The sequence below is a fragment of the Stutzerimonas degradans genome (genome assembly GCF_024448505.1).
Lineage (GTDB): Bacteria > Pseudomonadota > Gammaproteobacteria > Pseudomonadales > Pseudomonadaceae > Stutzerimonas > Stutzerimonas degradans.
On sequence record NZ_JAMOHV010000018.1, the window covers coordinates 1 to 56,094 of the forward strand.

General features: G+C 65.1%; 52 protein-coding genes, 3 tRNA genes and 1 pseudogene (1 of these 56 only partly in view). 33 read left to right on the top strand and 23 right to left on the bottom strand.

All coding sequences use genetic code 11. From position 1 onward, the window contains the following. Nucleotides 1-132: 132 nt before the first annotated feature. The 4 genes from ahpC to secA form a co-directional block, all read right to left on the bottom strand. Complete coding sequence (ahpC, locus tag NAV27_RS18055; RefSeq protein ID WP_003288553.1) at nucleotides 133-696, bottom strand: alkyl hydroperoxide reductase subunit C; 564 nt, start codon at nucleotides 694-696, stop codon at nucleotides 133-135. Between the two features lie 175 nt (nucleotides 697-871). Continuing rightward, nucleotides 872-1,813, bottom strand: a complete 942-nt coding sequence (locus NAV27_RS18060; protein WP_102828711.1) for a Nudix family hydrolase — start codon at nucleotides 1,811-1,813, stop codon at nucleotides 872-874. 57 nt (nucleotides 1,814-1,870) lie between these two features. Continuing rightward, the gene (gene argJ / locus NAV27_RS18065) at nucleotides 1,871-3,088 is read right to left on the bottom strand and encodes a bifunctional glutamate N-acetyltransferase/amino-acid acetyltransferase ArgJ (protein WP_102828710.1); all 1,218 of its coding nucleotides are present in this window, start codon (nucleotides 3,086-3,088) and stop codon (nucleotides 1,871-1,873) included. Nucleotides 3,089-3,195: 107 nt separating this feature from the next. Next, nucleotides 3,196-5,934 (bottom strand): preprotein translocase subunit SecA, encoded by a 2,739-nt coding sequence (secA, locus tag NAV27_RS18070; RefSeq protein ID WP_102828709.1) that lies wholly within the window; start codon nucleotides 5,932-5,934, stop codon nucleotides 3,196-3,198. A gap of 232 nt (nucleotides 5,935-6,166) precedes the next feature. On the opposite strand from secA, the gene NAV27_RS18075 reads away from it, so the two are divergent. From NAV27_RS18075 to NAV27_RS18090, 4 genes are all read left to right on the top strand, one after another. Further along, a complete protein-coding gene (locus NAV27_RS18075; RefSeq protein WP_102828708.1) occupies nucleotides 6,167-6,619 on the top strand; it encodes a DciA family protein in 453 nt (150 codons plus the stop codon). A gap of 96 nt (nucleotides 6,620-6,715) precedes the next feature. Beyond that, nucleotides 6,716-7,183, top strand: a complete 468-nt coding sequence (locus tag NAV27_RS18080; RefSeq protein WP_102828707.1) for a multidrug transporter — start codon at nucleotides 6,716-6,718, stop codon at nucleotides 7,181-7,183. A gap of 83 nt (nucleotides 7,184-7,266) precedes the next feature. Further along, nucleotides 7,267-7,524, top strand: a complete 258-nt coding sequence (locus tag NAV27_RS18085; RefSeq protein ID WP_008567037.1) for a YebG family protein — start codon at nucleotides 7,267-7,269, stop codon at nucleotides 7,522-7,524. Between the two features lie 92 nt (nucleotides 7,525-7,616). Continuing rightward, on the top strand, nucleotides 7,617-7,886 hold the full coding sequence (locus NAV27_RS18090; RefSeq protein ID WP_102828706.1) for a DUF3509 domain-containing protein: 270 nt from the start codon (nucleotides 7,617-7,619) through the stop codon (nucleotides 7,884-7,886). 154 nt (nucleotides 7,887-8,040) lie between these two features. On the opposite strand, the gene NAV27_RS18095 is transcribed toward NAV27_RS18090, so the two are convergent. The 4 genes from NAV27_RS18095 to NAV27_RS18110 all read right to left on the bottom strand — a co-directional run bounded on the left by NAV27_RS18095 (nucleotide 8,041) and on the right by NAV27_RS18110 (nucleotide 15,304). Next, nucleotides 8,041-10,659 (bottom strand): LuxR C-terminal-related transcriptional regulator, encoded by a 2,619-nt coding sequence (locus NAV27_RS18095; RefSeq protein WP_102828705.1) that lies wholly within the window; start codon nucleotides 10,657-10,659, stop codon nucleotides 8,041-8,043. A 248-nt stretch (nucleotides 10,660-10,907) separates the two neighbouring features. After that, the gene (locus NAV27_RS18100; protein ID WP_008567041.1) at nucleotides 10,908-12,269 is read right to left on the bottom strand and encodes a DUF1329 domain-containing protein; all 1,362 of its coding nucleotides are present in this window, start codon (nucleotides 12,267-12,269) and stop codon (nucleotides 10,908-10,910) included. A gap of 99 nt (nucleotides 12,270-12,368) precedes the next feature. After that, entirely contained in the window at nucleotides 12,369-14,249 is a 1,881-nt protein-coding gene (locus NAV27_RS18105; protein ID WP_008567042.1) for a DUF1302 domain-containing protein, read from the bottom strand. A gap of 497 nt (nucleotides 14,250-14,746) precedes the next feature. Further along, nucleotides 14,747-15,304, bottom strand: a complete 558-nt coding sequence (locus tag NAV27_RS18110) for a hypoxanthine-guanine phosphoribosyltransferase (protein WP_008567043.1) — start codon at nucleotides 15,302-15,304, stop codon at nucleotides 14,747-14,749. A gap of 285 nt (nucleotides 15,305-15,589) precedes the next feature. Here NAV27_RS18110 and upp point away from each other — a divergent pair, with 285 nt between their 5' ends. The 3 genes from upp to NAV27_RS18125 are packed head-to-tail and all read left to right on the top strand — an operon-like array spanning nucleotide 15,590 to nucleotide 17,837. Continuing rightward, entirely contained in the window at nucleotides 15,590-16,228 is a 639-nt protein-coding gene (upp, locus tag NAV27_RS18115; RefSeq protein ID WP_008567044.1) for a uracil phosphoribosyltransferase, read from the top strand. 2 nt (nucleotides 16,229-16,230) lie between these two features. Continuing rightward, the gene (locus tag NAV27_RS18120) at nucleotides 16,231-17,490 is read left to right on the top strand and encodes a uracil-xanthine permease family protein (protein ID WP_102828704.1); all 1,260 of its coding nucleotides are present in this window, start codon (nucleotides 16,231-16,233) and stop codon (nucleotides 17,488-17,490) included. After that, a complete protein-coding gene (locus tag NAV27_RS18125; protein WP_102828703.1) occupies nucleotides 17,487-17,837 on the top strand; it encodes a YkgJ family cysteine cluster protein in 351 nt (116 codons plus the stop codon). The genes NAV27_RS18120 and NAV27_RS18125 overlap by 4 nt, the downstream gene beginning before the upstream one ends. 52 nt (nucleotides 17,838-17,889) lie before the next feature. Here NAV27_RS18125 and NAV27_RS18130 read toward each other — a convergent pair whose 3' ends face one another. The 6 genes from NAV27_RS18130 to hemA all read right to left on the bottom strand — a co-directional run bounded on the left by NAV27_RS18130 (nucleotide 17,890) and on the right by hemA (nucleotide 23,300). Next, nucleotides 17,890-18,408 carry an acyloxyacyl hydrolase gene (locus NAV27_RS18130; RefSeq protein ID WP_102828702.1) on the bottom strand — a complete coding sequence of 173 codons (519 nt, stop codon included), beginning with the start codon at nucleotides 18,406-18,408 and terminating at the stop codon, nucleotides 17,890-17,892. 76 nt (nucleotides 18,409-18,484) lie between these two features. Continuing rightward, nucleotides 18,485-19,279, bottom strand: coding sequence for a glutamate racemase (murI, locus tag NAV27_RS18135; protein WP_102828701.1), 795 nt, complete (start codon nucleotides 19,277-19,279; stop codon nucleotides 18,485-18,487). Further along, nucleotides 19,272-20,027, bottom strand: coding sequence for a molybdopterin-synthase adenylyltransferase MoeB (locus tag NAV27_RS18140; RefSeq protein WP_102828700.1), 756 nt, complete (start codon nucleotides 20,025-20,027; stop codon nucleotides 19,272-19,274). The genes murI and NAV27_RS18140 overlap by 8 nt, the downstream gene beginning before the upstream one ends. Before the next feature lie 24 nt (nucleotides 20,028-20,051). Next, nucleotides 20,052-20,879 (bottom strand): peptide chain release factor N(5)-glutamine methyltransferase, encoded by an 828-nt coding sequence (prmC, locus tag NAV27_RS18145; RefSeq protein WP_102828699.1) that lies wholly within the window; start codon nucleotides 20,877-20,879, stop codon nucleotides 20,052-20,054. A gap of 73 nt (nucleotides 20,880-20,952) precedes the next feature. After that, nucleotides 20,953-22,035 carry a peptide chain release factor 1 gene (gene prfA / locus NAV27_RS18150; protein WP_043297485.1) on the bottom strand — a complete coding sequence of 361 codons (1,083 nt, stop codon included), beginning with the start codon at nucleotides 22,033-22,035 and terminating at the stop codon, nucleotides 20,953-20,955. Continuing rightward, nucleotides 22,032-23,300, bottom strand: a complete 1,269-nt coding sequence (hemA, locus tag NAV27_RS18155) for a glutamyl-tRNA reductase (RefSeq protein WP_102828698.1) — start codon at nucleotides 23,298-23,300, stop codon at nucleotides 22,032-22,034. Before hemA ends, prfA begins: the two co-directional genes overlap by 4 nt. A 183-nt stretch (nucleotides 23,301-23,483) precedes the next feature. Here hemA and NAV27_RS18160 point away from each other — a divergent pair, with 183 nt between their 5' ends. From NAV27_RS18160 to NAV27_RS18280, 25 genes and pseudogenes are all read left to right on the top strand, one after another. After that, complete coding sequence (locus tag NAV27_RS18160; RefSeq protein ID WP_102828954.1) at nucleotides 23,484-25,211, top strand: tetratricopeptide repeat protein; 1,728 nt, start codon at nucleotides 23,484-23,486, stop codon at nucleotides 25,209-25,211. A gap of 2 nt (nucleotides 25,212-25,213) precedes the next feature. Then, a complete protein-coding gene (gene lolB, locus NAV27_RS18165; protein WP_102828697.1) occupies nucleotides 25,214-25,834 on the top strand; it encodes a lipoprotein insertase outer membrane protein LolB in 621 nt (206 codons plus the stop codon). Further along, on the top strand, nucleotides 25,835-26,695 hold the full coding sequence (gene ispE, locus NAV27_RS18170) for a 4-(cytidine 5'-diphospho)-2-C-methyl-D-erythritol kinase (protein ID WP_102828696.1): 861 nt from the start codon (nucleotides 25,835-25,837) through the stop codon (nucleotides 26,693-26,695). A 19-nt stretch (nucleotides 26,696-26,714) separates the two neighbouring features. Then, nucleotides 26,715-26,789, top strand: a tRNA-Gln gene (locus tag NAV27_RS18175). A gap of 51 nt (nucleotides 26,790-26,840) precedes the next feature. Further along, nucleotides 26,841-26,915 (top strand) — tRNA-Gln (locus tag NAV27_RS18180). Nucleotides 26,916-26,993: 78 nt separating this feature from the next. Further along, nucleotides 26,994-27,935, top strand: a complete 942-nt coding sequence (locus tag NAV27_RS18185; protein WP_008567058.1) for a ribose-phosphate pyrophosphokinase — start codon at nucleotides 26,994-26,996, stop codon at nucleotides 27,933-27,935. Nucleotides 27,936-28,053: 118 nt separating this feature from the next. Beyond that, a complete protein-coding gene (locus NAV27_RS18190) occupies nucleotides 28,054-28,671 on the top strand; it encodes a 50S ribosomal protein L25/general stress protein Ctc (RefSeq protein ID WP_008567060.1) in 618 nt (205 codons plus the stop codon). A gap of 39 nt (nucleotides 28,672-28,710) precedes the next feature. Then, nucleotides 28,711-29,295 (top strand): aminoacyl-tRNA hydrolase, encoded by a 585-nt coding sequence (pth, locus tag NAV27_RS18195; RefSeq protein WP_043297480.1) that lies wholly within the window; start codon nucleotides 28,711-28,713, stop codon nucleotides 29,293-29,295. A 24-nt stretch (nucleotides 29,296-29,319) separates the two neighbouring features. Then, nucleotides 29,320-30,420: a redox-regulated ATPase YchF gene (gene ychF / locus NAV27_RS18200; protein ID WP_102828695.1), complete on the top strand. Its 1,101-nt coding sequence runs from the start codon at nucleotides 29,320-29,322 to the stop codon at nucleotides 30,418-30,420. Nucleotides 30,421-30,721: 301 nt separating this feature from the next. Next, nucleotides 30,722-31,885 (top strand): isovaleryl-CoA dehydrogenase, encoded by a 1,164-nt coding sequence (locus NAV27_RS18205; RefSeq protein WP_102828694.1) that lies wholly within the window; start codon nucleotides 30,722-30,724, stop codon nucleotides 31,883-31,885. Nucleotides 31,886-31,981: 96 nt separating this feature from the next. Then, nucleotides 31,982-33,589 carry a carboxyl transferase domain-containing protein gene (locus NAV27_RS18210; protein ID WP_102828693.1) on the top strand — a complete coding sequence of 536 codons (1,608 nt, stop codon included), beginning with the start codon at nucleotides 31,982-31,984 and terminating at the stop codon, nucleotides 33,587-33,589. Nucleotides 33,590-33,647: 58 nt separating this feature from the next. Further along, the gene (locus NAV27_RS18215) at nucleotides 33,648-34,448 is read left to right on the top strand and encodes a gamma-carboxygeranoyl-CoA hydratase (RefSeq protein ID WP_102828692.1); all 801 of its coding nucleotides are present in this window, start codon (nucleotides 33,648-33,650) and stop codon (nucleotides 34,446-34,448) included. Then, nucleotides 34,445-36,355, top strand: a complete 1,911-nt coding sequence (locus tag NAV27_RS18220; protein ID WP_102828691.1) for an acetyl/propionyl/methylcrotonyl-CoA carboxylase subunit alpha — start codon at nucleotides 34,445-34,447, stop codon at nucleotides 36,353-36,355. Before NAV27_RS18215 ends, NAV27_RS18220 begins: the two co-directional genes overlap by 4 nt. Nucleotides 36,356-36,518: 163 nt before the next feature. Continuing rightward, nucleotides 36,519-37,418, top strand: a complete 900-nt coding sequence (locus tag NAV27_RS18225) for a hydroxymethylglutaryl-CoA lyase (RefSeq protein ID WP_102828690.1) — start codon at nucleotides 36,519-36,521, stop codon at nucleotides 37,416-37,418. An 83-nt stretch (nucleotides 37,419-37,501) separates the two neighbouring features. After that, nucleotides 37,502-38,197 (top strand): CoA transferase subunit A, encoded by a 696-nt coding sequence (locus NAV27_RS18230; protein WP_003288891.1) that lies wholly within the window; start codon nucleotides 37,502-37,504, stop codon nucleotides 38,195-38,197. Between the two features lie 4 nt (nucleotides 38,198-38,201). Then, nucleotides 38,202-38,831 (top strand): CoA transferase subunit B, encoded by a 630-nt coding sequence (locus NAV27_RS18235; protein ID WP_077683732.1) that lies wholly within the window; start codon nucleotides 38,202-38,204, stop codon nucleotides 38,829-38,831. Nucleotides 38,832-38,990: 159 nt separating this feature from the next. Continuing rightward, a complete protein-coding gene (locus tag NAV27_RS18240; protein WP_102828953.1) occupies nucleotides 38,991-40,172 on the top strand; it encodes an acetyl-CoA C-acetyltransferase in 1,182 nt (393 codons plus the stop codon). Nucleotides 40,173-40,241: 69 nt separating this feature from the next. Continuing rightward, a complete protein-coding gene (locus NAV27_RS18245; RefSeq protein WP_043297472.1) occupies nucleotides 40,242-40,640 on the top strand; it encodes a MerR family transcriptional regulator in 399 nt (132 codons plus the stop codon). A gap of 317 nt (nucleotides 40,641-40,957) precedes the next feature. Next, entirely contained in the window at nucleotides 40,958-42,457 is a 1,500-nt protein-coding gene (locus NAV27_RS18250; protein WP_008567562.1) for a sigma-54 interaction domain-containing protein, read from the top strand. 85 nt (nucleotides 42,458-42,542) lie between these two features. Further along, a complete protein-coding gene (locus NAV27_RS18255; RefSeq protein WP_102828689.1) occupies nucleotides 42,543-42,941 on the top strand; it encodes a DoxX family protein in 399 nt (132 codons plus the stop codon). A 269-nt stretch (nucleotides 42,942-43,210) separates the two neighbouring features. Continuing rightward, nucleotides 43,211-44,905 (top strand): tannase/feruloyl esterase family alpha/beta hydrolase, encoded by a 1,695-nt coding sequence (locus NAV27_RS18260; protein ID WP_102828688.1) that lies wholly within the window; start codon nucleotides 43,211-43,213, stop codon nucleotides 44,903-44,905. A 273-nt stretch (nucleotides 44,906-45,178) separates the two neighbouring features. After that, a complete protein-coding gene (locus tag NAV27_RS18265) occupies nucleotides 45,179-46,441 on the top strand; it encodes an OprD family porin (RefSeq protein ID WP_102828687.1) in 1,263 nt (420 codons plus the stop codon). Nucleotides 46,442-46,529: 88 nt separating this feature from the next. Further along, nucleotides 46,530-46,667, top strand: a pseudogene (locus NAV27_RS18270) (phage integrase); the annotation flags it as partial. 52 nt (nucleotides 46,668-46,719) lie between these two features. Further along, nucleotides 46,720-46,965, top strand: a complete 246-nt coding sequence (locus NAV27_RS18275) for a FitA-like ribbon-helix-helix domain-containing protein (protein ID WP_008567218.1) — start codon at nucleotides 46,720-46,722, stop codon at nucleotides 46,963-46,965. Next, nucleotides 46,962-47,381, top strand: a complete 420-nt coding sequence (locus NAV27_RS18280; protein WP_102828686.1) for a type II toxin-antitoxin system VapC family toxin — start codon at nucleotides 46,962-46,964, stop codon at nucleotides 47,379-47,381. The genes NAV27_RS18275 and NAV27_RS18280 overlap by 4 nt, the downstream gene beginning before the upstream one ends. 96 nt (nucleotides 47,382-47,477) lie before the next feature. On the opposite strand, the gene NAV27_RS18285 is transcribed toward NAV27_RS18280, so the two are convergent. The 5 genes from NAV27_RS18285 to otsB form a co-directional block, all read right to left on the bottom strand. After that, nucleotides 47,478-47,554, bottom strand: a tRNA-Met gene (locus NAV27_RS18285). A 112-nt stretch (nucleotides 47,555-47,666) separates the two neighbouring features. Then, nucleotides 47,667-48,542 carry a DMT family transporter gene (locus NAV27_RS18290; RefSeq protein ID WP_305128857.1) on the bottom strand — a complete coding sequence of 292 codons (876 nt, stop codon included), beginning with the start codon at nucleotides 48,540-48,542 and terminating at the stop codon, nucleotides 47,667-47,669. 32 nt (nucleotides 48,543-48,574) lie between these two features. Further along, nucleotides 48,575-49,219, bottom strand: coding sequence for a carbonate dehydratase (gene can / locus NAV27_RS18295; RefSeq protein WP_008567215.1), 645 nt, complete (start codon nucleotides 49,217-49,219; stop codon nucleotides 48,575-48,577). 100 nt (nucleotides 49,220-49,319) lie between these two features. Then, nucleotides 49,320-50,699 (bottom strand): alpha,alpha-trehalose-phosphate synthase (UDP-forming), encoded by a 1,380-nt coding sequence (gene otsA / locus NAV27_RS18300; RefSeq protein ID WP_102828685.1) that lies wholly within the window; start codon nucleotides 50,697-50,699, stop codon nucleotides 49,320-49,322. Nucleotides 50,700-50,739: 40 nt separating this feature from the next. Next, nucleotides 50,740-51,486 (bottom strand): trehalose-phosphatase, encoded by a 747-nt coding sequence (gene otsB, locus NAV27_RS18305; RefSeq protein WP_102828684.1) that lies wholly within the window; start codon nucleotides 51,484-51,486, stop codon nucleotides 50,740-50,742. A 126-nt stretch (nucleotides 51,487-51,612) separates the two neighbouring features. Here otsB and NAV27_RS18310 point away from each other — a divergent pair, with 126 nt between their 5' ends. Further along, nucleotides 51,613-52,155 carry a hypothetical protein gene (locus NAV27_RS18310; protein WP_043297465.1) on the top strand — a complete coding sequence of 181 codons (543 nt, stop codon included), beginning with the start codon at nucleotides 51,613-51,615 and terminating at the stop codon, nucleotides 52,153-52,155. A gap of 9 nt (nucleotides 52,156-52,164) precedes the next feature. On the opposite strand, the gene rimI is transcribed toward NAV27_RS18310, so the two are convergent. The 4 genes from rimI to NAV27_RS18330 all read right to left on the bottom strand — a co-directional run. Continuing rightward, entirely contained in the window at nucleotides 52,165-52,617 is a 453-nt protein-coding gene (rimI, locus tag NAV27_RS18315; protein ID WP_008567211.1) for a ribosomal protein S18-alanine N-acetyltransferase, read from the bottom strand. Between the two features lie 6 nt (nucleotides 52,618-52,623). After that, nucleotides 52,624-53,403, bottom strand: coding sequence for an energy transducer TonB (locus NAV27_RS18320; protein WP_102828683.1), 780 nt, complete (start codon nucleotides 53,401-53,403; stop codon nucleotides 52,624-52,626). After that, nucleotides 53,400-54,944, bottom strand: a complete 1,545-nt coding sequence (locus tag NAV27_RS18325; protein ID WP_008567209.1) for a 2-isopropylmalate synthase — start codon at nucleotides 54,942-54,944, stop codon at nucleotides 53,400-53,402. Before NAV27_RS18325 ends, NAV27_RS18320 begins: the two co-directional genes overlap by 4 nt. 267 nt (nucleotides 54,945-55,211) lie before the next feature. Continuing rightward, nucleotides 55,212-56,094: the 3' portion of a saccharopine dehydrogenase family protein gene (locus tag NAV27_RS18330; protein ID WP_102828682.1), read on the bottom strand. The gene runs 359 nt beyond the window's last position; the window shows 883 of its 1,242 coding nt (coding positions 360-1,242); the start codon falls outside the window, past its right edge; the stop codon is at nucleotides 55,212-55,214.

A 56,094-nucleotide genomic window follows, 5' to 3' on the forward strand; every position in this document is an offset into this window, starting at 1 on the left:
GTCCAACATGAGCAGCGGTACCCCGTTCGGAATTCAGGAAATAAAACGCCCGGACGGTTCGCGTCCAGGCGTTGGGTTGGCGAGGGCCGGATTACGGCCTCGCCAGCACGCAAGGCAGATCGGCGATATGCCTTAGATCTTGCCAACCAGGTCCAGCGACGGAGCCAGGGTCTTCTCGCCTTCCTTCCACTTGGCCGGGCAGACTTCGCCCGGGTGAGCGGCGGTGTACTGAGCGGCCTTCAGCTTGCGCAGGGTCTCGCCGACGTCACGCGCGATCTCGTTGGAGTGAATTTCCAGGGTCTTGATGACGCCTTCCGGGTTGATGATGAAGGTGCCACGCAGCGCCAGACCTTCCTCGGCGATGTGAACATCGAACGCGTTGGTCAGCTGGTGAGTCGGGTCGCCGATCAGCGGGAACTGCGCCTTGCCAACGGCAGGGGAAGTCTCGTGCCATACCTTGTGCGAGAAGTGGGTGTCGGTGGTGACGATGTACACCTCGGCACCGGCCTTCTGGAACTCGGCGTAGTTGTTGGCAGCGTCTTCGATCTCGGTCGGGCAGTTGAAGGTGAAGGCAGCCGGCATGAAGATCAGCACGGACCACTTGCCCTTGAGGGATTCTTCGGTGACTTCGATGAACTTGCCGTTGTGGAAAGCGTTGACCTTGAACGGCTGGACTTGGGTGTTGATCAGAGACATCTGCTCACTCCTTTGGGGGGTTCAGAAAACTTAACGGGGCCTACGATAGCGCAACCAGCCGCATACGGTTAATTGATTAAGGGAATAAACCGAATAGCCTTTACCTATCACCGCAGCTCAGCCGCAGTCACAATTGCATGCTACATCCGCAAAGACCGGCGATCCGTTCAGGGGTTCAGTCAGGCCAGAACGCCCGGATTCCCGCGATCCCCTGCGCACCGGCATGCAGCGCACGAGTCAGGTCGCCATGGCCGAGCCCACCCAGCAGATAGGCCGGCTGGTTGAAGCCTAGCAGCAACGCGCTGGCCCGTGGCCAGCCCAATGGGGCCACGTCGGGGTGCGTCGCGGTGGCCTGCACCGGCGAAAGGGTCACGAAGTCGACGCCGGCTGTCGTGGCCAGCGCCAGTTCCGCCGCATCGTGACAGGATGCCGCCAACCAGCGCTCCGGCGGCAACGGCCGGCCCTGGGCGGCCATTCGCCGCAGCTGCGCCGACGTCAGATGCCAGCCGGCCGCCGGAAAATCCGCGGCCCACTCCAGCGGCCCCTTGAGCATCAGTTGCGCGCGGCCGGCGCAGAGCGCCTGCGCGTCGTCCGCCAGTGCCCGGTACGCCGCATCCGACAGGCCAGGCGCACGCAGCTGGAGCAGGTGGATACCGGTATCCAGCGCCGCGGCGATGCCATCCAGCAGCTGGCGCGGCGAGCGGTTTTCCGGGGTGATCAGGTAGTGGTGCGGCAAGCGCGCCGCGGCGATGATCGGCTGGTTGGCGGCCGGAAACGCGTACTCGGGCAGCGCCGCAGGGTCGACCCAGGCCAGCGGCTGGCCCTCGGCACCATGCGGCTCGCCGGCGAAGGCCAGCACTTCCCAAACATCCAGCAGCACCTGCTTGTCCGGATAATCGTGACGTACCTGAATCAGTGGGCGTGCGGTCGTGACCTCGATGCCCAGCTCTTCCTGCAGTTCGCGCGCCAGCGCCGCCTCGACGGTCTCGCCCGCCTCGACCTTGCCACCGGGAAATTCCCACAGGCCGCCCTGATGCTTGTCCAGCGGGCGCTTGGCGATCAGGACACGATGGTCGGCGGATCGAATGACCGCCGCCGCGACATGGATTCGATGCATGAGAGTTCCAGAACCGCAGCCCGGGCCAGCGGGGCCGGGCTGCGGCGTGCTACGCGGTCAGGTACGGTATTCGGCGTTGATCTTCACGTACTCGTGCGACAGATCGGTGGTCCAGATGGTCTCGCTGCAGTCACCACGGCCCAGCTCGATGCGGATGGTGATCTCTTCGCGCGCCATCACCGCCGCGCCCTGCTCCTCGGTGTAGCTGGGCGAACGACCCCCCTGGCTGGCGATGCACACTTCGCCGAGATAGACGTCGATCAGGCTGACATCCAGATTCGGCACGCCGGCATAGCCGACGGCGGCGAGGATACGGCCCCAGTTGGGATCGGAAGCGAACAGCGCAGTCTTGATCAGCGGAGAATGGGCCACGGCGTAGGCCACATCCAGGCATTCCTGATGGTTGGCGCCGCCGTTGACCTGCACGGTGACGAACTTGGTCGCGCCTTCACCGTCACGCACGATGGCCTGGGCGACTTCCATGAACACTTCGCACACCGCCTGCTTGAGCTTGGCGAACAGCTCGCCGGAGGCCGAGGTGATCTCCGGCAGCTTGGCCTGGCCGGTGGCGATCAGCATGCAGCAGTCGTTGGTGGAGGTGTCGCCATCGATGGTGATGCGGTTGAACGACTTGTTCGCCGCATCGCGCACCAGATCCTGCAGCACCTCGCGCGCCACCTTAGCGTCGGTGGCGATGTAGCCGAGCATGGTCGCCATGTTCGGACGGATCATGCCGGCACCCTTGGAGATGCCGGTCACGGTGACGGTCACGCCGTCATGCTGGAACTGGCGGCTGGCACCCTTGGGCAGGGTATCGGTGGTCATGATGCCGGTGGCGGCCTCGGCCCAGTGGTTCTCGGCCAGATCGTCCAGCGCAGCCTGCAGGGCGCCCTCGATCTTGGCCACCGGCAGCGGTTCGCCGATCACCCCGGTGGAGAATGGCAGCACGGCCGTCTCGTCGACGCCGGTCAGCGCTGCCAGCGCGGCGCAGGTACGGCGGGCATTGGCCAGGCCATCGGCGCCGGTGCCGGCGTTGGCGTTGCCGGTGTTGGTCAGCAGGTAGCGCACCTCGCCCGCCATGCGCTCGCGGGTGACCAGCACCGGAGCTGCACAGAACGCATTGGTGGTAGTCACGCCGGCGACGCGCGAGCCTTCGGCGCAGCGCATTACCACGACATCCTTGCGCCCCGGACGCTTGATGCCGGCCGACGCGATGCCGAGTTCGAAACCGGGAACCGGATGCAGAGTAGGTAGGGGACCAAGACCGACCGCCATGAGCGCGCTCCTTCAGACATAGATGGCCCGCAGGCCGAAAAACAGGGAGAAAAACGCCGCGAGCGGCAAAACCGGTCGCGGCGCGGGTTCACAGAGGAAGGGACCGCTTACTGGACCTGCCCGTGGCAATGCTTGTATTTCTTGCCCGAGCCGCACGGGCAGAGCTCGTTGCGACCGATCTTGGGCTCGGTGCGCACCGGCATCGGCGCGATTTCCGCCACATGCTCGCCCTGTTCGGGCTCTTCTGGCTGCTGCAGGGCGGACACTTCCTCGTGCTTGAACTGCATGCGCTGCGCCATCTCCTCGGCCTCGCGACGCAGGCGCGCCTCCTCCTCGGCAGGGTCCTCACGGCGCACTTGCACATGCGAGAGCACACGGATGCTGTCCCGCTTGATGGACTCGAGCAGGTCCTGGAACAACGCAAAGGACTCGCGCTTGTACTCCTGCTTTGGGTTCTTCTGCGCGTAGCCGCGCAGGTGGATACCGTGGCGCAGGTGATCCATCGTCGACAGGTGGTCCTTCCACAGATCATCCAGCACGCGCAGCACGATCTGCTTCTCGAACGTGCGCAGCGCGTCGGCACCGGCAAGCTCTTCCTTCTCGCGGTAGGCCTCGACCAGCATCTGGGAGATGCGCTCACGCAGGGTTTCCTCGTAGAGCTTGTCGTCTTCGTCGAGCCACTGCTGCACCGGCAGACGCAGGCCGAAATCGCTGTACAGCACCGCTTCCAGACCGGCGATGTCCCACTGCTCGGGCAGCGATTGCGGCGGAATGTGCTGGCTGATGGCGGCATTCAGCGCTTCGTCGCGGAACTCGCTGATGGTCTCGCCAATCTCCTCGGCGGCCAGCAGGCTGTTGCGCATGTGGTAGATCACCTTGCGCTGCTCGTTGGCCACGTCGTCGAACTCGAGCAGCTGCTTGCGGATGTCGAAGTTGCGGCCTTCGACCTTGCGCTGCGCCTTCTCGATCGCATTGGTAACCATGCGGTGCTCGATCGCCTCGCCCGCTTCCATGCCCAGAGCCTTCATGAAGTTCTTCACCCGGTCGGAGGCGAAGATGCGCATCAGGTTGTCTTCCAGCGACAGGTAGAAGCGGCTGGAACCCGGATCGCCCTGACGACCGGCACGACCGCGCAGCTGGTTGTCGATACGACGCGACTCGTGACGCTCGGAGGCGATCACGTGCAGGCCACCTGCCTCGATCACCTGCTGGTGGCGCTTCTGCCACTCGGCCTTGAGCTGCGCGACCTGTTCGTCGGTGGGGTTCTCCAGCTTGGCGACTTCCACTTCCCAGTTGCCGCCCAGAAGGATGTCGGTACCGCGGCCGGCCATGTTGGTGGCGATGGTCACCGCCCCCGGACGACCGGCCTGGGCGATGATCTCCGCTTCCTTCTCGTGGTACTTGGCGTTGAGCACCTGGTGCTCGATGCCTTCCTTGATCAGCAGCTGGGAAACGTATTCCGAGCTCTCGATGGTCGCGGTACCGACCAGCACCGGACGCCCCTGCCCCTGGCATTCTTTGATGTCGGCGATGATCGCGGCGAACTTCTCTTCCTGGGTCAGGTAGACCAGGTCGTTGAAATCCTTGCGCGCCAGCGGCTTGTTGGTCGGAATGACCATGACCGGCAGGCCGTAGATCTGCATGAACTCGAACGCCTCGGTGTCGGCGGTGCCGGTCATGCCGGACAGCTTTTTGTACAGGCGGAAGTAGTTCTGGAACGTGGTCGAGGCCAGGGTCTGGCTCTCGGGCTGGATCTGCAGGCCTTCCTTCGCCTCGATAGCCTGGTGCAGGCCCTCGGAGAGGCGACGCCCCGGCATGGTGCGACCGGTGTGCTCGTCGATCAGCAGCACCTGGTTGTTCTGCACGATGTACTCGACGTTGCGATGGAACAGCTTGTGTGCGCGCAGGCCGGCATAGACGTGGGTCAGCAGGCTCAGGTTATGCGCCGAATACAGGCTCTCGCCTTCGGCCAGCAAGCCTGCCTGGGTCAGCATTTCCTCGATGAACTGATGCCCCTGCTCGTTCAGCTCGACCTGGCGGGTCTTCTCGTCGATGCTGAAGTGGCCCTCCTGGGTGACGACGCCCTCTTCCTCCTCGATGTGCTGAGTGAGGCGCGGAATCAGCGCGTTGATCTGCTGGTAAAGCTTGGAGCTGTCTTCGGATTGGCCGGAGATGATCAGCGGCGTGCGCGCCTCATCGATGAGGATCGAGTCGACTTCGTCGATGACCGCGAAGTTGAGTTCGCGCTGATTCTTCTCCTGCATGCTGAACGCCATGTTGTCGCGCAGGTAATCGAAGCCGAATTCGTTGTTGGTGCCGTAGGTGATGTCGGCGGCGTAGGCGGCGCGCTTCTCCTCCGGCGGCTGGAACGGCGTGACGATGCCGACCGAGAGACCGAGAAATTCGTACAGCGGACGCATCCAGTTGGCGTCGCGGCGGGCCAGGTAGTCGTTCACCGTGACCACGTGCACGCCCTTGCCGGCCAGTGCATTGAGGTACACCGCCAGGGTCGCCACCAGCGTCTTGCCTTCACCAGTGCGCATCTCGGCGATCTTGCCTTCGTGCAACGTCATGCCGCCGATCAGCTGGACATCGAAGTGACGCATGCCCATCACCCGCTTGCCGGCCTCGCGGCAGACGGCGAAGGCCTCCGGCAGAATCTGATCGAGGGTCTCGCCTTTCTCGAGACGGGCCTTGAACTCTTCGGTCTTGGCGCGCAGTTGCTCGTCGGTGAGCGACAGCATCTGTTCTTCGAGTGCATTGACGGCCTGCACCGCCTTGAGCATGCGTTTGACTTCACGCTCGTTCTTGCTTCCAAAGAGTTTCTTCAATAAAGGCGCAAACATACGACAGGGACTTCCATGCTGAGGATGGAGGCACGACCGTGGGTGACCCCGCCAGCGTGCAAAGCGGCCATTCTACTCGGAAACGTCTATGAGGAAAGCAGCACGACTGCGCAGCCCGGAGGACCGGCAACGCGCGGTTTTCCAGCGTTCGCACCGGCACAACGGCCGGCGGCGCGACCGGCCGGCTACAGGCATCTGCTACCATTGACGCCCCATCTTTCAGGCAACCGCCATGGCCTCTCGTCCGCTGCCCGCACGCGCCACCGGCGCATTGCTCCGCGAAGCGAAACCGCTGCGCGCGCTGTTCGGCGAGGCGCGGCGCATCGATCACCTGCAGCACCTGCTGGAAAGCCAACTACAGCCGGCCGCCCGTGAGCACTGCCGCGTGGCGTCGTGGCGCGAGGGCTGCCTGCTGCTGATCGTGACTGACGGCCACTGGGCCACGCGCCTGCGTTATCAGCAACGTCGTCTGCTGCGCCAGCTGCAAGCCATCGAGGAATTCGCCGGCCTCGAACGCATCCACTTCAAGGTGCAGCCGCCGCCCCCGGCGCGTCACGAGCCGCCTCGCACTACGCCGTTGTCAGCCTGTGCGGCCGACAATATTCACGCAACCGCCGAAGGCATTCGCGATCCACGGCTGCGCGCCGCGCTGGAGCGCCTGGCCAGCCGTGGCAAAGCCGACTGAACCGCAGCCGGCGCGGCAGCAACCAGGCGGGCGAGCGGATACTCTCGAAGGGGCGAAGCGAATGCTTCGGCCACCGCCTTTCAGGAGCGAAATTTCATGTTGATCGGCTCCCTACTCATCCTCGCCTGGCTGGTGCTGCTGGTTCGTTATCCGCTGCGGGCGGTGCCGATCTCGCTCGGCGCGCTGCTGATGCTGGGACTGGTAGCTGGTTGGGTGCTGTGGCAAGAGCATCGTGAGCGACAGCTGCTCGGCAGGCTCGAACTGCACCTGAGCTACGCACCCGGGCCATGCCCAGCCGCGCAGCCGCTGCGCGTCACCCTGCGCAATAACAGCGGGCGCGCACTGCGCAGCCTGCGCTGGGATGTGACGGCGCACATGCCAGGTACCCGCACCAATCTGGTACAGAACGCCTACGACGCCCCCATCTATCAGGGCCCTGGTGATCTTCAGAGTGGAGCGCAGTGGCAATCCTGCCTGCCACTGCCGCCGCTTCGTGCAGGCTATCGCGCCAGTACGCTGGAGTTCCAAGCCGAGAACCTTCGCGGCCGCTTCGGCGATGATTGAACGCGCGCCTTCCCATCCGACACCTCAGCCTTTATCCTGTATGAATAAACAGTATCAATCTGCCAACTGAGCCGAGGTGGGTAATGGCCGTCGAAGTGGTATACCGCAGCAGCCGGGACCTGGAGCGTTTGTTCATGGATAAAGCCGAAGCAGACCGTCACGACAAGATGCTGGAACTGGCCGAAGCGCTGGCCACCGTTCTGCAACAAGCGGTACCGTCGCTGAACGAACAGCAGAGCGAGGATCTCGGCATCTTCATGGCACGCCACCGCGACGTCTTCTCCCGAGCATTCAAGAACAACGCCGAGGCGCTTGCCGAGCTACCGCCACGCGACGCCTGAAGCGAGCCTATCCGTAGGGGGCCGGGCGGCGGAAACTTGTAGGGCCCAGGCCGGGTCAATGACTCGCAGCCTTTTCAGACAGGTATTCCGGCATGACGAATTCATTCCAGCGGATCAGCGATGCATTCCAGCCGCACTACTGCGTTAACTTCAGCATCGAGAAGCCCGACGGCAGCATTCTACTGACGCTCACCGACGCCAAGGGCGTGGCCGTGAAGCGCTTCATCAGTGCCGAGCAATGGCGCGACCCGCAGCAACTGCAACGACTGATCACCAGCCTGCGGGTCAGCCTGACGATCGAGCGTGGCGAGTCGCCACCGCTATCCGGCTTCGCCGAAGGGGCCCGCGTCGCCGCGCTGTAATCCTTCAGCCGGCGACAAATCGCTCGCCATGCCCTCCCGCCACGACAATAACAACAAGCATCCTGAAACCCGTCATGCCGCTCGCCCGAGCCGGCACGCTTCGCCCCGCCTGCACCCCGGCCCCCGGCGCTAGCCCTGACTTACCCGCATCGTTTCAGAGCCAGGCCAGCGCCTTGGCCTTGGCTACCGCCTGGGTACGACGCGCCACGCCGAGCTTGGTGTTGATCCGTCGCGCATGCGTCTTGACGGTATGCAGCGAGATGAACAGCTGCTCGGCAATCTCCTGATTAGAGCAGCCCTGCGCGATCAGCCGCAGCACCGTCAGCTCACGATTGCTCAACAGCACGTCATCGCCACAGGCAGGCGCCTCGCCAGGCTCGCGCTCGTACTGCTGCAATCGGTCGCGCAGGCTTTCGCCGCGGGTCGCCGCCGGAAGGATGCGCGCCAGCCATTGCGGCTGCCGGTGCTGCAGCTCGTAAAGCGGTTTGACCAGCTGCTGACGTACCGCCTCGCTGAGCGCCTTGCGCAGCTCCTGATCGGCCTCCAGCGGCTGGCCGCACGCCAACAGCGCTTCAGCCAGCGAGAAGCGGCACTCGCACGCCAACCCCAGCCGCTGCGCTCGCAGATTCCGCTCGATCAGCCCTTGCAGCGCCTGGACTGCCGCATCCGGCTGTCCCTCCAGCATGTCGATGACGGCCAGGTAGCGGCGCAAACGCGGCAGCAGCTCGTAGAACCCGGACGGCGGCAGGAAGCGCTGGCCCTCGAACAGCTGCCGCACCTGCTCCAGCGCCGTGCGCGCCTTCTTCAGCTCGCCCTGATGCAACCAGGCGACGCCGGTAATCAGCCGCAGGATGCCGCGAAAGCGCGCCTCCGGTACGTGTCGCCATTGCGTGAGGCGCTCGGCCTCGCGCAACCAGTGATACGCATCGGCAAATTCATGATTGCGCGCAGCCAGTTCGGCGAGGCCGACGTAGCCGAAAAAGGCGTAGGAATCGCCGCAGGTTTCGGTTTCCAGCCGCCCCTGCTGATAGGCCTCGCGGGCCTGTTCGTCCAACCCCTGATACGCCAGTAGATGCCCTTGCAGCAGCTGCAGCCGGCCGATGATCGGGCTGTGCCGAACCGTGTCGCGCAGCGCACGCAACGCCTCGTCGAGCACGCCGACGGCGCGCTCGAACTCGCCGGTCAGCTCCAGCAGTTGGATGCGATCGACGCTGAGCATCACCTCGTACAGCACGCTGCCCTTGAGCCGCGCGAGCTTCATGCCTTCGCTGTTGTAGTGCTGGGCGAGCTCGAGCTCGCTCTCAGCCATCGCGTGCTGCGTAAGCGCCTGCAGACACAGCACACGCTGCGCCCACGCATGATCGGAAAGCACCTCGAGCGCCTGCAGACAGTGCTCGCGCGCTTCGGGCTCACCGCGCAAACGGGCCAGGAAGCCGCGCAGTGCCTGCCATTGCGCCAACAGCTGGATCTGCCGACGAGCATCGGGCTGCGGGAAGAACTTGGAGAGTTCGGCCAGGCAGTCGTCGACCTCGTCGAGCCGCGCGGACACGATCAGCGCCCACCCCTGCAGCACGATCAGTCGCGTAGTACTGGCGAACAGATCCTGCGGCAGCTCGCTGCGCCACTTGAGAAAATGCGAGACGTTGTCGCCGATCAGCAACTGCTCCTGCCCGTAACGCTGCAGATAGTTCGCCGCCACCTCAGGCTGGCCGGCCCACAGCGCATGCTCGACTGCCTCGCGCATATCGCCGCGGCTGGCGAACCACTGGCAAGCACGCAGATGCACCTGCGTCGATGAGGTCGCCTCGGGAAAACGCTGCAGCAGCAGCGCAAGCGGCCGCCACAAGCGAAACCATTCGCCGCAGTTGTCGATCTGCCGCACGAACAGCTGGAAGGTCTTGAGCACATCGAGCAGATCGGCGCCTGTGCAATCGAGCACGTGGTCGCAAAGCTCGGCGGAAAAGCGCGGCATTCGCGCGAGGGCGAACAGCGCGCGCCGGATATCCTCGCTCTGGCCCTGCAGCACTTCGCGCTGGATGTAATCGCGTAGCAACGGCGTGCCGGCCAGCAGACGTTCGCGCAGCGCCTGTTCATCGGCGTTGAGCAGCATCAGGCAAACGCCGGCAGGCCAGCCTTCGGTGCCCGCCAGCAGCTGCTGGAAACTGTCCGCGGGCAGTTGCAGCCGATAAGCACGCAGGACCTGAGCCAGCTCCTCGGCGGTGAGCGCAAGGGCAGCGGCGTCGAGCTCGAACAGATGCCCCTGCAGCAACAGACGCGGCAGCTTCCACGCCGGCTGCCGCCGACTGTTGACCCACCAGCTGACCGAATCGGCGGTCTGCTCCAGCAGCATATCCAGACAGGCGTCCAGAGCCGGGCAGACCTCACGCGGATAATCGTCGAGCATGATCCAGAGTGGCTGGCGAACCTGTCCGAGCAGCGCGATCAGCTGCCGTTGCACATCGCCGTCCACAACCGGAAAGCCCAGCGCCGCAGCCAGCTGGGCATACAGCTCCTGCGGCGAGAAGAATCGACCACCCAGATCCAGCCAGACCAGCGTGGTATCGGCCGGCATGCGGCGGGCACATTCACTCATCAGCACCGTCTTGCCGAAACCGGCAGGTGCGCAGATCAACCGCAACCGACAGTCCGCGGCAAGCAAGGCGTCGGCGAGCCGCGGCCGCGCAACATGCGCCGGCGGCAAACGTGGAATGGTCGCAACCTGCGCCTGCGCCGTCGCGGCGCTGATCGCATCGGGGAGGAGGCGTACGGACATGGCAACGTTTCTCTTATTCGTATATTCAGTCCATGAAATGGCAAGCGGCTGACCAGGCGTATCCCTTGCTGGCGGTCCGCTCCACCTGTGCAACCTGACGCATCAGCAGCGTTTTGTCGACCTGCTTGTGCAATCAGCAGCCCTGTTGCACGCAGATCGCACCCAGTTCTGCGCGTGCTCTCATCCCTGCGCGCACAAAAAAGGCGGCCTTCTGGCCGCCTTTTTTACACTGCATACCCGCTCGAGGCTCAGCGCACCCCAGCGTTACGCAGGGCCGCTGGCGTGAAGTCACGGGCGGATGCCTTGTAACCCCAGTCGAACGGTTTTTCCTCGTTGCTCATGCCGATCGCGATGTAGCGGCCGGAAATGATGTCGTAGAGCGACTCGAACGCGTAGGCCGGCACCTTGTGCTGGTAGTACTGCAGCATGTGCCCTTCACCCACGCGCCACAGCTGGCCACGCCCGTCGTACAGCTCCGACTGGACGATGGTCCAGGTGTCCTCGTCAACGAAGAAACGACGCTTGGCGTAGATGTTGCGCTCGCCGCTCTTCAGGTTCGCCTCGATTTCCCACACACGGTGCAGCTCGTAGCGCGCGAGATCCTGATTGACGTGCCCGGCCTTGATGATGTCAGCGTACTTCAGATCGCTGGAGGCAATCTCGAAGCTGTTGTAGGGAATGTACAGCTCCTTCTTGCCGATCAGTTTCCAGTCGTAGCGGTCTGGCGCGCCGCTGAACATGTCGAAGTTGTCGGTGGTACGCATGCCGTCCGACGCGGTACCCGGACCGTCGTAGGCAACCTGCGGCGCACGCCGCACGCGGCGCTGGCCGGCGTTGTAGATCCAGGCCTGACGCGGATCCTTCACCTGATCGAGCGAGTCGTGCACCAGCAGCACGTTGCCCGCCAGGCGCGACGGAGCGGTCACGCGCTGCTTGAAGAACAGCAGCGCGTTCTTGGCGCGCTCGGCGTCCAGATCGCTCATGTCACTCGGGAAAGCGACTTCATCCTCGAAGTGGACCAGGGTGTAGCTGCCATTGGTTTGCGGAGTCGCCTGGACGATGTTGCGGCGCACGTTGCCACCGCGATAACGGGTGATGTGGTTCCAGATCACCTCGAGGCCGTTCTGCGGAATCGGGAACGCGTAGTAGCGGCTTTCGGTGAAGCCGCTGACGCCATTTCCACCTTCGACCAGCGAGACGTTCTGCGCGCTTTTCTTCGCCGCCTCATAGATCTTGTCCGGCACGGCGGCGCTACGGTGTGTCGGAAACACGCGAATCTTGTAGGTTTCCGGATAGCGTTTGAACATCGCCAGCTGACCGGCAGTCAGCTTGTCCTTGTGCTGCTCGGCATTCTGCGCGGTGATGACGAGCTTCGGCTGCTCGCCCTTGAAGGGATCGGTGAGGTGGCCGCTTTTCAGCGGTGCGGCATCGGTCGTCAGACCACCGGTCCACTCGGGAATGCTGCCGTCGGCGTTACCGGCTTTTTCCGCGCCCAGCGGCGTCAGCGTCGTACCAAGCTTGGCGGCCTCCTCAGGAGACACCGCCGCCATGACGCTGCTGGCGAGCAGGGAAAGAGCCAAGACACTGAACAGTTTTCTTGTTGTTTTCATACGATTCCAGTTCCTCTGATCTGTTTGGCCGGAGGCCATCGGTAACACTTGTCGCTGACCGGATGTGCCGTCCGACGCACCGGTCAGCTAACGCCCCCTTTAGAAGTTCACGCCCACGCTGAACGCGAGGAAGTCGCGGTCGACCAGCATGTTGTAGTCGCCATCGAAGAAATCGGTGTAGGACAGGCTGGCGGTGTAGGTGTTTTGGTACTCGGCATCCAGACCGATACTGAGCGCCTTGGAATCCTCGTTGAACAGACCGTTCGGGCCATAACCATCGACGTCGTGGGAGAAAGACAGGTTCGGCTTCAGGTTGATGCCGGCGAAGACGTTGTTGTAGTCGGCGATGGCGCGCAGGCGATAGCCCCAGGAGTTGGCGGTGACGAAACCATGCCAGCCGTTGGCAGCCAGCGCGGCAGCGTCGGTAGGCGTACCGAAGTTGGCGTCGCGGCCATAGCGAACCTCGCTTGTACTCTCCAGTCCGCCAACATGCGCGTAACCAATCTCGCCCACCACAGTCACGCGCTCCGCCCCCAGCACCTGGTCGAAGAAATGCGTGAAGGTAGTTTGCAGTTGGGTGATTTCCTTGCGGTTATAGCCGCGATTATCTAGCCCTGCCCGAGTGGGGTCAGTTAGCTCAAGCGTGACGTCGGTGGTATTGATCTGGATAGGCGCGTTAGGCCGGTAACTCATTTCACCGGACCAGGCTGTGCCGGTGGGCAACGTCGTAGAGAAGCTCAAACCGTAAAGCTGGATGTCTTCAGGATATTCCAAGTAGTACTGACCGTTGCCGAGCAACACCGCGCCGCCGATCGCGGTGCCGGCCTGAGCAGCGAGTCCTCCCGCCATCTGCTGAGCCATCGGAATTGCTTGAGCCAACGGAATCCCTGCCTGCACGAGCTGCGCCACAACCGACTCGATTACCGCTTGGCCGGCTGCAGCTCCAGCCCCTTGGGCAGCAGCAAAGGTCCCAAGGCCGGCAGTATGGGTGCTCACGATCGGCGTACGACTGTGATAGTTCATGAAATAGGCACCGTACTCGGTGCTGTCGCCAAGCCAGCGCAATGCCAGGCCATACTGACCGGAGTCACGAGCATCACGGTCACCACCGCGCGGGATCATCACGCCCTCGTCGGAATAGGAAACGCCGGCGGCCGTGGCGAAGCCTCCCAATGGCCCGTTCAATGTCGAGGCAAGCGCAGCCGGCCCGACGTTGTAATTATTGTCACAGCCATCCGCCGCGACATCAGCTCCCGAGAAGAACGTTCCGCAGTTATCGACAATCGTCTGATCCCATTCCAGCTGATAGAACGCCTCCATGCTCAGGCGGTCGGTCAGGCTCTGCGAGACGTAGAGCATGTTGACCGGAATCAGGCCTTCCTTGATCTCCGCGCCCGGGCGACGGAACGCCGCGGCGTCCAGCGGGTTGATCGAGTTGATGGAGTTGCCGATGAAGGTGCTCTCACCCCAACTCACCACCTGCCGGCCGATCCGCACGGTGCCCGGCAGCTCGCCCAGGTAATAGTTGTGATAGAGGAACGCGTCGAGGATCTCGGCGCCGGAAGACTGGGCGGCTTCCTTGCGGTTGCTGTCGCTGATGTCCTTGAACAGGCGGCTCTCGTCCTTAAGCTCGAAGTCGTACCAGTACTTGCCGCGCACGAACGCGCCGCTGTCGCGATAGCGCAGCTCGAGGTCATGCACACCCTTGAAGATCTTGGAGAAGGTCTCGCCCTTCTTGAAGTTCAGTCGCCCGTCGTCACCAGTCTGAGTGAAGCCAGTGCCGCCATTGGCTGCGCCAACCAGGTCCATATCCCGATCCGCCATCGACCAGCTGGCGCCGATCGACATGGATGAGTCGAACTGGCCTTCGATCTCACCAATGTTGAAGTTGACCGCGTAAGCCGGTGCCGCGGTGCTCAGGGCAATCGCCAGAGCGAGGGAGGTGGGCTGGAAGATTCCTTGCCTTGTTGTTTTTGTCATGAGGCGCTCCTGGTTGGTTCGATGTACGCCAACCCTACCCAGAGCTCTGCGGAGGGTTAAGCGCACGAAGGTTTGATTTAGCCTGTCATCCTTAAGTATGAAAGACCGTCCCAGCATTGGATTTGAGCGCGATGGCAAAGCGCCGCGCTGATGTATGGCACATCGAGCTTAGCCATGATTCCCCGGGCGGCAAAGGCCGAAATAGAGCGGCCGTGACAAAACGACACGCAAACTTGTGACGTTTATCCGAAAGTCGTAGGTGTAGCTGGGGCGGTCTCGCTGTCGCGAGCACTACGGCGCGGAAAATGAAGGCGGGACGAAGGGAAGGCGCGCGAGCGCAAAACGCCTGATGCGTGTGGTTGCGTTACGCAGCCGCGGAGCGTTTGAGACGAAACGAAACACGATGCCGCGACGTAGCGTCATAGCGACCCGAACCTCGGGTCGCCAGGAGTGGCTCAGGTGCTATCGGATACGCCGCTCGAAAGCGGCGGCGGCTATCATAGCCCTTTGACTGCGAAGATACCTGGCGCGTTGCGCCAATAGCCCTTGTAATCCATGCCGTAACCGAAGATGAACCGGTCGATGCAGCGCAGGCCCACATAGTTGGCCTTGAGATCCGGGCGCGCCTTGCGCTGATGATCCTTGTCAATCAGCACTGCGGTGTGCACCGCGGCAGCACCGGCATGCCGGCAGAAATCGATGATCGCGCCCAGCGTGTGTCCTTCGTCGAGAATGTCATCGATGATCAGCACATCGCGATCGATGAAGGAGATTTCCGGCTTGGCCTTCCAGAACAGCTCGCCGCCGCTGGTTTCGTTGCGATAGCGCGAAGCGTGCAGATAGGACAGCTCCAGCGGGAAATTCAGCTTGGTCATCAGCTTTCCAGCGAAGATCAGCCCGCCGTTCATCACGCAGAACACTACCGGATTACGCTCCGCCAGCTCGGCATTGATCTTCCCGGCGACGGCGTCGATGGCCGCTTCGACTTCGGCTTCGGTGTACAGGCAGTCGCTTTCGGCCATGATCTGGCGGATGTGTACGAGATCGACGGACATGGAGCATTTCTCCAGATGGGCTAGCGTTGAGAAGTCAGAATCGCGGGTACGGGCCTGGTTGAAAAGTCGCCAGGCGCTCGACCGCCTGAAAAAACGACCCGCTGCCCATGTAATCTGCCTGACCGGTCAGTCAGTTCAGACCACTGTGCGGTCCTGAAGCGAAGGGACGGCACGATACTCAACCGACCCCGGCTCAGCAAGTCGTGAGATCAACGCAACCCGCGTAGCCCGTGGCACGGCGATGCTTTACTCTACGCCGGTTTAATCGAGCGCCGGAGCCGCCCCATGTCTATTCGAGAGATCCGCCATCCGCTGATCCGCCACAAGCTCGGCCTGATGCGCCGTGCCGACATCAGCACCAAGAACTTCCGGGAACTGGCCCAGGAAGTCGGTTCGATCCTCACCTACGAGGCGACCAGCGACCTACCGCTTGAGCACTGCAGCATCGACGGCTGGTGCGGCCCGGTGCAGGTCGAGAAGATTTCCGGCAAGAAGATCACGGTGGTGCCCATCCTGCGCGCCGGCATCGGCATGCTCGACGGCGTGCTCAGTCTGATTCCCGGAGCGAAGGTGAGCGCGGTCGGCATCGCGCGCAACGAGCAGACCCTGCAGGCGCAGACCTACCTGGAAAAACTGGTACCGGAAATCAACCAGCGTCTGGCCATCATCATCGATCCGATGCTGGCGACGGGCGGCTCGATGGTCGCCACCATCGACATGCTGAAGAAGGCCGGCTGCAAGGAAATTCGTGCACTGGTGTTGGTGGCCGCACCGGAAGGCATCGCCGCGGTCGAGCGTGCACATCCCGACGTGATGATTTTCACCGCCTCCATCGACGAGCGTCTGGACGAGAACGGCTACATCGTTCCCGGCCTGGGTGACGCCGGCGACAAGATCTTCGGCACCAAGCAGAAGGACGTCTGAGCATGACGAACCCGCAAGAACCTGTCGCCCGCCAGGTGCTGGCCGGTGCGCAGATGCTGTTCGTCGCGTTCGGCGCGCTGGTGCTGATGCCGCTGATCACCGGAATGGATCCCAACGTCGCACTGTTCACCGCGGGCCTCGGCACGCTGCTGTTCCAGCTGGTGACGCGACGCCAGGTGCCGGTGTTTCTGGCGTCCAGTTTCGCCTTCATCGCCCCGATCATCGCTGCCAAAGGCGAGTTCGGCCTGCCCGCAGTACTCGGTGGCGTAGTCGCGGCCGGCCTGGTCTACGTGCTGCTCGGCTTCGCCGTGCGTCTGAAAGGGCCGGCGTTCATCGACCGTCTGCTGCCGCCGGTGGTGATCGCGCCGGTGATCATCTCCATCGGTCTGGCGCTGTCGCCGGTCGCGGCCAACATGGCGATGGGCAAAGCCGGCGACGGCAGCGCCCAGTTGGTGCCCTATGCCACCGCGATGATGATCTCGATGCCGGCGCTGGTCACCACGCTGCTGGTCGCCGTGCTCGGCAAGGGCCTGTTCCGCCTGGTGCCGATCCTCGCCGGCGTCAGCGTCGGCTACGGACTGTCGCTGGCCTTCGGCGTGGTCGATACCGATGCCATCGTCGCCGCGCCCTGGCTGGCGATGCCCAACTTCGTCGCACCGGAGTTCCATCTGGGCGCAATCCTGTTCATGGTGCCGGTCGCGCTGGCTCCGGCCATCGAGCACATCGGCGGTGTGGTCGCAATCGGCAGCGTCACCGGTAACAACTACATCAAGCAGCCCGGCCTGCATCGCACCCTGCTGGGCGATGGCCTGGCCACGTCGGCCGCCGGTCTGTTCGGCGGCCCGCCCAACACGACCTATGCCGAGGTAACGGGCGCGGTGATGCTGACCAAGAATTACAACCCGAAGATCATGACCTGGGCAGCGATCTTCGCCATCGTTCTGGCCTTCATCGGCAAGTTCGGCGCGGGCCTGCTGAGCATTCCGGTTCCGGTGATGGGCGGAATCCTCTGCCTGTTGTTCGGTTCGATTGCAGTGGTCGGCTTGAGCACCCTGATTCGCCATCAAGTGGACCTCTCCGAGGCACGCAACCTGATCATCGTCTCGGTCACGCTGGTATTCGGCATCGGCGGCATGGCGTTCGGTCAAGGCGAATTCAGCCTGTCAGGCATCTCGCTGTGCGCTCTCGTCGCGCTGCTGCTCAACGTGCTGTTGCCGGGCGGCGAAGGCTGGCGCAACAAGCAGCTGAACGACAGCGTTTGAAGCGGGTTACATCAGGCCGCGACGCGATCGACAGCCGCGCCACCGGTGAAATTCCTCATCGGCAGCTGGAGGATGCGCCGGTGAGTTGCAGCAGCTGCGCCGCCTGCTGCTGCCGTCTGGAGGTGCTGCTGTTCGGCGAGCGCGACGTGCCAGCCCGCTTCATCGACATCGACGCCTGGGGTGGGCAGGTCATGCGCCGACTGGCTGATGGCTGGTGCGCGGCGCTCGATCGCGACAGCATGCGCTGCACCATTTACGCGGTACGCCCGTTGATCTGTCGCGAATTCGAGCTGGGGTCGGCGGACTGCCTGGAAGAACGCCAAGGCAGTGCCTTGGCCTATCGCTGAGTCCTGAGAAAGGGTTGCGCAGCTCCGGCCCGGAGCTGCGCGCCCGGCGGAACTAGAAGTCCATCCGGTAGTGCAGCGCGTAGCTTTCCACGCCATCGTTGGGATTTTTCAACCCGGCGTTGGAGTAGTGCAGTGCACGGATACCGATCTCGTGCCCGCCGGCCAGACGCAGGCCGACACCGATGCGATCCTCGAACTGGAACGACGAACCCAGTTCGCGATCCTCGACCTCGGTGCTCTCGAACGCAGCGATGCCGATGCCGGCCTCGATGTAGGGCTTGACCGACTCGCCAGCGAACTCGTAGACGAATACCGGCGCCAGCGACAGGCTGTGGTTGGCGGAGGTTTCGTCGCCCTCCCAATAGGTGTAACCGGCATCCCAGTAGCCGGTCAGCCGGCCAACATCGCTCTGTAGCCAGCTACGGTTGAAATCGAACTGCACGCCAAGCCGATAGGTCATGGTCGATTCGCCGGTCTGGCCGACGGCCGCGGTCACGCCCATTGCCTGCGTGGCCGTCACCTGACCTGCGCAAAGAGCCGCAGCGACGGTAAAAGGGATCAGTTTTTTCATCGGAACTTCCTTATTTCAAGGATGGCTATTTTTGGTTGTTGTACTTCGTTGAGAAACGCAACCGCATCGCGAGTTCCTAACCGGAGAAGAACTCGACGCCCGCCTTTTCACCCCAAAGTATAGGCAGCACCTCTTCCATTCGCAGCGGATCGCCGCTACAGAAGAAGCGCACCCGCGCCTCGCCGGTCGCCAGCAGCTGCTGTGCGGCCAGCACCTCCTCCAGACGCCGGGCGACCGCCGCGCCGGTATCGATAAGTTGCACGTGAGACGGCACCAGCTGCGCCAGCAGCGGCCGGATGAACGGATAGTGAGTGCAGCCGAGGATCAGCGTATCGCAGCCCTCCGCCAGCAGCGGTTCCACCCAGCCCGCCAGCAGATCGCGCGTCGCGGCGCCATTCAGCTCCCCGGCCTCGATACGCTCGACCAGCCCGGGACAGGGCTGCGTTATCACCCGCACATCGCTGGCGAAGCGGTCGAGCAAGGCCGCGAAACGGGCGCTTTTCAGCGTTCCGGTGGTCGCCAGCACGCCCACCACGCCGCTACGGGTCGCCCGCGCTGCCGGCTTGACCGCAGGCTCCATGCCGATGATCGGCAGCTGCGGATGGCATTCGCGCAACTCGGCGATGCCGGCTGCCGTGGCGGTGTTACAAGCCAGCACCAGCGCCTTGGCGCCCTGCTCAAGGAGAAAATCGGTGATGGTACGGCAACGTTCGCGGATGAATTCCGGGCTCTTCTCGCCGTAGGGCACGTGCGCGCTGTCGGCCAGATACAGCAGCGATTCGTGCGGCAGGCGCTGGCGAATTTCGCGCAGTACGGAAAGCCCGCCGACGCCGGAATCGAACACGCCGACCGGCGCCGAGCGCTCAGCCATCGTGGTGTCCGCAGACGGCGCAGGCCGGATCGCGCTTGACCCGCAGCTCACGCATGCGCGTGGCGAAACCATCGACCAGCAACAGCCGCCCTACCAGCGGCTCACCGAAGCCGGCCAGCAATTTCAGCGCCTCGAGCGCCTGCAAGGTGCCCACCAGGCCAACCAGCGGGCCCAGCACGCCAGCCTCGCTGCAGGTCAGCTCGGTCTCGCTGCCATGGCCATAGAGGCAGTGGTAGCAGGGACTCGCCGCATCACGCGGATCGAATACCGACACCTGCCCTTCCAGGCGAATCGCCGCACCGCTGACCAATGGCTTCTTGGCCGCGACGCAGGCGGCGTTCACCGCTTCGCGAATCGTGAAGTTGTCGGTGCAATCGAGTACCAGATCGACGCCGGCAACGGCCTGCGCGAGGGTATCGGCGTCCAGACCCGCACGGTAGGGCACCAGCCGGACGTGCGGATTCAGCGCATGCAGGCGCCCCATCGCCGAGTCGACCTTGTGCATACCGAGCGCCTGGCTGTCGTGGACGATCTGGCGCTGCAGGTTGGTCAGGTCCAGCGTGTCGAAGTCCGCCAGGTGCAACTCACCGACACCGGCGGCCGCCAGGTAGAGCGCCACCGGCGAGCCCAGCCCGCCAAGCCCGACGATCAGTGCGCGGCTCTGTTTCAGCCGCAGCTGGCCCTCGACATCGACCTGCTTGAGCAGAATCTGACGGCTATAACGCAGCAGTTCTTCGTCACTGAGCATGAAATGTCTCGCAAGATGAAGGGATCACGGCAGGCGCCCCAGACTGATGCGCTCGTGGCCGCCAAGATCGCGGCGGCTTTCGACGGCGACGAAGCCCTGATGGCTCAGTAACTGACGCACCGCAGCGGCCTGATCGAACCCATGTTCGAGCAGCAGCCAGCCGTGCGCTTCGAGATGCGTGGGAGCCGCGACGATGATCCGGCGGATGTCATCCAGTCCGTCGGTGCCGGCGACCAGCGCACTGCGCGGTTCGAAGCGCACGTCGCCACGCGCCAGGTGCGGATCGCTGGCCGGGATGTAGGGCGGATTGCTGACGATCAGGTGATAGTGCTCGCCGCCCAGCGCTGCGAACCAGTCGCTCGCAACGAAGCGCGCATTGCTCAGTCCCAGACGCAGTCGATTGCGCTCGGCCAGCGCGACCGCCTCGTCGACCCGATCCACGCCAGTCACCTGCCAGGCGGGACGCTCTGCCGCCAGCGCCAGTGCGATAGCTCCCGTGCCGGTCCCGAGATCGAGCAGTCGCGCCGGTGTTGCCGGCAGCCGCTCCAGCACGGTCTCCACCAGCAGCTCGGTATCCGGACGCGGGATCAGCGTATGCGGCGCTACCTCCAGGTCGAGACTCCAGAAGCCCTGGCGCCCCAGAATGTAGGCCACCGGTTCACCCGCACGGCGCCGGCGCAGCAGTTCGGCGAAGCGCGCGCAGGCCTCGGCATCCGGCTCCCGCTCCGGCCAGGTGCGCAGGAAGCTGCGCGATTTGCCCAACGCCTGCGCCAGCAGCAGCTCGGCGTCCAGCCGCGCGGTCGGCGAATCGGGCAGCTCGGCGGTGTCGAGCAGGGATTGGATGGTGGGCATAACCTTCGAGCCTCAAGCGGCACACTGCAATGGCCACGGAGCCCCGTGGGTCATGCGGCGGGTAGCCTTGTCGTTAATCTCCCAGCGCCGCCAGCTGATCGGCCTGGTATTCCTGCAGCAGCGGCTCGATGACCTGCTCCGCGGCGCCGGCAATCACTTCGTTGAGCGAATACAGCGTCAGGTTGATGCGGTGATCGGTCACCCGGCCTTGCGGGAAGTTGTAGGTGCGGATGCGCTCGGAACGGTCGCCGGAGCCGACCAGCAGCTTGCGCGTCTCGGATATTTCCTTGTGCGCCGCGGCATCCTGGCGATCCTGCAGCTTGGCGGCCAGCCAGGCCATCGCCTTGGCACGATTCTTGTGCTGCGAGCGCTCTTCCTGGCACTCGACGACGATACCGGTAGGCAGGTGAGTGATGCGGATCGCCGAGTCGGTCTTGTTGACGTGCTGGCCACCGGCGCCCGAGGAGCGATAGGTGTCGACGCGCAGATCGGCCGGATTGATCTCGATCGCCGCCTGCTCGTCAGGCTCGGGCAACACCGCGACGGTGCAGGCCGAGGTGTGGATACGGCCCTGGGATTCGGTTTCCGGCACGCGCTGCACACGATGGGCGCCGGACTCAAACTTGAGCTTGGCGTAGACGTTGTCACCCTCGACGCGGGAGATCACCTCCTTGAAGCCGCCATGCTCGCCCTCGTTCTCCGAGAGTATCTCGACGCGCCAGCCCTGTTTCTCGGCGTAGCGCGAATACATGCGGAACAGGTCCCCGGCGAAGATCGCCGCCTCGTCACCACCGGTACCGGCACGGATTTCGAGGAACACGTTGCGCCCATCGTTGGGGTCCTTGGGCAGCAGCATGCGCTGCAGATTGGCTTCCAGCGTCTCGAGCTGCGCCTTGGCCTCGGCGACTTCTTCCTCGGCCATCTCGCGCAGATCGGGATCACTGTCCTTGAGCAGCGCCTGCGCGCCTTCGAGGTCCTGCTGCACCTTGCACAGCTGGCGATAGGCGGCGATCACCGGCTCGACTTCGGCGTACTCGCGCGAATAGGCGCGGAAGCGATTCTGGTCGCTGATGATCTCGGCGTCGCCGAGCAGCGCGGTGAGTTCCTCGAAGCGGTCCTGCAGGACATCCAGCTTGTTCAGCAATGAGGGTTTCATGGTTTTTCCGTGCCCTCGTGCAGGGCAAAAAGATCCTGAGCCATGCTCAGGGCTTCGACGCGCCCTTCGGCCGAAAGCTTCTTCAGCTGCACGCTGGGCGCATGCAGCAGTTTGTTGGTCAACCCGCGGGCGAGCTGGGCGAGGACGTCCTCGGGGTTGCCGCCATTGGCCAGCAGGCGCTGTGCCTTGGCCAACTCCTCGTCGCGAATTCGCTCGGCACTCTGCCGGTAAGCCTTGAGCACATCCACCGCAGCCAGCTCGCGCAGGCGCAGCATGAAGTCTTCGGTACCGGCGGCCACCAGCTCCTCGGCCGCCTGGGCGGCGCCCTGGCGACTCTTGAGGTTCTCCGCGACCACCTCGTGCAGGTCGTCGACCGAATAGAGGTAGACATCGTCCAGGTCGCCGACCTGCGGCTCGATGTCCCGCGGCACGGCGATGTCGACCATGAACATCGGCTTGTGCTTGCGCTTCTTCAGCGCCTGTTCCACCGCGCCCTTGCCGAGGATCGGCAGCTGGCTGGCGGTGGAACTGATGACGATGTCGCTGTTGTGCAGCTCATCGGGGATGTCGGCCAGCAGGATCGCCTGCGCACCGAACTCGGCCGCCAGCGCACTGGCGCGCTCCAGAGTACGGTTGGCGACCACGATCTTCTTCACGCCCTGCTCGTGCAGATGGCGGGCGACCAGGGTGATGGTTTCGCCAGCGCCGATCAGCAAAGCCCGGCTGCGCTGCAGATCACTGAATATCTGCCGTGCCAGGCTTACGGCGGCGAAGGCGACCGAAACCGGGTTCTCGCCGATCGCCGTATCCGTGCGTACGGTCTTGGCAGTGCTGAAGGTGGCCTGGAACAGCCGGCCGAGCAGCGGGCCGATGCTGCCGGCCTCGCGCGCCACGGCATAGGACGACTTCATCTGACCGAGAATCTGCGGCTCGCCCAGCACCAGCGAATCAAGCCCTGAAGCGACCCGCATCATGTGCCGCACCGCCTGGTCGTCGACATGCACGTAGGCACAGGCCTTCAGTTCATCGAGGCTCAGGCCGTGGTAATCGGCCAGCCACGCCAGCACGGCATCCGCCTCGACCTGATCCTGCTGCAGGTACAGTTCGCTGCGATTGCAGGTCGAGAGGATCGCCGCCTCGCGAGTCGGCGTGACGCGACACAGCTGCTGCAGGGCCTGGACCATCTGTTCGGGAGTGAAGGCCACGCGCTCGCGGACGTCCACCGAAGCGGTCTTGTGATTGATGCCAAGCGCGAGGAAAGCCATGCAGGATCGCTGATCAGACTAACGAAGCGCGCAATTCTCCTACTTCGCCTGACTCAGAACAACCATTGCCCACGATTGTCCGATACCCCTGGAACCCGCCGGCACTGCGCAAACCGCGCCCCATGTGCTTGCCTGGCGGCTTGTGTCATCATGCCGCGACCGCAGACCAGCCGTATCCTCTATATGAACAGACTCGCTCCCCTCGTCGCCCTGCTGTTTCTCGCAGGCTGCCAGTCCATTGCGCCGAACACCCCCGACGAGGTGCCGCCGGTACAGGACGCCGCGCCTGCGACCGAGCAAGCCGACGCTGGCGAGCATGGCTCGTTCAGCCAGGAAACCCTGTATGCCCTGCTGGTCGCGGAACTTGCCGGCCAGCGCAACCGCTTCGACATTGCCCTGGGCAACTACGTCCAGCAGGCCAACGCGACTCAGGATCCGGGCGTTGCCGAACGCAGCTTCCGCATCGCCGAATACCTCGGGGCGGAACAGGCGGCATTGGATAGCGCACTGATCTGGGCGCGCAACGCCCCGGACAACCTCGACGCACAGCGCGCCGCGGCGGTACAGCTGGCACGCGGCGGTCGCTACGAAGAGTCGCTGGAGTTCATGGAGAAGGTCCTGCAGGGCCAGGGCGACACGCATTTCGACTTCCTCGCGCTCTCCGCCGCCGAAACCGACCCGGACACCCGGGCCGGCCTGCTGCAGAGCTTCGAGCGCCTGCTGAAGAAGTACCCGGACAATCCGCAACTGGCCTTCGGCAAGGCCGTTCTGCTGCAACAGGATGGCAAGAGCGAGGAAGCGCTGGCCCTTCTGGAAGCGCAACCGAGCGCACAGCAGCAGGTGCCGTCGCTCCTGCTACAAGCGCGTCTGCTGCATGCGCTCGATCGCGGCGACGAAGCGCTCGCGCTGCTGGAAAAGGGCCTGCATCGCCATCCCGAAGACAAGCGTCTGCGACTGACCTACGCGCGCTTGCTGGTGGAGCATGAACGCCTGGACGAGGCCATGAGCGAATTCGCCACGCTGATCCAGCAGAACCCCACCGACGACGACCTGCGTTTCTCGATGGCACTGGTGTGCATGGAGGCCGAAGCCTGGCGCGAGGCCATCGTCTACCTGGAGGAGCTGATCGAGCGTGGCAGCCACGTTGACGCCGCGCAGTTCAACCTCGGTCGTGCGCAGCAGGCACTGGGCGACCAGAACAAGGCGCTGCAGGCGTTCGCTCAGGTCGGTGCGGGCAACGAGTACCTGCCGGCCAAGCTGATGCAGAGCCAGCTGCTCTATTCGCTCGACCGCGACGAAGAGGCATCCCGGGTGCTGGCTAAGGCACGCGACGAGCAGCCCGACTACGCGATCCAGCTGTATCTGATCGAAATCGAAGCGCTTTCCGAGCACAACCGCACCACGCAGGCCTGGAAGCTCGTCCAGCAGGCCCTGGAGCAGTACCCCGACGATCTCAGCCTGCTCTACACCCGCGCCATGCTCGCCGAGAAGCGCGGCGATCTCGATCAGCTGGAGCACGACCTGCGCTTAATCATCGAGCGCGAGCCGGACAACGCGATGGCCATCAACGCATTGGGCTACACCCTCGCCGATCGCACCGAACGCCACCAGGAAGCGCTGGAGCTGATCGAGCAGGCCTACCGGATCAACCCCGACGACCCAGCCATCATGGACAGTCTGGGCTGGGTGCATTTCCGTCTCGGCAACCTGCAGGAAGCGGAACGCCACCTGCGCAAGGCTTACGCGCAGTTCGCCGATCACGAAGTCGCCGCCCACCTCGGCGAAGTGCTCTGGGTCCGCGGCGAGCGCCGTGAAGCCCGGACGATCTGGGCGCAGGCTCTGCAGAAGGAGCCGGACAGCGCGGTCCTGCGCAGCACGCTCAAGCGCCTGACCGGCTCGGAGGCGCTCTGAACATGCCGCTGTTGAACAAACTTCTCGTCCCATGCCTGGCCCTGCTGCTGGCCGGCTGCGCCGGCCTCGGCCCGCGCGAATCGGTCGAAGGGCCGGGCAACGCCACCGCCTGGAAGGAGCATCGCCGCCAGATCGCGGAGCTCGATGGCTGGCAGATCAGCGGCAAGATCGGCATCCGCGCTCCGCAGGAATCGGGCAGCGGCACGCTGTTCTGGCTGCAGCGCCAGGACTATTTCGACATTCGCCTGTCCGGCCCGCTTGGCCGGGGCGCCACCCGCCTCACCGGCCGCCCGGACGCCGTGGCACTGGAAGTCGCCGGGCAGGGTCGCTTCGAGGCCGACTCACCGGAAGCGTTGGTGGAAACTCAACTGGGCTGGCAGCTACCGGTGTCGCATCTGCTCTGGTGGGTGCGTGGTCTGCCGGCACCGGACAGCCGCAGCCGCCTGAGCCTGGACAGCGAAAGCCGTCTGGCCCATCTGGAGCAGGACGGCTGGCAGGTGGACTACCTCGCCTATGCCGAGCACGACGGTTTCACCCTGCCCGAGCGCATCCGCCTGCAAGGTCACGAGCTGCAGATCACCCTCGTGGTCAAGGACTGGCAGCCGCGCCAGCTGGGACGCTGAATGCCCACGCTGACCCTGCCGGCACCGGCCAAACTCAACCTGATGCTGCACATCCTCGGTCGCCGCGCCGATGGCTATCACGAGCTGCAGACGCTGTTCCAGTTCCTCGACTACGGCGACGAGCTGAGCTTCAGCCTGCGTGACGACGGCCAGATTCGCCTGCACACCGACCTGCCGGGAGTCGACCACGACAGCAACCTAATCGTCCGCGCCGCACGCCTGCTGCAGCGCGAGAGCGGCTGCACGCTGGGTGCCGACATCAAGCTGACCAAGCGCCTGCCGATGGGCGGTGGCATCGGCGGCGGCAGTTCGGATGCCGCCACTACGCTGGTCGGCCTCGATCACCTGTGGCGGCTCGATCTCGGCGAAGACCGCCTGGCGGAGCTGGGGCTCGCACTCGGCGCCGATGTGCCGGTGTTCGTCCGCGGCCGTGCGGCGTTTGCCGAAGGCGTCGGCGAGCGCCTGCAACCAGTCGATCTGGAGGAACCCTGGTTCCTCGTGCTAGCGCCGCAAGTCTCTGTTAGTACAGCGGAAATATTTGCCGACCCGGAGTTGACACGTAATACCCCGGCCATTACAGTTCGCAGCCTTCTTGCTGGGGGCGGTCATAACGATTGTCAGCCAGTGGTCGAAAGGCGTTATCCAGAGGTTCGTAACGCCTTGAGCTTGCTGAACAAATTCGTTCCGTCAAGCATGACCGGCACTGGAGCTTGTGTGTTTGGGAGCTTCCCAAACGAGGGCGAGGCTGATAAAGTCCGCCGCCAACTTCCAGCCAGTTTGCCAAGTTTCGTGGCCCGCGGTCGTAACGTTTCGATGTTGCATCGCACCCTGAAACAGATGGCGCAGGAAGCCAGTGCGTAACAAACGAGCGGTACGATACAGGGGCGTCGCCAAGCGGTAAGGCACCAGGTTTTGATCCTGGCATGCGTTGGTTCGAATCCAGCCGCCCCTGCCATAACCTCTATCGGGTTCGTACGCATCGAGTCGCACGCGTTTTTTACTCTACAGGGGCGTCGCCAAGCGGTAAGGCACCAGGTTTTGATCCTGGCATGCGTTGGTTCGAATCCAGCCGCCCCTGCCATACACTTGAAGCTGTTCAAAAGCTTGCCTTTTGAACAGCTTTTTATTCATCGGACCCACCCTCAGGCAGGTACTGCGCGTGTCCAAGATGATGGTCTTCACGGGGAACGCCAACCCCGATCTGGCCCGGCGTGTCGTACGTCAGCTGCATATCCCCCTCGGTGATGCCTATGTCGGAAAGTTTTCCGACGGCGAGATCAGCGTCGAGATCAACGAAAATGTCCGTGGCAAGGACGTCTTCCTGATTCAACCGACCTGTGCCCCGACCAACGATAACCTGATGGAGCTGGTGGTGATGGCCGATGCCTTCCGCCGCTCCTCGGCGACGCGCATCACTGCCGTGGTGCCCTACTTCGGCTATGCCCGCCAGGATCGCCGTCCGCGTTCGGCCCGTGTGCCGATCAGCGCCAAGGTCGTCGCCGACATGCTCGACGTCGTTGGCGTCAACCGCGTCCTGACCGTCGACCTGCACGCCGATCAGATCCAGGGCTTCTTCGATATGCCGGTGGACAACATCTACGGTTCGCCGGTACTGGTCGATGACATCCAGGCCCAGCGCTTCGAAAACCTGATGATCGTCTCCCCCGATATCGGTGGTGTAGTCCGCGCCCGCGCCGTGGCCAAGTCCCTCGGCGTTGATCTGGCGATCATCGACAAACGTCGGCCGAAGGCCAACCAGTCCGAAGTGATGCACATCATCGGCGATATCGAAGGCCGTACCTGCATCCTGGTCGACGACATGGTCGACACCGCCGGCACACTGTGCCACGCAGCCAAGGCACTGAAGGACCACGGCGCCGCCAAGGTCTATGCCTACTGCACGCACCCGATCCTGTCTGGTCGCGCCATCGAAAACATCGAAGGTTCCGTGCTCGACGAGCTGGTGGTGACCAACACCATCCCGCTGTCGGCCGCCGCCCAGTCTTGCACCCGAATTCGCCAGCTGGACATCGCGCCAGTGGTGGCTGAGGCGGTACGCCGCATCAGCAATGCCGAATCGATCAGTGCGATGTTCCGCTAAGCGAAAGCTAACGAACACGCCCTGACGTAATGTGCCCCGCCTCGCGCGGGGCTTTTTGCCCAACAGCCCGAGCGCTGGTCGCAAGCGCGACGGGTATTGTTGTTACTGGAGAAACGAAATGACTGACTTCACCCTGAATGCCCAAGAGCGTTCCGACCTGGGGAAAGGTGCGAGCCGCCGCCTGCGTCGTAACGCCAACCTCGTGCCGGCCGTGATCTACGGTGGCGAAGCTGCGCCGCAATCGATCAGCATTCTGGCCAAAGATCTGGCCAAGATGCTGGAAAACGAAATCGCCTTCAGCAACATCATCAAGCTGAACGTCGACGGCAAAGGCCAGGACGTAGTGATCAAGGCGCTGCAGCGCCACCCGGCCAAGGGCTTCGTGCTGCACGCTGACTTCCAGCGCGTCGTCGCCGGCCAGAAGCTGATCGCCACCGTTCCGGTGCACCTGGTCAACCAGGAAAGCTCCATTGGCGTCAAGCAGCAGGGTGGCGAAATCTACCTGAACCTGCCGGATGCCGAAGTGACCTGCCTGCCGCAGGATCTGCCGGACTTCATCGAAGTCGACATCGCCCAGATGGAAGTCGGCCAGGTTCTGCACATGAGCGATCTGAAGCTGCCGAAAGGCGTTGCCTTCGTTGCCCTGCAGCATGGTAGCGACCTGCCGGTCGTTAACATTCACGCACCGCGCGTGAGCAAGGAAGACGCTTCGAAAGAAGAAGGCGCTGCCGAGTAATCCACTCGCAGCTGCCCGCTGAGAAAAGAGGCCCCCGCCGTGACCGCCGTAAAACTGATCGTTGGCCTGGGAAATCCAGGCCCCGAATACGACCAGACCCGGCATAACGCGGGGGCTCTTTTCGTTGAGCGCCTGGCTGCCCGCGAGGGCGTCCAGCTGAGCGCTGACCGCAAGTACTTCGGCCTGGTCGGCAAGTTCAGCCATCAGGGCGAAGATATCCGCCTGCTGATCCCCACCACCTATATGAACCGCAGCGGTCAGGCGGTGGCGGCGCTGGCCGGCTTCTTCCGAATTCCCCTCGAGTCCATCCTGGTTGCCCACGATGAACTCGACATGCCCCCCGGCGTCGCCAAGCTCAAGCAGGGCGGTGGTCATGGCGGGCACAACGGGCTGCGCGACATCATCGCCAAGCTCGGTAATCAGAACGGCTTCCATCGCCTGCGCCTGGGCATCGGCCATCCCGGCCACGCCAGCCTGGTCAGCGGCTATGTACTGGGTCGTGCTCCGCAAGCTGAGCGCGAGAAGCTCGACGCCAGCATCGACTTCGCGCTGGATGTCGTGCCGCAGATCCTGGATGGCGACTGGACCCGCGCCATGCAGCGCCTGCACAGCCAGAAGGCCTGAACCTAACTCCGAGGCAAGATCATCATGGGATTCAACTGCGGCATCGTCGGTCTGCCCAATGTCGGCAAGTCCACTCTGTTCAATGCGCTGACCAAATCCGGCATCGCGGCGGAGAACTTCCCGTTCTGCACCATCGAACCGAACAGCGGGATCGTGCCGATGCCCGATGCCCGTCTCGCCGCGTTGGCCGAGATCGTCAAGCCCGAGCGCGTGCTGCCGACCACGATGGAGTTCGTCGACATCGCCGGCCTCGTCGCGGGCGCCTCCAAAGGTGAAGGCCTGGGCAACAAGTTCCTCGCCAACATCCGCGAGACCGACGCCATCGCCCACGTGGTGCGCTGCTTCGAGGACGACAACGTCATCCACGTTTCCAACTCGGTCGATCCCAAGCGCGATATCGAGATCATCGACCTCGAATTGATCTTCGCCGACCTCGACAGCTGCGAGAAGCAGCTGCAGAAGGTGGCGCGCAACGCCAAGGGTGGCGACAAGGAAGCCCTGGCGCAGAAGGCGCTGCTGGAGAAGCTGATCCCGCATTTCACCGAAGGCAAGCCGGCGCGCTCGCTGCTGAAGAACCTTGGTGACGAAGAGAAGCGTCTGGTCCGCGGCTTCCATTTGCTGACCAGCAAGCCGGTGATGTACATCGCCAACGTTGCCGAGGACGGCTTCGAGAACAACCCGCACCTCGACGTGGTGAAAGCCATCGCCGAGGAGGAAGGTGCCATCGTGGTGCCGGTCTGCAACAAGATCGAGGCGGAGATCGCCGAGCTGGACGACGGCGAGGAGAAGGACATGTTCCTCGAGGCGCTGAGCCTGGAAGAGCCGGGCCTGAACCGCGTCATCCGTGCCGGCTATGAAATGCTCGGGCTGCAGACCTACTTCACCGCCGGCGTGAAAGAAGTGCGCGCCTGGACCGTGAAGATCGGCGCCACCGCCCCCCAGGCCGCCGCGGTGATCCACACCGATTTCGAGAAAGGCTTCATCCGCGCCGAAGTCATCGCCTACGACGACTTCCTCCAGTACAAGGGCGAAGCCGGTGCCAAGGAAGCGGGCAAATGGCGCCTGGAAGGCAAGGAGTACATCGTCAAGGATGGCGACGTGATGCACTTCCGCTTCAACGTCTGACGCCTCCCCTGCCTCAGCAAGGCCCCGCGCGACCACCTCGCCGGGGCCTTGGTCTTTTCAGCGCACCCGCAACAGCCGCGCTCATTCATCTCTCCTTCCCGTAACGCATCGATTCTGAAATCACTGGCTATGCTGCGGATAACGACGGCCGAGACGCACCCCAAGTCCGTAGCGCAACCGCTCGGCCGCAGCATTTGACAGTGGCACACGACAGCATTACGTTAACGTAAAGGTAACAAGCCTGACGCAGCTGTTTTCGGCCGCTCGAACAGAACAATTACAAGACCTACAGGTACCCTCCATGAGTTACTCCAGCCTCAACTTCGCCCTCGGCGACACCATCGACATGCTGCGCGAGCAGGTGCAGGCCTTCGTCGCCGCCGAGCTGGCGCCGCGCGCAGAGGCCATCGACCGTGACAACCTGTTCCCCATGGACATGTGGCGCAAGTTCGGCGAGATGGGCCTGCTCGGCGTGACCGTCTCCGAGGAGTACGGCGGCGTCGGCCTCGGCTACCTGGCGCATGTGGTGGCGATGGAGGAGATCAGCCGTGGCTCGGCGTCGGTCGCCCTGTCCTACGGCGCGCATTCCAACCTGTGCGTCAACCAGATCAACCGCAACGGCACGCCCGCGCAGAAGGCCAAGTACCTGCCAAAGCTGATCAGCGGCGAGCACGTCGGCGCGCTGGCCATGAGCGAGCCGAATGCCGGTTCCGACGTGGTGTCGATGAAGCTGCGCGCCGACCGCAAGGGCGACCGCTTCGTGCTCAACGGCAGCAAGACCTGGATCACCAACGGCCCGGACGCCAATACCTACGTGATCTACGCCAAGACCGACTTGGACAAGGGCCCGCACGGCATCACCGCGTTCATCGTCGAGCGCGACTGGAAGGGTTTCTCGCGCGGCAACAAGTTCGACAAGCTGGGCATGCGCGGCTCCAACACCTGCGAGCTGTTCTTCGATGACGTCGAGGTGCCGGAGGAGAACGTACTGGGCGTGGTGAACGGCGGCGTGAAGGTGCTGATGAGCGGCCTGGACTACGAGCGCGTGGTGCTGGCCGGCGGCCCGACCGGGATCATGCAGGCCTGCCTGGACGTGGTGGTGCCCTACATCCACGACCGCAAGCAGTTCGGCCAGAGCATCGGCGAGTTCCAGTTCATCCAGGGCAAGGTGGCGGACATGTACACCCAGCTCAACGCCAGCCGCGCCTACCTGTATGCGGTGGCCCAGGCCTGCGACCGTGGCGAGACCACCCGCAAGGACGCCGCCGGGGTGATCCTCTACACCGCCGAGAACGCCACGCAGATGGCCCTGCAGGCGATCCAGATCCTCGGCGGCAACGGCTACATCAACGAATTCCCCACCGGCCGCCTGCTGCGCGACGCCAAGCTCTACGAGATCGGCGCCGGCACCAGCGAGATCCGCCGCATGCTGATCGGCCGCGAGCTGTTCAACGAATCCAAGTAAGCCGTAGGGTGGAAAACGGCCGCCGGCCTTTTCCACCGCGATTACGAACAGGTGGAAAACCGCTTCGCGGGTTTTCCACCCTACGGGAGCCCGTCCATGGCCATCCTGCATACCCAGATCAATACCCGCTCGCCGGAGTTCGCCGCCAACCGCGCGGCGATGCTCGACCAGGTGAACGACCTGCGCGCCCTGCTCGGCCGCATCAGTGAAAGCGGCGGCGCGACCGCCCAGCAGCGCCATGTGTCGCGCGGCAAGCTGCTGGTGCGCGCGCGCATCGATACGCTGCTCGACACCGGCTCGGCCTTCCTCGAACTGGCGCCGCTGGCCGCCCATGAGGTGTATGGCGAGGATGTCGCCGCCGCCGGCGTGGTGGCCGGCATCGGCCGCGTCGAAGGCGTCGAATGCATGATCATCGCCAACGACGCCACCGTGAAGGGCGGCAGCTACTACCCGCTGACGGTGAAGAAGCACCTGCGCGCGCAGACCGTCGCCCGCGAGAACCGCCTGCCGTGCATCTACCTGGTGGACTCCGGCGGCGCCAACCTGCCGCGCCAGGACGAGGTGTTCCCCGACCGCGAGCACTTCGGCCGCATCTTCTTCAACCAGGCCAATCTGAGCGCCCTGGGCATTCCGCAGATCGCCGTGGTGATGGGTTCCTGCACCGCCGGCGGCGCCTATGTGCCGGCGATGGCCGACGAGACCATCATGGTGCGCAACCAGGCGACCATCTTCCTGGCCGGCCCGCCGCTGGTGAAGGCCGCCACCGGCGAGGTGGTGACCGCCGAGGAGCTGGGCGGAGCCGACGTGCACTGCAAGACCTCCGGGGTCGCCGACCACTACGCCGAGAACGACGAGCACGCGCTGGCCCTCGCCCGCCGCTGCGTGGCCAACCTCAACTGGCGCAAGCTCGGCCAGCTGCAGAGCCGCGCGCCGCGCGCGCCGCTGTACGCGGCCGAGGAGCTGTACGGGGTGATCCCGGCGCAGGCCAAGCAGCCCTACGACGTGCGCGAGGTAATCGCGCGCCTGGTGGATGGCAGCGAGTTCGATGAATTCAAGGCGCTGTTCGGCACCACGCTGGTCTGCGGCTTCGCCCACCTGCACGGCTACCCGATCGCCATCCTCGCCAACAACGGCATCCTGTTTTCCGAGGCGGCGCAAAAGGGCGCGCACTTCATCGAACTGGCCTGCCAGCGCGGCGTGCCGCTGCTGTTCCTGCAGAACATCACCGGCTTCATGGTCGGGCAAAAGTACGAAGCCGGCGGCATTGCCAAGCACGGCGCCAAGCTGGTCACCGCAGTGGCCTGCGCGCAGGTGCCGAAGTTCACCGTGCTGATCGGCGGCAGCTTCGGCGCGGGCAACTACGGCATGTGCGGGCGCGCCTACGACCCGCGCTTCCTGTGGATGTGGCCCAACGCGCGCATCGCGGTGATGGGCGGCGAACAGGCTGCCGGCGTGCTGGCCCAGGTCAAGCAGGAGCAGAGCGAACGCGCCGGCAAGACCCTCGGCGACGACGAGGTGGCGGCCATCAAGCAGCCGATCCTCGAGCAGTACGAGCGCCAGGGCCACCCTTATTACTCCAGCGCGCGGTTGTGGGACGACGGCGTGATCGACCCGGCGCAGACCCGCGAGGTGCTGGCGTTGGCGCTGTCCGCCGCGCTGAACGCGCCGATCGAGCCGACCCGCTTCGGCGTGTTCCGCATGTAAGTCGCGCCGCGCCGGCGCGAGACGCGCGGGCGCCTGTAGTCGCATCGAGGGTGCCGAGATGACCGCTTTCCAGACCATCGAACTGAACAAAGACGCGCGCGGCGTAGCCACCCTGTGGCTGAACCGCGCGGACAAGAACAACGCCTTCGACGCCCGGGTGATCGGCGAACTGAATACCGCGCTGGCCGAGATGAGGGATGACGCGAGCATCCGCTTCCTGGTCCTGCGCGGGCGCGGCAAGCACTTTTCCGCCGGCGCCGACCTGGGCTGGATGCGCGAGTCGGCGGAGCTCGACTACCAGGCCAACCTGGACGACGCCCACGAACTCGGCGAGCTGATGCAGCGCCTCCACCAGCTGCCGCAGCCGACCCTGGCCGTGGTGCAGGGTGCGGCGTTCGGCGGCGCGCTGGGGCTGATCGCCTGCTGCGACATGGCCATCGGCGCCAGCGACGCGCTGTTCTGCCTGTCGGAAGTGCGCATCGGCCTAGCCCCGGCGGTGATCAGCCCGTTCGTGGTCAAGGCCATCGGCGAGCGCGCCGCGCGGCGCTACGCGCTGACCGCCGAGCGCTTCGACGGCGAGCGCGCCCGCGAGCTCGGCCTGCTCGCCGAGACCTATCCGGCCGAGGAACTGGACGCCGCCCTCGAGCGCTGGGTCGACAACCTGCTGCTCAACAGCCCGCAGGCGCTCAGGGCCTGCAAGGCGCTGCTGCTGGAAGTCGGCGATGGCGATTACGACGCCGCGCTGCGCCAGACCACCGAACAGGCCATCGCCCGCCTGCGCACCAGCCCGGAAGGCCAGGAGGGCCTTAGCGCCTTCCTGGAGAAACGCACCCCCGCCTGGCAGGAGAGCCAGCCATGAACCGTTCCATCGATACCCTGCTGGTGGCCAACCGTGGCGAGATCGCCTGCCGGGTGATGCGCACCGCCAAGGCCCTGGGCCTGACCACCGTCGCCGTGCACAGCGCCGTCGACGCCAGCGCCCGGCACGCCCGCGAGGCCGATATCCGCATCGACCTGGGCGGCGCCAAGCCGGCCGACAGCTACCTGCGCATCGACAAGCTGATCGAGGCGGCCAAGGCCAGCGGCGCCCAGGCCATCCACCCCGGCTACGGTTTTCTCTCCGAAAACGCCGCGTTCGCCCGCGCCATCGAGCAGGCCGGGCTGATCTTCCTCGGCCCGCCCGCCTCGGCCATCGACGCCATGGGCAGCAAGTCCGCGGCCAAGGCGCTGATGGAAGCCGCCGGCGTGCCGCTGGTGCCGGGTTACCACGGCGCGGCCCAGGACTTGGAAACCTTCCGTGCTGCCGCGGAAAAGATCGGCTATCCGGTGCTGCTCAAGGCCACCGCCGGCGGCGGCGGCAAGGGCATGAAGGTGGTCGAGCGCGAGGCGGAGCTGGCCGAGGCGCTGGCCTCCGCGCAGCGCGAGGCGCAATCCTCGTTCGGCGATTCGCGCATGCTGGTGGAAAAGTACGTGCTCAAGCCGCGCCACGTGGAAATCCAGGTATTCGCCGACATACACGGCAACTGCCTGTACCTCAACGAGCGCGACTGCTCGATCCAGCGTCGCCACCAGAAGGTGGTCGAGGAAGCCCCGGCGCCCGGCATGACTCCGGCGCTGCGCCGCGCCATGGGCGAAGCGGCGGTGAAGGCCGCCCAGGCCATCGGCTACGTCGGCGCCGGCACCGTGGAATTCCTGCTCGATGCACGCGGCGACTTCTTCTTCATGGAAATGAACACCCGCCTGCAGGTGGAGCACCCGGTCACCGAGGCCATCACCGGCCTCGACCTGGTGGCCTGGCAGATTCGCGTCGCCCGGGGCGAGCCGCTGCCGATCCGCCAGGAACAGGTGCCGCTGCACGGCCACGCCATCGAGGTGCGCCTGTATGCCGAGGACCCGGACAACGATTTCCTGCCGGCCACCGGCACCCTCGACCTGTACCGCGAAGCCGCCGCTGGCCCGGGCCGCCGCGTGGACAGCGGCGTCGCCGAGGGCGACACGGTGTCGCCGTTCTACGACCCGATGCTCGGCAAGCTGATCGCCTGGGGCGAGAACCGCGAGGAAGCGCGCCTGCGCCTCTTGGTCATGCTCGACGAAACCGCCGTCGGTGGCGTGCGCACCAACCTGGCGTTCCTGCGCCGGGTGGTCGGCCACCGCGCCTTCGCCGAGGCCGAACTGGACACCGGCTTCATCCCGCGCCACGAACGCGAGCTGCTGCGCCCGGCCGGCGAGCTGTCCGAGGCCTTCTGGCAGCAGGCCGCCGAGAGTTTCGTGCGCGGCGCGGCCGCCCGCGTGCGCGAGGACGACGTGCATTCGCCGTGGTCCCGGCGCGACGGGCTGCGCTTCGGCCTGCCGGCGCGGATCAGCCTGCACCTGCAGTGCAACGGCGAAAGCCGCCGGTTGACGGTCGATCCGACAGCGCAGCAGTCGAACGCCCGGTCACCCAGGGCGATCCGCCAGGGCGATACGCTGTATCTGCAATGGCAGGGCGAGTGGCTGGCGGTGCGCGCCTTCGACCCGATTGCCGAAGCCGAGGCCAGCCATCCGCAGCACGGCGGCCTCACCGCGCCGATGAACGGCAGCATCGTGCGCGTGCTGGTCGAGGCCGGGCAGCAGGTCGAGGCCGGCACCGCGCTGATCGTGCTGGAGGCGATGAAGATGGAGCACAGCATCCGCAGCGCCCAGGCCGGCGTGGTCAAGCGCCTGTTCTGCAGCGAGGGCGAGATGGTCAGCGAAGGGGCGGTGCTGCTGGAGATGGAGGAGGCCTGACGGTTGCAAAGGTGGACAAGGCTGCGCCGTTGTCCACCCTACGCCCGAACGCAACACCGTAGGGTGGAAAACTCGCGCAGCGATTTTCCACCGGTAGCCGGAAGCCTCGGCTGACACACATGAACCGGCGAGCCCGCCAATCGCGCTCGCCCCTGGAGAACATATGAGCCTGCCCAAACAGGTCCGCCTGGTCGAAGTCGGCCCGCGCGACGGTCTGCAGAACGAGCGCCAGCCGATCAGCGTGGCCGACAAGGTGCGCCTGGTGAACGACCTGAGCGCCGCCGGCCTGTCCTATATCGAGGTCGGCAGCTTCGTGTCGCCCAAGTGGGTGCCGCAGATGGCCGGCTCGGCCGAAGTCTTCGCACAGATCCAGCGCAAGGCCGGGGTCACTTACGCGGCGCTGACGCCGAACATGAAGGGCCTGGAAGCGGCCATCGAGGCCGGTGTGAAGGAAGTCGCGGTGTTCGGTGCGGCCTCCGAGGCCTTCTCTCAGAAGAACATCAACTGCTCGATCGCCGAGAGCCTGGCACGCTTCGCGCCTTTGATGGAGGCTGCCCGCGAGCACGACATTCGCGTGCGTGGCTACGTGTCCTGCGTGCTCGGCTGCCCCTACGAGGGCGAGGTGGCGCCGGGCAAGGTCGCCGAGGTCGCGCGCGAGCTGTATGCCATGGGCTGCTACGAGGTTTCCCTGGGCGACACCATCGGCACCGGTACGCCGGGCAAGACCCGCGCGCTGTTCGACACGGTGGCCCGCGAAGTGCCCCGCGAGCGGCTGGCCGGGCATTTCCACGACACCTACGGCCAGGCGCTGGCCAACATCTACGCCAGCCTGCTGGAAGGCATCGCGGTGTTCGACAGCTCGGTCGCCGGCCTCGGCGGTTGCCCCTACGCCAAAGGCGCCAGCGGCAATGTCGCCAGCGAAGACGTGCTGTACATGTTCAACGGGCTGGACATAGCCACCGGCATCGACCTCGATGCGCTGATCGCTGCTGGCGACCGCATCAGCCGCGTGCTGGGCCGTGTCAACGGCTCGCGGGTGGCGCGCGCCCGCCATGCAGGCTGATCGGCATCGTTGTTGCATTGACGCATTCAGCCCATGGCCGGTTCAGCCGCGGGCACGGACACAACAATAAGTAGAGGTATTTCATGAACAAGCTCTACCCCAGCGCTGCCCACGCCCTGGAAGGCCTGGTCGAGGACGGCATGACACTCGCCGTCGGCGGCTTCGGCCTGTGCGGCATCCCCGAAGCGTTGATCGCCGCCTTGCGCGACTCCGGCAAGAAGAACCTTACCGCCATCAGCAACAACGCCGGCGTCGACGGCTTCGGCCTCGGCCTGCTGCTGGAGACGCGGCAGATCAGCAAGATGATTTCCTCCTACGTGGGTGAGAACAAGGAGTTCGAACGCCAGTACCTGGCCGGCGAGCTGCAGCTGGAGTTCACCCCGCAAGGCACGCTGGCCGAGAAGCTGCGTGCCGGCGGCGCGGGCATCCCGGCTTTCTACACCAGGACCGGCTACGGCACGCTGGTGGCCGAGGGCAAGGAAACCCGCCAGTTCAACGGCGAGTGGTACGTGATGGAGGAATCGCTGACCGCCGATATCGCGCTGGTCAAGGCCTGGAAGGCCGACAAGGCGGGCAACCTGCTGTTTCGCAAGACCGCGCGCAACTTCAACCCGCTGGCGGCGATGGCCGGCAAGGTCTGCGTCGTCGAGGTGGAGGAGATCGTCGAGACCGGCGAGCTGGACCCGGACCAGATCCATCTGCCGGGCATCTATGTGCAACGCATCGTGCACAACCCGAGCCCGGAAAAGCGCATCGAAAAACGCACGGTGAGGAGCTGAGACCATGGCCTGGACACGTGAACAGATGGCGCAACGCGCCGCCCAGGAGCTGCAGGACGGCTTCTACGTCAACCTCGGTATCGGCCTGCCGACCCTGGTCGCCAACTACATCCCCGACGGCATGGACGTCTGGCTGCAGAGCGAGAACGGCCTGCTCGGCATCGGCCCCTTCCCGACCGAGGAAGAGATCGACCCCGACCTGATCAACGCCGGCAAGCAGACCGTCACCGCCCTGCCCGGCTCGAGCTTCTTCGACAACGCGCAGAGCTTCGCCATGATCCGCGGCGGCCATATCAACCTGGCCATCCTCGGCGCCATGCAGGTGTCGGAAAAAGGCGACCTGGCCAACTGGATGATCCCCGGCAAGATGGTCAAGGGCATGGGCGGCGCGATGGACCTGGTGGCCGGCGTCAAGCGCGTCGTGGTGCTGATGGAGCACACCGCCAAGGGCGGTGCGCACAAGATCCTGCCGGCCTGCGACCTGCCGTTGACCGGCGTTGGCGTGGTCGACCGGATCATCACCGACCTCGGCGTGCTGGACGTCACCGAGCAGGGCCTGAAGCTGGTGGAGCTGGCCGAAGGCGTCAGCTTCGAGGAGCTGCAAGAGGCCACCGGCTGCCCGATCCAGCGCTGAACCGTATGCGCGCAATGCCCGGCGCCCGCCGCCGGCATTGCACGCCACGCCGGGGACTGGCGCCAGCACTGGCCAGTCACCTGCGCGACCGTATACTCGCCGTCGAACGCGCCCGCTGCATTGCGTCGCGGCAACGCCATTTCCGATCTGGAGTTCGTCATGCAAGACGTCGTCATCGTAGCTGCAACCCGCACCGCCATCGGCAGTTTCCAGGGCACGCTGGCCAATGTGCCGGCGGTCGAACTGGGCGCCATCGTGATCCGCGCCCTGCTGGAGAAAACCGGGCTCGAGCCGGCCCAGGTCGATGAAGTCATCCTCGGCCACGTGCTGACCGCCGGCGCCGGGCAGAACACCGCGCGCCAGGCCGCGGTCAAGGCCGGCTTGCCGCATGCCGTACCGGCCATGACCCTCAACAAGGTCTGCGGCTCGGGCCTCAAGGCACTGCATCTGGCCGTGCAGGCGATTCGCTGCGGCGACGCCGAGGTGGTCATCGCCGGCGGCATGGAGAACATGAGCCAAGCGCCCTACGTCATGCCCGGCGCGCGCACCGGTCTGCGCATGGGCCACGCCCAGATGATCGACAGCATGATCACCGACGGTCTGTGGGACGCCTTCAACGACTACCACATGGGCATCACCGCGGAGAACCTGGCCGACAAGTACGGCATCGATCGCGCCCAGCAGGACGCCTTCGCCGCACAGTCGCAGCAGCGCGCCGCCGCCGCCATCGAGAGCGGCCGCTTCGATGCCGAGATCACCCCGGTCATGATTCCGCAGCGCAAGGGCGACCCGGTTGCCTTCGCGCGTGACGAGCAGCCGCGCGCCGGCACCACCGCCGAATCCCTGGGCGGCCTGCGCGCCGCGTTCAAGAAGGACGGCAGCGTCACCGCCGGCAACGCCTCGACCCTCAACGACGGCGCCGCCGCGGTGGTGCTGATGAGCGCCGCCAAGGCCCAGGCGCTCGGCCTGCCGGTGCTGGCGAAGATCGCCGGCTACGCCAATGCCGGCGTCGATCCGGCGATCATGGGCATCGGCCCGGTTACCGCCACCCGTCGCTGCCTGGAGAAAGCCGGCTGGTCGCTGGACGAACTGGACCTGATCGAGGCCAACGAAGCCTTCGCCGTGCAGGCGCTGTCGGTCGGCAAGGAACTGGGCTGGGATGCCGCCAAGGTCAACGTCAACGGCGGCGCCATCGCCCTCGGCCACCCGATCGGTGCCTCGGGCTGCCGTATCCTGGTGACCCTGCTGCACGAGATGCAGCGCCGCGACGTGAAGAAAGGCCTGGCGACGCTGTGCATCGGCGGCGGCCAGGGCGTGGCGCTGGCCATCGAACGCCCCTGAGCGGCACGTCATCCCTCGTTCGCACCGCGCACCGGTGCGGACGAGCGCGACCGGACATCGAGAACGAGCATGGCTAAACAGACCTACAGCATTTCCGATCTGGCCAACGAGCTGGACATCACCACCCGCGCCATCCGCTTCTACGAAGAACAGGGCATGCTCACCCCGACCCGCCGCGGCCAGGAGCGCATCTACACGCCCAAGGATCGCGTCACGCTGAAGCTGATCCTGCGCGGCAAGCGCATCGGCTTCTCGCTGGCCGAATGCAAGACGCTGATCGAGCTCTACGACCCCAAGGCCGGCAACCAGAAACAGCTGAATATCATGCTGCAGATGATCGCCGAGCGCCGCCAGCAGTTGGAGCAGCAACTGCTCGACATCCAGCAGATGCAGCTGGAGCTGGACACCGCCGAGGAGCGCTGCCGCAGCGCGCTACAGAGCACACTGGCGAAGCAGACGGCCGGCTGAGGGCGCGTTCGGCCGCGGCCAGCCCTGCATCCCGACCAGTCCAGAATCCAAGAAATCATTCCAGAAAACTGGACAGTCCATCTTGCCAGTGTACGGCTTTGCAGACACCCTTGGGCAACTCGGCCGGAAAGGCACGGTCCTAACGCTCGCAGCCAAGCGAAGCGGCATAGGCACGCTATCTGCAAACGATCTTTCCCACGACACATGTCTGCCGTGGCGCACCCGGGTGATGTCCGCACGCCCGCGCCGAGTTTCGCTGACTGCCGCCCGCATCAGACGGGCATTCCAATAATGGCTGCAGAGAGAACCGATCCGCCATGAGCATTGCCCGCGACGTACTCGACCAACATGGCCTCATCGTCGGCGTATCCCCGGAACGCTTCCGCATGCTGGCCATGCCGCTGCTGTTCGACCACCTGAACGCCCAGTGCGAAGGCACCATCGCAGTCAACCGGCAGGCGCGTATCGTCTGGATCAACGACAAGTACGCCGAGAAGATCGGCATCCGCGACCCCGCCAGCGTGCTCGGCCTGGAGGTCGAGCAGGTGCTGCCGGCCAGCCGTCTGCGCGAAGTGATGGAAAGCGGCCAGCCGAGCATGCTCGACCTGATGGCCTTCGGCGGCGAGCATTTCGTCGTCACCCGCATCCCGCTGCGCGACGAGGACGGCACTCTGGTCGGCGCGCTGGGCTTCGTGCTGTTCGACCGCGCCCGGCATCTCAAGCCGCTGATGGCCAAATACACCAGCCTGCAGACGCAGCTGCTCGCCACCCAGAACGAACTGGCCAAGGCCCGCCGGGCGCGTTACACCATCGCCGGCTTCATCGGCAACAGCCCGGCCGCCAGCGAGATCAAGCGCCAGGCCCGGCGCGCCGCGCAGCTCGACGCCACCGTGCTGCTGCGCGGCGAGACCGGCACCGGCAAGGAACTGCTGGCCCAGGGCATCCACAACCTCTCGCCGCGCGCGCGCGGGCCGTTCGTCGCGGTCAACGTCGCGGCGATCCCGGAGACGCTGGTCGAGGCCGAGCTGTTCGGCACCGCGCCCGGCGCCTTCACCGGTGCCGACCGCAAGGCGCGCATCGGCAAGTTCGAGGTGGCCAACGGCGGCACGCTGTTCCTCGACGAGATCGGCGATCTGCCGCTGTCGCTGCAGGCCAAGCTGCTGCGCGTGCTGCAGGAACAGGAAGTCGAACCGCTGGGTTCCAACCAGGTCAAGGCGCTCAATGTGCGGGTGATCGCCGCCACGCATATCGATTTGGAAGCCAAGGTCGCCGCCGGGCAGTTCCGCGACGATCTGTATTACCGCCTCAATGTGCTGGCGCTGCGGGTGCCGCCGTTGCGCGAGCGCAGCGGTGACATTCCTGCGGTGATCGAACATCTGCTCGACGACATCGCCAACCGCTCCGGGCAGCCGCCGATGGAGCTCAGCCCGCAGGCGCTGGCGCTGCTCTGCGCGCAACCGTGGCGCGGCAACGTGCGTGAGCTGGGCAACCTGCTGGAACGCGCGCAGCTGTGTACCGACGGTCCGCAACTGGAGGTCGAGCACCTGCTGCCGCTACTCGGCGAACAGGCGAGCCCGGCCGGCAGCGCTGTTCCCGCCGTGAGCAGTCGGCCAGCGGTCCCGAGCGAGCCGGCCAGCGTAGACGAGGACGTGCCGCTGCAACCGCTCGCGCAGACGCTCGCCCACGCCGAACGCCGTGCACTGCAAAGCGCCTTGCGCGCCTGCCAGGGCAATCGCCGGCGCGCCGCCATGGAGCTGGGCATCTCCCGCGCCAGCTTCTACAGCAAGCTCGCTCAGCACGGCCTCAGCCAGCGCTGAGCGGCGGCGTCACGCACGCGTGTCTTGCCTGAACTATCGTTCTGTTCAGGGTGGCGATACCCGTCACCGCTCGGGAGCGACCACGATGATTGAAGACACCGGCAAGCTGGTACTGCGCCTCGCGTTGGGCGTGCTGATGCTGCTGCACGGCATGTCGAAACTGATCAACGGCGTGGATGGCATCGTCGGCATGGTCACCGGCTTCGGCCTGCCCGCCGCGATCGCCTATGGCGTCTATCTGGGCGAGGTGATCGGCCCGCTGCTGGTGATCGTCGGTCTGTACACGCGCGCAGGCGCCCTGCTGATTGCCGGCAACATGCTCTTCGCCCTGCTGCTGGCGCACCGGGCAGAGCTGTTCACGCTGGCCCCCACCGGCGGCTGGGCGCTCGAACTGCAGGCGATGTTCCTGTTCGGCGCGGTGGCCGTCCTGCTGCTCGGCGCCGGGCGTTTCAGCGTCGGCGGAACCAGCGGACGCTTCAACTAGCGCGACTGTCCGGCGGCGCAGACACCTTCCAGCGCGCCGTACATCGTCCACTGCACCGACCTGCCACTTCCTGATGGCAGGCCCTTCTCCGATTCTTCCTTCGCCCCCGACTTAGAGCGGCTGGCGCTCCATCAGCGACCGGTCGTCGCGTTGCCGCGCGCCATGCGCGGCGCTGGCATGACGCTGGCTTGAGCGGCGTAGCGCCAACTTGAGCGGCCCGACGCCGCTGCGGCGCGCTTCGTCCGACAACAACAAGAAGGAAGCCTCGCATGATCGTTCATCCCGTCATCGTCTCGATCCGGCGCCTCACCCCGCTGGCGCTCGCCCTGTGGTTTGCCAGCCCGACGCATGCCGCCGACTGCGCCACGCTGCTCGGCAGCGAAATACCGGCCGAAGCCATCGGCCTGCCCACGCGGGGTGCGCAGGTCGTTGCGGCCAACGCCGTGGCGGCCGGCGGCAGTGCACCGCAGACCTTCGGCGCCTATTGCGACATCAGCGCGGAAATTCGCCCCATCGACCGGGCGGCACCGCCCATCCGCATGCGCCTGGCGCTGCCCGAGCAGTGGAATCACAAGGCGCTGATGCTCGGCGGTGGCGGCTACAACGGCACCCTGCCGAACGTCGTCGGCAATGTCCCCGCCGGCCCGCTGGACCAGCCCACGCCGCTCGGCCGCGGCTATGCGGTGTTCGGCAGCGACTCCGGGCACGCCTTCGATCCGCTCAGCCCCGGCGGCTTTGCCTGGAACGACGAGGCCCTGGCCAACTACGCCCACGACGCGCTGAAGAAGACTCGCGATGCCGCCGTCTACCTGATCCGCCAGCGCTACGGCACGGCCCCCGAGCGCAGCTACTTCGCCGGCGGCTCTACCGGCGGGCGCGAGGCACTGGCCGTGGCACAGCAGTGGCCGACCGACTTTCACGGCGTGATCGCCCTCTACCCCGCCTACAACGCCCTGGCACTGGATCTGCAGTTCGGCCGCATCACCCGTGCACTCGCCGCACCCGGCGCCTTCCCCAGCCTGGAGCAGCGCGCCGCGCTGCTGGAAGCGGCGATGCAGGCCTGTGACGGACTGGATGGCGTACGCGACGGCGTGATCAGCCATCAAGCCGCCTGCAACGCGCGTTTCGACCCGGCCCGCGCCAAACTCGACGGCCGCCCCCTGCGCTGCCCGGACGGCACCAGCAGCTCGCCGCGCTGCCTGTCGGACGCGCAGATCCACGCATTGCGGGTATTCAACACGCCGATCCGCTTCGACTTCCCGCTGGCCAGCGGCGAGACCCATTACCCGGGCTTCAACACCTGGGGCACCGATCTCGGCCGGCCGGGCGACGGCGTGCAGCTGGTAGTCAACCGGCTGGGCCTCAACACCCTGCAACCGACCTACCCGATGCCCGTGCACGGCACCGGCTTCGCCGATGGCGCGCCCTACCACGCCGGCTTCTGGGATGAATGGGTGCGCCACTTCGTGACGCGCAATCCCACCTTCAACTCGCTGACCCTCGATCCACAGAACCCCGGCCCCTGGCAGGCGCGCATCAGCGAGCTGTCGCTGCGTCAGGACGTCAATGAGACCGATCTCTCCGCCTTCGCTAACAACGGCGGCAAGCTGCTCATGGCCCATGGCACCTCCGACCAGCTGGTAAGCACCCGCGCCAGCGCCGAGTACTACCAACGCCTTCGCCGCGACATGGGGCCGGGCAGGACGCGCCAGTTCATGCGCTATTACGAAATCCCCGGCTACGGCCATGCCGCCAGCACGGTGTTCAACGCCGCCTGGGACTCGCTCACCGCGCTGGAGAACTGGGTCGAACGCGGCATCGCCCCGCGCCGCCAGATCGTCGCTGACAGCGTCGGCGTGCCAGGCCGCACCCGCCCACTGTGCGAGTACCCGGGCTGGCCGAAGTACGTCGGCAAGGGTGCCGTCGATGCCGCCTCCAGCTTCGTCTGCGTGAACGCCCGCTGAGCCGGGATCAGGTGGCGGCCAGCGTCGTGCGCGCTGCCGCCACCGCCGTCCGCGATGCTGGACACCCGCGGCCCGCATCGATCCGACGCTGAACATGTCCGCCGAACTGGACGCTCTGCACACCAGCCGTATTACCTCATGCCCGAGCCACGCACCAGCTCTAGCACGGGCCTCAGCGCATAGAGATTGCGCCACCGGGCCGGCTGGCACGGCTTTCGCTGAGGACTGGCAGCCGCGCGAACGCGGCGCAGAACAACAACAAGAGGAAATCCCATGCGACTCAAGCACACCGTCGTCTGCCCACTGCTGTGCGGCAGCGCCGTTCTGATCGCCACCGGCCCCGCAAACGCCGCCTTCATCGAAGACAGCAAAGCCAGTGTGGACCTGCGCAACTTCTACATGAACCGAGATTTCCGCTCCGGCGACGGGCAGTCCAAGGCCGAGGAATGGGCACAGGGCTTCATGCTGAAAATGGAGTCCGGCTACACCGAAGGCCCGATCGGCTTCGGCCTCGACGCCATCGGCCTCCTCGGCGTGAAGCTCGACTCCAGCCCCGACCGCGTCGGCACCGGTATCCTGCAGAGCGACCGCGAAGCACCCAACCGCGCCCAGGACGACTACGGCTCAGCCGGCCTCACGGCCAAGGCGCGGCTGTCGCAAACCACCCTGCATGTCGGCACCATGCAACCGCTGATTCCAGTGCTGATGCGCAACGACAGCCGCCTGCTGCCACAGACCTTCCGCGGCGCCTGGCTGCAGAGCAAGGAATTCGACGGCCTGACGCTCGATGTGGGCAGGCTCGACCGGGTCAACCAGCGCAACTCATCGGACAACGAGGAAATGACCGCCTTCAACGGCGGCCTGCGTAACATCCGCTTCGGTCGGCAGACCACCAGCGACGAGTTCCTCTTCGCCGGCGGCCGCTACGCCTGGACCCCGGAACTGAGCAGCAGCTACTACTACGGCGGGCTGGACGGCATCTACAAGGAACACAACTTCGGCCTGCTCCACGTACTGCCGCTCGGCGACAAACAGAGTTTCAAAACCGACCTGCGCTACGTGCACCAGACCGATGACGGCGGCAGCAACGTCGACGCCGACACCTTCGGCGCGATGTTCACCTACCGCATCGGCGGCCACGCCTTCGGCGCCGGCTACCAGCAAGTCTCCGGCGACACCGGCTTCGCCTACATCGCCGGCAGCGACAATTCACTGCTCAACCTGGTGCAGATCAACGACTTCGGCAACGAGGACGAACGCTCCTGGCAGGTCCGCTACGACTACGACTTCGCCGCCCTCGGCATCCCCGGCCTGACCCTCATGACCCGCTACATCTCCGGCGACAACGTCGACCGCGGCGCGGGAGCCAGCGAAGGCAAGACCTGGGAGCGCAACACCGACATCGCCTACGTGTTCCAGAGCGGCCCGCTGAAAAATCTCGGCCTGAAACTGCGCAACGCCACCACCCGCAGCAACTTCCAGAACGACCTCGACGAGAACCGCCTGATCATCAGCTACAGCGTACCGCTCTGGTAATGACTTGCCCGTAGCAGCCACGCCGGGGCATGACGATGCGTAGTCACCTGCCCTAGTCAAAAAGGGGTTAGCTTTCGCTAACCCCTTCCTCGGCCTGCAACGAATCCTGGGGCATTCGTCGATCACGATGACCATGCGCTATGCGCACCTGTCGCCGGACCATCTGGAATCTGCGCTTCGCCTGTCTCCACTTATCCAAAGCGGCCATGCGGTGGTATCCGCTTAATGTCCTTGCAAGTATGCTATCAATGATTGCATTGGATTCACTCGGAGGTTCTATGGCCAGCATTACGATCCGAAACCTTGACGACGACCTGAAGGCGAAATTGCGCGTTGTAGCGGCTAGTCATGGCCGCTCGATGGAAGAAGAAGCCCGAATCATCATTCGGCAAGCCCTGTCGCGTCAGGAAAAGCGTGGCGGGCTGGGTACTCGCATTCACTCCCGTTTTGCTACGGTCGGCGGTGCGGATCTCGCATTGCCTGAGCGAAAAGACAAGGCCCGGGCAGCGAGCTTCGATGAATGATCTTACTTGATACCAATGTGTTGTCCGAACTCATGCGAGCCAAGCCGGCGCAGCAAGTAATTGAGTGGGTCGACGCCCAGCCAGCGAGCGAGTTAGCGATCAGTGCGATCACTGTCGCGGAGATTCTTTACGGCATTGCCAGAATGCCGGATGGCAAGCGCAAACAAGGGCTGCTCGACATAGCCTCGGCCATGTTTGAGGAAGATTTCGCCGGCAATATCCTGCCGTTCGATGCAGACGCAGCCGTCCACTACGCAGAGATTGCCGCCGCGACCGAAGCGAAGGGGCGAATAGTAGATATGGCAGATGCGCAGATCGCCGCAATTGGACGGCGACACGATGCCATCATCGCGACTCGCAATACCCGTCATTTCGAGCCGTTGGGAGTGGGTTTGATCAATCCCTGGAGCGAATAGGGGTAACAGCGTTTCGTCTGTAGACAGGGCTAGTCACTTTGTAATCACCGGCCCAAAACAAAAAGGGGTTAGCTTTCGCTAACCCCTTGATTTGTATGGTGGCTACACCGGGACTTGAACCTGGGACATCAGCATTATGAATGCTGCGCTCTAACCAACTGAGCTATGTAGCCGAGTGGCGCGCATTATTCTCTGGTGCTTTTTTGCTGTCAACCCTGCCGCCAGTGAATTTTTATCCTTTTCAAGCGGTTAGACCAGCGGTTGCGCGGCTGGCCAGGCTTTCGCTCAGCTGTGTTGGCGGAACGACGGGCGGGTCGCCATCAGCAGGCCACCGAAGATCAGCGCGCCGCCGATCCAGTGGAATGTCTGCAGGGCTTCGTCCAGTAGCAACCAGCCGAGCAGCGCGGTGATTACCGGCATCAGGTAGCTGGTCATGGCCGCCTTGGACGCGCCGATCACGCTTACGCCGTGGTTCCAGGCGAGGTAGGCGATCAGCGAGGCGAATACCGCTGTGTAGCCAATCGCGGCAAGGTTGCCGGCGGTGGGCGGGAAGCCGCCGACGCGGATGAGTTCAAGCAGGTAGAACGGCAGGATCAGCGGCACGCCCAGCGCCATCAGCACGCCGAGCAGCGTCAGCGGCGGCACCGGCAGGCGCGCGGCCCAGCGCCGCAGCAGCAGGGTGTACAGCGCCCAGGCCGCAACGGCGGCTAGCATGATCAGATCGCCACTCTGAAATGACAGGCTGCTCAGGACCTGCCAGCTGCCGCGGCTGATCAGATAGAGCAAGCCGACGGCGGCCACAACCATGCCGAGCCAGGCGCGGCGCAGCGGCCACTCGCCGAGCAGCAGGCCGGCGCCGATGAAGGTCGCCAGCGGCAGGCAGGTGTTGACCAGGGTGAGGTTGATCGCTTCGGTGCTTTGCGCCGCTGTGTACAGCAGCGAGTTGTAGCTGGCGATGCCACAGGCGGCGAGTACCGGCAGGCGCCAGCCGGCGGCGCGCAGAACGGCGCGATGGCGCCAGATCGAGCGCGCCACGATGGGCAGCAGCAGTGTCGCGGCAAGCACCCAGCGCCAGAACGACAGGCCCAGCGGCGGGATCTCGTCATGGAAGGCGCGGGCCACCAGGGCGTTGCCGCTCCAGCAGACCACGGCCACCAGCAGCCCGGCGAAAGCCAGGCCGTGGCGCCCGGACGCTACGCTGGGTTGAGCGGGCGCAGGCGGTACTGGGTCGGCAACTGGTCGAGGCCGCTGACGGTGACGTTGAGGTTCTTCCACAGGCCATCCTTGATGCCGTAGATGCAGCCATGCACCGAGAGCGGCTGCCCGCGGTGCCAGGCGTTCTGCACGATGGTGGTATGGCTGACGTTGGCCACTTGCTGGATCACGTTCAGCTCGCACAGGCGGTCGACCCGCTCTTCTTCGCTGGGCAGGGTCGCCAGGTGCGCGCGGTGCTCATAATAGAGGTCGCGGATGGTCCGCAGCCAGCCATCGATCAGGCCCAGCTGGTCGTCACGCATGGAGGCACGCACGCCGCCGCAGCCGTAGTGGCCGGTGACCAGGATGTGTTTGACCTTGAGCACGTCGACCGCGTACTGGATCACCGACAGGCAGTTGAGGTCGGTATGCAGCACCACGTTGGCCACGTTGCGGTGCACGAACAGGTCGCCGGGCAGCATGCCGACGATCTCGTTGGCCGGCACGCGCGCATCGGAGCAGCCGATCCACAGGTATTCCGGCGCCTGCTGCTTGGCGAGCTGCTCGAAGAAAGTCGGGTCTTCCTGCTTGATGGCTTCGGCCCAGCGGGCGTTGTTTTCGAACAACTGATCCAGATCGTTCATTTCTTGTCCTCGAAGTCTGGCGCGCGAATGCGAACCGCTGCCGCTATGACACACCGGTTCTGCGCGGCGTCACAGCCCCTTGCGGCATACCTCCTGCGAGCTATTCGCGCGGCTGCGAGACGAACGCGCGCAGGTCGCGCAGGAAATTGTCGCGCCAGGCGCTCAGGTCGGCCGCGCGGATCGCCCGCATCATGTGCTCGTAGCGATCGCGGCGTTCGGCCAGCGGCATGCGCAACGCACGATCCAGCGCCTCGGCCATGCCGATGCAATCGTACGGATTGACGATCAGCGCGGAGGTCAGCTCGCGCGCCGCACCGGCGAAGCGCGACAGCACCAGTACGCCCGGGTCCTCGGGATTCTGCGCGGCGACGTATTCCTTGGCCACCAGATTCATGCCATCGCGCAGCGGCGTGACGAAGCCGATGCTCGCCGAGCGGAACAGGCCCATCAGAATACGCCGTTCGTGGCTCTTGTTGAGGTAGTGCAACGGCGTCCAGTCCAGGTCCGACAGCCGCCCGTTGATGTGCCCGGCCTCGCTTTCCAGCTGGCGGCGGATGCTCTGGTAGGTGCGCACGTCCGAGCGCGAGGTCGGTGCGATCTGGAAGAACTCGACGTTGCGCCGGTGCTCCGGGAAGCGGTCGAGGAACGCCTCGTAGGCCTTGAAGCGTTCCACCAGCCCCTTGGAATAGTCGAGGCGATCGACGCTGATGATGGTCTTGCGCGCGGTGTCACTGGTCCGCCGCATGGGATGGCGGCGGCCCTTGTAGGTTTCGCCGAGCTGCTGGATCTCGTTCGGCACGACGCCGATCGGGTAGACGCCGCTGCGAAAGTTCTGCCCGTAGGCGGTCAGGCTGCCATCGGCTTCGATCACGCCGCGCACTTCACGGGTCATGTAGTCCTGAAAGGCCAGCCGGTCGGTTTCGGTCTGGAAGCCGATCAGGTCGTAGTAGCACAGCGTCTTCAGCAGCTCGTTGTGCGGCGGGATGACGGTGAGGATTTCCGGCGGCGGAAAAGGAATGTGCAGGAAGAAGCCGATGCGATTGCGGATGCCCAGGCGACGGCATTCCTCGGCGAAGGGGATCAGGTGGTAGTCGTGGATCCAGATGATGTCATCGGGCTTGAGCAGCGGTTTGAGCTTCTGCGCGAGCATCTGGTTGACCCGCCGATAGCCTTCGTACTCGTCGCGATCGTAGCGCGCCAGGTCGATGCGGTAATGGAAGATCGGCCACAGGGTCGCGTTGGAAAAGCCACGGTAGTACTGATCGTAGTCACGCTTGGTCAGCCCGAGGGTGACGTAGGTGATGTTGCCCACCTGCTCGCTGTTGATCGGCGGATCGGCGCTGATGTCGCCGTTCCAGCCGAACCAGATGCCGCCCGACTGGCGCAGGGCATCGTAGACCCCCACAGCCAGCCCGCCGGCGGCAGCCTTGCCGGCCTTGATCGGTGCTACGCGGTTGGAGACTACGACTAGTCGACTCATCGGATTCTCGCTCTCGATTGATTGTTATTGGATGTGTCCCTCATGGCAGCGCGGCGAGCAGTCGCTGCAGCCACTCGTCCACCGCGGTGACCGAAGCCAGGCGCTCGCGGGCCTGCGTCGGCCCTTCGCCGACCTTGATCGAATGGCCGCCGAGCGCGTTGACCACGGCGAAACCGGCCTCGTCGGTCAGATCATCACCAAGGAACACCGGCACCTGCCCGTGAAATGGCGGCTCGGCCATGAACGCGCGGATCACCTCGCCCTTACTCGCGCCGCGCGGTTTCAGCTCGAACACGCACTTGCCCGGCTGCAGGCTGAGCAGCTCGCCGTAGCGGCGGGCGAAATCGTGGGCCAGCTCGGCGGCGGTCTGTTCGAGCTGCGGTGCGAGACGAAAATGCAGGGCGAAGGCGATGCCTTTGTTTTCCAGCAGCAGGCCGGGATGGTCGGCGCAGGCCTGCGCCAGCTCCGCTCCGATGCGTTGCAGCTGGGCGTGATCGAGCGCCAGGTCGCGCGGCGCACCATCGGCGGCGCGGCGCTCGGCACCGTGCACGCCCGCGGCTGGCAACCGCAAGGGTGCGAGCAGCCTGTCGAGCTGCTGCAGCGGCCGCCCGGATATCACCGCGATGGGAATCGCGGCGGCATGCAGCCGCTGCAGCGCAGCCAGGATCGTCGGAGGAACGAACACCCGTTCCGGGCGCGGCTGTATCTCGGCCAGTGTTCCGTCGACGTCGAAGAAGAATGCACAGCGTTGCGGCGCAGGCGCCGCCGAAGGTTGTTGATCGTCCATAGAGGGTATGGACTGCCGATCAGCGGTGCTGGTTCGCCTGTTTTTCACGGCTTTGACGTCTTGAATCTTCACCGCGCGGCCCGGTCACACCTTGCAAGACCCGCCATTCACCTACGGGAGACGATCATGAGCGAGCGCAAGCCGTACACGCCGACTGAAATCGACGACACCGAAGATCGCATGGGCTCGATCGAGCAGCTCGACTTCAGCGCACGCAAGGACGAACGCAAGGGCCGCATTGGCGATGAAGTTCCTGCCGACGAGCTGGCCGATGAATTTCCGCCGGAGCGCGTGGCCGAAGCCGGGCTTAGCGGCGCGGAAACGATCGACGGCAAGACCACGCTGGACGATCTCACGCCGGAAACCCTGCTGCCCGACGATGGCGCCCGATCTCCGAGCGAGCGCGGTCACGGCGGGCCGGCCGATGAGGATCTGACCGTGGTGACCGATCAGCAGATCGGCGGCGCCACGGGCCTTGACGAGGCCGAACTGGCGCGGCGCCATCCGCTGGATGGCAAACCCTGGGACGGGCCGGCCGACGGTGACGAGGACAGCGGCGTCAGCGACGGCGACGCACTGCTGGACGAGGACGACAGTGTGCTTTCAGACGAGGAGCTGGAAGGCGACGCGCCGCTGGATTCGGGACGGGACAAGCGCCCCGGAGAGTGACCGTGCCGCTCAATCGAGCAAAGTGCAGGCCATCACCAGGGCATCCTCGCGCCCTTCCGCCGACGGGTAATAGGCCCGGCGCCGGCCTACTTCGTTGAAGCCGTAGCGTTCGTAGAGCCGATAGGCCGAGGCATTGCTGGCGCGCACCTCAAGAAAGCACTCGCGTCCGCCGCGCTCGCGGGCGCGCTGCATCAGGTGCTCGAGCAACCGCAGGCCGAGGCCGCGGCCCTGGCTCTGCGGCTTGACGGTGATGTTGAGCAGGTGCGCCTCGTCGAGGATCACATTGATGACGCCGTGCCCGACCTGTTGCTCGCCCTCGAACATCACCCAGCATTCATAGGCACTCACGGCGTCGGTGAAGATGCCACGCGTCCACGGGTGGCTGAATGCGGCGTACTCGATCTTCAGCACCGCATCGATATCCGCCGCGGTCATCGGGCGGAAGCTGACTGCATCACTCATGGCTACTCACGAACTCCTGTGCCAACGCGGCAGACTGCGGCGCATGGCTTGCCACAGCTCGGCCTTGGTCGCCGGCTGTTCCATCAAGGTTTCCAGACCGGGAATCGCCAGCGCGCGCCCGAGCCCGTCGATGGCCAGTTCGCGGCAACAGGCCTCGGCTCCCACTTCGCCGGCGAAGCGCAGCGCCGGCAGACCGACCAGCCAGATACAGTCGCAGCCCATCGTTTCCAGTTCTGCAGCCAACACGCCCTGCACATAATCGCGCGCGGCCTCGGCACCCTGGTCGAGGCTACCGCCGTGCAGCAGCGGCCAGCGGATCGGCTCGCCATCGCCGACCTGCTGCGGGCTGTCCGGCAGGCGCGCGGCGCGCAGCAGGTCCTTGAGCAGGATGTAGCCCGGATCGCGACTCTGGAACGACTCGCCGGTCGGCAGCTCCACCAGCAGCAGCACGCTGCCGGCGCGCAGCAGTTGCAGGGCGAAACGCGGTGGCGGCTCGATCGCCTTCGGCCGTTCCTCGGGCGCCTGCGGGGCCGCGACTGCTTCGGGCTGCTTCGGCTCGGGCACGACGACGCGCAGCTGCGGCTTTTCCGGGCGAGCCGGCGTCGGTTCGACAGCCCGCTCGCTGGCCACCGGCACTGCCGCGTCCGGCTGCAGCGGCGCGGCCTCGACCGGCGGCTTCAGCAGCTCCAGCCGCGACGGTGCGGCGAAGGGCAGTTCGGTACGCGGCAGCCAGACGGCTACCTGCATGGCGTCGAGGTAGGCGCGACGCCGGGTTTCCGTGATCAAACCCCTTCCACCTGCGGATGCGCCTTGGCGCCGACCTGCATCAGGTTCAGCGCGTTGAGGTAGGCCTTCGCCGAGGCGACGACGATGTCGGTATCGGCGCCGTTGCCGTTGACGATGCGCCCGCCCTTCTCCAGCCGCACGGTCACCTCGCCCTGGGAATCGGTGCCCTGGGTGATGGCGTTGACCGAATACAGCTGCAACGTGGCGCCGGATTGGGCGATGCTCTCGATGGCCTTGAAGGTGGCATCGACCGGGCCGGAGCCTTGGGCCTGGGCGCTGTGTTCGGCGCCCTCCACGCTGACCAGCAGCTTGGCTTCAGGCACGGTGCCGGTCTTGCTGGTCACCTCCAGGCTGGCCAGCTTGTAGTGCTCGGGCGCCTCGTCGGCCAGGGTGTCGGAGACCAGCGCCTGCAGGTCTTCGTCGAAGATTTCATGCTTCTTGTCGGCCAGCTCCTTGAAGCGGCCGAAGGCGGCGTTCAGCTCGTCGCCTTCCAGCACGATGCCCAGCTCTTCCAGACGCGAACGGAACGCGGCGCGCCCGGAGTGCTTGCCCATGACCATCTTGTTGGCGTTCCAGCCGACCGACTGGGCGGACATGATCTCGTAGGTCTCGCGGTGCTTGAGCACGCCGTCCTGGTGGATGCCCGACTCGTGGGCGAAGGCGTTGGCGCCGACGATGGCCTTGTTCGGCTGCACCGGAAAGCCGGTGATGCCCGAGACCAGGCGCGAGGCGGCGAGGATGTGCTCGGTCTCGATGCGGGTATGCACGCCGAGCAGGTCCTGACGGGTCTTGATCGCCATGACGATCTCTTCCAGCGCGGCGTTGCCGGCACGCTCGCCGAGGCCGTTGATGGTGCATTCGACCTGCCGCGCACCCGCGACCACCGCCGCGAGGGAGTTGGCCACGGCCAGGCCCAGGTCGTTGTGGCAATGCACCGAGAACACCGCCTTGTCGGCATTGGGGATGCGTTCGAGCAACTGGCGGATGGTGTCGGCGTACTGGTGTGGAATCGCGTAGCCGACGGTGTCCGGGATGTTGATAGTGCGCGCGCCGGCGTCGATGGCGGCCTCGATGATGCGGCAGAGGAAATCGATCTCCGAGCGCCCGGCATCCTCGCAGGAGAATTCCACGTCAGCGCACAGGCTGCGCGCCTTCTTCACCGCCTTGACCGCCTGCTCGACCACCTGATCCGGCTGCATGCGCAGTTTGTACTGCATGTGGATCGGGCTGGTGGCGATGAAGGTGTGGATGCGCCCGGAGTTGGCGCCGGCCAGCGCTTCGGCGGCACGCTCGATGTCGGCATCGACGGCGCGCGCCAGGCTGCACACGGTGCTGTCCTTGATGTTATCGGCGACCAGCTTCACCGCAGCGAAATCGCCGGGGCTGGCGATGGCGAAGCCGGCCTCGATCACGTCCACCTTCAGCCGCTCCAGCGCGCGGGCGATGCGCAGCTTTTCCTCACCGGTCATGGACGCGCCGGGGCTCTGCTCGCCGTCGCGCAGGGTGGTGTCGAAGATGATGACGCGATCGTTGCTGCTCATAGGGGGTTCCTCACGGCTGCCGGGCGCCTCTCATGGGGCGCCTGAGTGGACGGATTGTCGCGTGAAATGGACGGGGCGGGAAGGCGCAGCTGCGTTTGGCGTGGGTTGTTGTCGCGTAGGGTGGAAAACGCCGAAGGCTTTTCCACCGCGGGGGAACGTTGGTGGAAAACGCTTCGCGGTTTTCCACCCTACGCCAGAAAACACAAAGCCCGCCTTTAGGCGGGCTTTGGGCTGATTTTTAACGCAGCAGGGCCGACGCGCAGCCGATCAAGCCTGATCCCAGGGACGATCGCCGCGCTCGTCTTTGATCCGAGTCGGCAGGCCCATGACATCGAGCAGCTTGAGGAACGGCTGTGCCGGCAGTTCTTCGACGTTGACCATGCGCTTGGCATCCCACTCGCCGCGGGCGATCAGCAGCGCTGCAGCGACCGGCGGCACGCCGGCGGTGTAGGAAATGCCCTGGCTGTCGGTTTCGGCGAAGGCCTCTTCATGGTCGGCGACGTTGTAGATGAACAGCTCGCGCGGCTGGCCATCCTTGGTGCCCTTAACCAGGTCGCCGATGCAGGTCTTACCGGTATAGCCCGGCGCCAGCGAGGCAGGATCGGGCAGCACGGCCTTGACCACCTTGAGCGGAACCACTTCCAGGCCTTCGGCGGTGCGCACCGGCTGCTCGGAGAGCAGGCCGAGGTTCTTCAGTACGGTGAAGACGTTGATGTAATGCTCGCCGAAGCTCATCCAAAAACGGATGTTCGGCACGTCGAGATGCTTGGAGAGCGAGTGCACCTCGTCATGACCGGTCAGGTAGAGGTTCTGTTCGCCCACGACCGGCAGGTCGTCGGTGCGCTTGACCTCGAACATGCGGTTGGTCGTCCACTGGCTGTCCTGCCAGCTGTAAACCTGCCCGGTGAATTCGCGGAAATTGATTTCCGGGTCGAAATTGGTGGCGAAATACTTGCCGTGGGAACCGGCGTTGACGTCGAGGATGTCGATCGACTCGATCTTGTCGAAGTATTCCTGCTGCGCCAGGGCGGCGTAGGCGTTGACCACACCCGGGTCGAAGCCGGCACCGAGGATGGCGGTGATGCCCTTTTCCTGGCATTCGGCCAGGTGCTTCCACTCGTAGTTGCCATACCACGGCGGCGTTTCGCAG

What these genes read in the sequence shown, in the direction of transcription:
- ahpC (WP_003288553.1), bottom strand. Translation starts at nt 696, where the DNA reads ATGTCTCTGATCAACACCCAAGTCCAGCCGTTCAAGGTCAACGCTTTC.
- NAV27_RS18060 (WP_102828711.1), bottom strand. Translation starts at nt 1,813, where the DNA reads ATGCATCGAATCCATGTCGCGGCGGCGGTCATTCGATCCGCCGACCAT.
- argJ (WP_102828710.1), bottom strand. Translation starts at nt 3,088, where the DNA reads ATGGCGGTCGGTCTTGGTCCCCTACCTACTCTGCATCCGGTTCCCGGT.
- secA (WP_102828709.1), bottom strand. Translation starts at nt 5,934, where the DNA reads ATGTTTGCGCCTTTATTGAAGAAACTCTTTGGAAGCAAGAACGAGCGT.
- NAV27_RS18075 (WP_102828708.1), top strand. Translation starts at nt 6,167, where the DNA reads ATGGCCTCTCGTCCGCTGCCCGCACGCGCCACCGGCGCATTGCTCCGC.
- NAV27_RS18080 (WP_102828707.1), top strand. Translation starts at nt 6,716, where the DNA reads ATGTTGATCGGCTCCCTACTCATCCTCGCCTGGCTGGTGCTGCTGGTT.
- NAV27_RS18085 (WP_008567037.1), top strand. Translation starts at nt 7,267, where the DNA reads ATGGCCGTCGAAGTGGTATACCGCAGCAGCCGGGACCTGGAGCGTTTG.
- NAV27_RS18090 (WP_102828706.1), top strand. Translation starts at nt 7,617, where the DNA reads ATGACGAATTCATTCCAGCGGATCAGCGATGCATTCCAGCCGCACTAC.
- NAV27_RS18095 (WP_102828705.1), bottom strand. Translation starts at nt 10,659, where the DNA reads ATGTCCGTACGCCTCCTCCCCGATGCGATCAGCGCCGCGACGGCGCAG.
- NAV27_RS18100 (WP_008567041.1), bottom strand. Translation starts at nt 12,269, where the DNA reads ATGAAAACAACAAGAAAACTGTTCAGTGTCTTGGCTCTTTCCCTGCTC.
- NAV27_RS18105 (WP_008567042.1), bottom strand. Translation starts at nt 14,249, where the DNA reads ATGACAAAAACAACAAGGCAAGGAATCTTCCAGCCCACCTCCCTCGCT.
- NAV27_RS18110 (WP_008567043.1), bottom strand. Translation starts at nt 15,304, where the DNA reads ATGTCCGTCGATCTCGTACACATCCGCCAGATCATGGCCGAAAGCGAC.
- upp (WP_008567044.1), top strand. Translation starts at nt 15,590, where the DNA reads ATGTCTATTCGAGAGATCCGCCATCCGCTGATCCGCCACAAGCTCGGC.
- NAV27_RS18120 (WP_102828704.1), top strand. Translation starts at nt 16,231, where the DNA reads ATGACGAACCCGCAAGAACCTGTCGCCCGCCAGGTGCTGGCCGGTGCG.
- NAV27_RS18130 (WP_102828702.1), bottom strand. Translation starts at nt 18,408, where the DNA reads ATGAAAAAACTGATCCCTTTTACCGTCGCTGCGGCTCTTTGCGCAGGT.
- murI (WP_102828701.1), bottom strand. Translation starts at nt 19,279, where the DNA reads ATGGCTGAGCGCTCGGCGCCGGTCGGCGTGTTCGATTCCGGCGTCGGC.
- NAV27_RS18140 (WP_102828700.1), bottom strand. Translation starts at nt 20,027, where the DNA reads ATGCTCAGTGACGAAGAACTGCTGCGTTATAGCCGTCAGATTCTGCTC.
- prmC (WP_102828699.1), bottom strand. Translation starts at nt 20,879, where the DNA reads ATGCCCACCATCCAATCCCTGCTCGACACCGCCGAGCTGCCCGATTCG.
- prfA (WP_043297485.1), bottom strand. Translation starts at nt 22,035, where the DNA reads ATGAAACCCTCATTGCTGAACAAGCTGGATGTCCTGCAGGACCGCTTC.
- hemA (WP_102828698.1), bottom strand. Translation starts at nt 23,300, where the DNA reads ATGGCTTTCCTCGCGCTTGGCATCAATCACAAGACCGCTTCGGTGGAC.
- NAV27_RS18160 (WP_102828954.1), top strand. Translation starts at nt 23,484, where the DNA reads ATGAACAGACTCGCTCCCCTCGTCGCCCTGCTGTTTCTCGCAGGCTGC.
- lolB (WP_102828697.1), top strand. Translation starts at nt 25,214, where the DNA reads ATGCCGCTGTTGAACAAACTTCTCGTCCCATGCCTGGCCCTGCTGCTG.
- ispE (WP_102828696.1), top strand. Translation starts at nt 25,835, where the DNA reads ATGCCCACGCTGACCCTGCCGGCACCGGCCAAACTCAACCTGATGCTG.
- NAV27_RS18190 (WP_008567060.1), top strand. Translation starts at nt 28,054, where the DNA reads ATGACTGACTTCACCCTGAATGCCCAAGAGCGTTCCGACCTGGGGAAA.
- ychF (WP_102828695.1), top strand. Translation starts at nt 29,320, where the DNA reads ATGGGATTCAACTGCGGCATCGTCGGTCTGCCCAATGTCGGCAAGTCC.
- NAV27_RS18205 (WP_102828694.1), top strand. Translation starts at nt 30,722, where the DNA reads ATGAGTTACTCCAGCCTCAACTTCGCCCTCGGCGACACCATCGACATG.
- NAV27_RS18210 (WP_102828693.1), top strand. Translation starts at nt 31,982, where the DNA reads ATGGCCATCCTGCATACCCAGATCAATACCCGCTCGCCGGAGTTCGCC.
- NAV27_RS18215 (WP_102828692.1), top strand. Translation starts at nt 33,648, where the DNA reads ATGACCGCTTTCCAGACCATCGAACTGAACAAAGACGCGCGCGGCGTA.
- NAV27_RS18220 (WP_102828691.1), top strand. Translation starts at nt 34,445, where the DNA reads ATGAACCGTTCCATCGATACCCTGCTGGTGGCCAACCGTGGCGAGATC.
- NAV27_RS18225 (WP_102828690.1), top strand. Translation starts at nt 36,519, where the DNA reads ATGAGCCTGCCCAAACAGGTCCGCCTGGTCGAAGTCGGCCCGCGCGAC.
- NAV27_RS18230 (WP_003288891.1), top strand. Translation starts at nt 37,502, where the DNA reads ATGAACAAGCTCTACCCCAGCGCTGCCCACGCCCTGGAAGGCCTGGTC.
- NAV27_RS18235 (WP_077683732.1), top strand. Translation starts at nt 38,202, where the DNA reads ATGGCCTGGACACGTGAACAGATGGCGCAACGCGCCGCCCAGGAGCTG.
- NAV27_RS18240 (WP_102828953.1), top strand. Translation starts at nt 38,991, where the DNA reads ATGCAAGACGTCGTCATCGTAGCTGCAACCCGCACCGCCATCGGCAGT.
- NAV27_RS18245 (WP_043297472.1), top strand. Translation starts at nt 40,242, where the DNA reads ATGGCTAAACAGACCTACAGCATTTCCGATCTGGCCAACGAGCTGGAC.
- NAV27_RS18250 (WP_008567562.1), top strand. Translation starts at nt 40,958, where the DNA reads ATGAGCATTGCCCGCGACGTACTCGACCAACATGGCCTCATCGTCGGC.
- NAV27_RS18255 (WP_102828689.1), top strand. Translation starts at nt 42,543, where the DNA reads ATGATTGAAGACACCGGCAAGCTGGTACTGCGCCTCGCGTTGGGCGTG.
- NAV27_RS18260 (WP_102828688.1), top strand. Translation starts at nt 43,211, where the DNA reads ATGATCGTTCATCCCGTCATCGTCTCGATCCGGCGCCTCACCCCGCTG.
- NAV27_RS18265 (WP_102828687.1), top strand. Translation starts at nt 45,179, where the DNA reads ATGCGACTCAAGCACACCGTCGTCTGCCCACTGCTGTGCGGCAGCGCC.
- NAV27_RS18275 (WP_008567218.1), top strand. Translation starts at nt 46,720, where the DNA reads ATGGCCAGCATTACGATCCGAAACCTTGACGACGACCTGAAGGCGAAA.
- NAV27_RS18280 (WP_102828686.1), top strand. Translation starts at nt 46,962, where the DNA reads ATGATCTTACTTGATACCAATGTGTTGTCCGAACTCATGCGAGCCAAG.
- can (WP_008567215.1), bottom strand. Translation starts at nt 49,219, where the DNA reads ATGAACGATCTGGATCAGTTGTTCGAAAACAACGCCCGCTGGGCCGAA.
- otsA (WP_102828685.1), bottom strand. Translation starts at nt 50,699, where the DNA reads ATGAGTCGACTAGTCGTAGTCTCCAACCGCGTAGCACCGATCAAGGCC.
- otsB (WP_102828684.1), bottom strand. Translation starts at nt 51,486, where the DNA reads ATGGACGATCAACAACCTTCGGCGGCGCCTGCGCCGCAACGCTGTGCA.
- NAV27_RS18310 (WP_043297465.1), top strand. Translation starts at nt 51,613, where the DNA reads ATGAGCGAGCGCAAGCCGTACACGCCGACTGAAATCGACGACACCGAA.
- rimI (WP_008567211.1), bottom strand. Translation starts at nt 52,617, where the DNA reads ATGAGTGATGCAGTCAGCTTCCGCCCGATGACCGCGGCGGATATCGAT.
- NAV27_RS18325 (WP_008567209.1), bottom strand. Translation starts at nt 54,944, where the DNA reads ATGAGCAGCAACGATCGCGTCATCATCTTCGACACCACCCTGCGCGAC.